Source organism: Arthrobacter sp. P1_C12_2, assembly GCF_056406415.1.
This window is the reverse complement of sequence record NZ_JBFUAF010000015.1, coordinates 1-56,041: the sequence shown is the minus strand read 5'-3', so window position 1 is coordinate 56,041 and position 56,041 is coordinate 1. Positions and strand designations below refer to the sequence as shown.

General features: G+C 67.3%; 55 protein-coding genes and 1 tRNA gene (1 of these 56 cut by a window edge). 25 read left to right on the top strand and 31 right to left on the bottom strand.

Going from position 1 to position 56,041, the window contains the following annotated elements; translation table 11 throughout:
- A protein-coding gene (locus AC1DZQ_RS15820) for a pyruvate carboxylase (RefSeq protein ID WP_476964390.1) crosses the window boundary here: on the bottom strand, positions 1 to 666 show its beginning. It extends 2,730 nt beyond the left edge of the window; only the first 666 of its 3,396 coding nucleotides appear in the window; the start codon lies at positions 664 to 666; its stop codon lies beyond the left edge, outside the window.
- Positions 667 to 983: 317 nt separating this feature from the next.
- On the opposite strand from AC1DZQ_RS15820, the gene AC1DZQ_RS15815 reads away from it, so the two are divergent.
- Positions 984 to 1,865, top strand: coding sequence for a ParA family protein (locus AC1DZQ_RS15815; RefSeq protein ID WP_476964389.1), 882 nt, complete (start codon positions 984 to 986; stop codon positions 1,863 to 1,865).
- A gap of 119 nt (positions 1,866 to 1,984) precedes the next feature.
- On the opposite strand, the gene AC1DZQ_RS15810 is transcribed toward AC1DZQ_RS15815, so the two are convergent.
- The 5 genes from AC1DZQ_RS15810 to gcvH form a co-directional block, all read right to left on the bottom strand.
- The gene (locus tag AC1DZQ_RS15810) at positions 1,985 to 2,581 is read right to left on the bottom strand and encodes a MerR family transcriptional regulator (protein ID WP_018772320.1); all 597 of its coding nucleotides are present in this window, start codon (positions 2,579 to 2,581) and stop codon (positions 1,985 to 1,987) included.
- Between the two features lie 352 nt (positions 2,582 to 2,933).
- On the bottom strand, positions 2,934 to 3,437 hold the full coding sequence (locus AC1DZQ_RS15805) for a bifunctional nuclease family protein (protein WP_018772319.1): 504 nt from the start codon (positions 3,435 to 3,437) through the stop codon (positions 2,934 to 2,936).
- Positions 3,437 to 4,159 carry a transcriptional regulator FtsR gene (gene ftsR / locus AC1DZQ_RS15800; RefSeq protein WP_476964388.1) on the bottom strand — a complete coding sequence of 241 codons (723 nt, stop codon included), beginning with the start codon at positions 4,157 to 4,159 and terminating at the stop codon, positions 3,437 to 3,439. Before ftsR ends, AC1DZQ_RS15805 begins: the two co-directional genes overlap by 1 nt.
- Before the next feature lie 17 nt (positions 4,160 to 4,176).
- Positions 4,177 to 4,653, bottom strand: a complete 477-nt coding sequence (locus tag AC1DZQ_RS15795; RefSeq protein ID WP_476964387.1) for an FHA domain-containing protein — start codon at positions 4,651 to 4,653, stop codon at positions 4,177 to 4,179.
- 160 nt (positions 4,654 to 4,813) lie between these two features.
- Entirely contained in the window at positions 4,814 to 5,200 is a 387-nt protein-coding gene (gcvH, locus tag AC1DZQ_RS15790; protein WP_476964386.1) for a glycine cleavage system protein GcvH, read from the bottom strand.
- A 196-nt stretch (positions 5,201 to 5,396) separates the two neighbouring features.
- Here gcvH and AC1DZQ_RS15785 point away from each other — a divergent pair, with 196 nt between their 5' ends.
- Positions 5,397 to 6,266, top strand: coding sequence for an Fpg/Nei family DNA glycosylase (locus tag AC1DZQ_RS15785; protein ID WP_476964385.1), 870 nt, complete (start codon positions 5,397 to 5,399; stop codon positions 6,264 to 6,266).
- A gap of 145 nt (positions 6,267 to 6,411) precedes the next feature.
- Positions 6,412 to 7,011, top strand: coding sequence for an adenylate kinase (locus AC1DZQ_RS15780; RefSeq protein ID WP_476964440.1), 600 nt, complete (start codon positions 6,412 to 6,414; stop codon positions 7,009 to 7,011).
- 87 nt (positions 7,012 to 7,098) lie between these two features.
- On the opposite strand, the gene AC1DZQ_RS15775 is transcribed toward AC1DZQ_RS15780, so the two are convergent.
- The 9 genes from AC1DZQ_RS15775 to AC1DZQ_RS15735 form a co-directional block, all read right to left on the bottom strand.
- Positions 7,099 to 7,175, bottom strand: a tRNA-Pro gene (locus AC1DZQ_RS15775).
- Positions 7,176 to 7,323: 148 nt separating this feature from the next.
- The gene (gene der, locus AC1DZQ_RS15770) at positions 7,324 to 8,874 is read right to left on the bottom strand and encodes a ribosome biogenesis GTPase Der (protein WP_476964384.1); all 1,551 of its coding nucleotides are present in this window, start codon (positions 8,872 to 8,874) and stop codon (positions 7,324 to 7,326) included.
- Positions 8,871 to 9,551 (bottom strand): lysophospholipid acyltransferase family protein, encoded by a 681-nt coding sequence (locus AC1DZQ_RS15765; protein ID WP_476964383.1) that lies wholly within the window; start codon positions 9,549 to 9,551, stop codon positions 8,871 to 8,873. The genes der and AC1DZQ_RS15765 overlap by 4 nt, the downstream gene beginning before the upstream one ends.
- A 73-nt stretch (positions 9,552 to 9,624) precedes the next feature.
- A complete protein-coding gene (gene cmk / locus AC1DZQ_RS15760) occupies positions 9,625 to 10,368 on the bottom strand; it encodes a (d)CMP kinase (protein ID WP_476964382.1) in 744 nt (247 codons plus the stop codon).
- Positions 10,368 to 11,477, bottom strand: coding sequence for a prephenate dehydrogenase (locus AC1DZQ_RS15755; protein WP_476964381.1), 1,110 nt, complete (start codon positions 11,475 to 11,477; stop codon positions 10,368 to 10,370). The genes cmk and AC1DZQ_RS15755 overlap by 1 nt, the downstream gene beginning before the upstream one ends.
- 2 nt (positions 11,478 to 11,479) lie before the next feature.
- Positions 11,480 to 12,763, bottom strand: a complete 1,284-nt coding sequence (locus AC1DZQ_RS15750) for a pseudouridine synthase (RefSeq protein ID WP_476964380.1) — start codon at positions 12,761 to 12,763, stop codon at positions 11,480 to 11,482.
- 110 nt (positions 12,764 to 12,873) lie between these two features.
- On the bottom strand, positions 12,874 to 13,521 hold the full coding sequence (gene scpB, locus AC1DZQ_RS15745; RefSeq protein ID WP_476964439.1) for an SMC-Scp complex subunit ScpB: 648 nt from the start codon (positions 13,519 to 13,521) through the stop codon (positions 12,874 to 12,876).
- A 35-nt stretch (positions 13,522 to 13,556) separates the two neighbouring features.
- Positions 13,557 to 14,393 (bottom strand): segregation and condensation protein A, encoded by an 837-nt coding sequence (locus AC1DZQ_RS15740; RefSeq protein WP_476964438.1) that lies wholly within the window; start codon positions 14,391 to 14,393, stop codon positions 13,557 to 13,559.
- A 158-nt stretch (positions 14,394 to 14,551) separates the two neighbouring features.
- Positions 14,552 to 15,451: a ParA family protein gene (locus AC1DZQ_RS15735; RefSeq protein ID WP_090583539.1), complete on the bottom strand. Its 900-nt coding sequence runs from the start codon at positions 15,449 to 15,451 to the stop codon at positions 14,552 to 14,554.
- Between the two features lie 317 nt (positions 15,452 to 15,768).
- On the opposite strand from AC1DZQ_RS15735, the gene AC1DZQ_RS15730 reads away from it, so the two are divergent.
- From AC1DZQ_RS15730 to AC1DZQ_RS15680, 11 genes are read left to right on the top strand one after another with little or no spacing between them, the layout of a single operon-like run.
- A complete protein-coding gene (locus AC1DZQ_RS15730; protein WP_476964379.1) occupies positions 15,769 to 16,098 on the top strand; it encodes a hydrogenase maturation nickel metallochaperone HypA/HybF in 330 nt (109 codons plus the stop codon).
- Positions 16,099 to 16,100: 2 nt separating this feature from the next.
- Positions 16,101 to 17,009: a hydrogenase nickel incorporation protein HypB gene (gene hypB, locus AC1DZQ_RS15725; RefSeq protein ID WP_476964378.1), complete on the top strand. Its 909-nt coding sequence runs from the start codon at positions 16,101 to 16,103 to the stop codon at positions 17,007 to 17,009.
- Between the two features lie 56 nt (positions 17,010 to 17,065).
- Positions 17,066 to 18,124: an NADH-quinone oxidoreductase subunit B family protein gene (locus tag AC1DZQ_RS15720; RefSeq protein ID WP_476964377.1), complete on the top strand. Its 1,059-nt coding sequence runs from the start codon at positions 17,066 to 17,068 to the stop codon at positions 18,122 to 18,124.
- 25 nt (positions 18,125 to 18,149) lie between these two features.
- Entirely contained in the window at positions 18,150 to 19,943 is a 1,794-nt protein-coding gene (locus tag AC1DZQ_RS15715; protein ID WP_476964376.1) for a nickel-dependent hydrogenase large subunit, read from the top strand.
- Between the two features lie 6 nt (positions 19,944 to 19,949).
- Entirely contained in the window at positions 19,950 to 20,924 is a 975-nt protein-coding gene (locus AC1DZQ_RS15710) for a NifU family protein (protein ID WP_476964375.1), read from the top strand.
- A 42-nt stretch (positions 20,925 to 20,966) separates the two neighbouring features.
- Positions 20,967 to 21,725 (top strand): DUF5947 family protein, encoded by a 759-nt coding sequence (locus tag AC1DZQ_RS15705; protein ID WP_476964374.1) that lies wholly within the window; start codon positions 20,967 to 20,969, stop codon positions 21,723 to 21,725.
- Positions 21,718 to 22,359, top strand: coding sequence for a DUF6084 family protein (locus AC1DZQ_RS15700; RefSeq protein ID WP_476964373.1), 642 nt, complete (start codon positions 21,718 to 21,720; stop codon positions 22,357 to 22,359). The genes AC1DZQ_RS15705 and AC1DZQ_RS15700 overlap by 8 nt, the downstream gene beginning before the upstream one ends.
- Positions 22,356 to 23,900: a hypothetical protein gene (locus AC1DZQ_RS15695; protein WP_476964372.1), complete on the top strand. Its 1,545-nt coding sequence runs from the start codon at positions 22,356 to 22,358 to the stop codon at positions 23,898 to 23,900. Before AC1DZQ_RS15700 ends, AC1DZQ_RS15695 begins: the two co-directional genes overlap by 4 nt.
- Positions 23,897 to 24,016: a DUF6893 family small protein gene (locus tag AC1DZQ_RS15690; protein WP_018772298.1), complete on the top strand. Its 120-nt coding sequence runs from the start codon at positions 23,897 to 23,899 to the stop codon at positions 24,014 to 24,016. The genes AC1DZQ_RS15695 and AC1DZQ_RS15690 overlap by 4 nt, the downstream gene beginning before the upstream one ends.
- Positions 24,017 to 24,024: 8 nt before the next feature.
- Positions 24,025 to 24,597, top strand: a complete 573-nt coding sequence (locus AC1DZQ_RS15685; protein ID WP_476964371.1) for a hydrogenase maturation protease — start codon at positions 24,025 to 24,027, stop codon at positions 24,595 to 24,597.
- Between the two features lie 13 nt (positions 24,598 to 24,610).
- On the top strand, positions 24,611 to 24,868 hold the full coding sequence (locus AC1DZQ_RS15680; protein ID WP_476964370.1) for a HypC/HybG/HupF family hydrogenase formation chaperone: 258 nt from the start codon (positions 24,611 to 24,613) through the stop codon (positions 24,866 to 24,868).
- 35 nt (positions 24,869 to 24,903) lie between these two features.
- Here the strand turns inward: AC1DZQ_RS15680 and AC1DZQ_RS15675 are convergent, their stop codons facing one another.
- Entirely contained in the window at positions 24,904 to 25,674 is a 771-nt protein-coding gene (locus tag AC1DZQ_RS15675; RefSeq protein ID WP_476964369.1) for a DUF6390 family protein, read from the bottom strand.
- 194 nt (positions 25,675 to 25,868) lie between these two features.
- On the opposite strand from AC1DZQ_RS15675, the gene AC1DZQ_RS15670 reads away from it, so the two are divergent.
- Genes AC1DZQ_RS15670 through AC1DZQ_RS15660 form a run of 3 tightly spaced genes read left to right on the top strand, consistent with a single transcriptional unit; the run spans position 25,869 to position 28,852 of the window.
- Complete coding sequence (locus AC1DZQ_RS15670; protein WP_476964368.1) at positions 25,869 to 27,044, top strand: ABC transporter substrate-binding protein; 1,176 nt, start codon at positions 25,869 to 25,871, stop codon at positions 27,042 to 27,044.
- Positions 27,004 to 28,110, top strand: coding sequence for a FecCD family ABC transporter permease (locus AC1DZQ_RS15665; RefSeq protein WP_476964367.1), 1,107 nt, complete (start codon positions 27,004 to 27,006; stop codon positions 28,108 to 28,110). The genes AC1DZQ_RS15670 and AC1DZQ_RS15665 overlap by 41 nt, the downstream gene beginning before the upstream one ends.
- On the top strand, positions 28,103 to 28,852 hold the full coding sequence (locus AC1DZQ_RS15660; protein WP_476964366.1) for an ABC transporter ATP-binding protein: 750 nt from the start codon (positions 28,103 to 28,105) through the stop codon (positions 28,850 to 28,852). Before AC1DZQ_RS15665 ends, AC1DZQ_RS15660 begins: the two co-directional genes overlap by 8 nt.
- A gap of 118 nt (positions 28,853 to 28,970) precedes the next feature.
- On the opposite strand, the gene AC1DZQ_RS15655 is transcribed toward AC1DZQ_RS15660, so the two are convergent.
- Positions 28,971 to 30,338, bottom strand: a complete 1,368-nt coding sequence (locus tag AC1DZQ_RS15655; RefSeq protein ID WP_476964365.1) for a cation:dicarboxylate symporter family transporter — start codon at positions 30,336 to 30,338, stop codon at positions 28,971 to 28,973.
- Positions 30,339 to 30,475: 137 nt separating this feature from the next.
- Here AC1DZQ_RS15655 and AC1DZQ_RS15650 point away from each other — a divergent pair, with 137 nt between their 5' ends.
- The 3 genes from AC1DZQ_RS15650 (at position 30,476) to AC1DZQ_RS15640 (ending at position 34,381) form a co-directional block, all read left to right on the top strand.
- Positions 30,476 to 32,206 carry a sensor histidine kinase gene (locus AC1DZQ_RS15650; protein ID WP_476964364.1) on the top strand — a complete coding sequence of 577 codons (1,731 nt, stop codon included), beginning with the start codon at positions 30,476 to 30,478 and terminating at the stop codon, positions 32,204 to 32,206.
- Positions 32,203 to 32,922: a response regulator gene (locus AC1DZQ_RS15645; RefSeq protein ID WP_476964363.1), complete on the top strand. Its 720-nt coding sequence runs from the start codon at positions 32,203 to 32,205 to the stop codon at positions 32,920 to 32,922. The genes AC1DZQ_RS15650 and AC1DZQ_RS15645 overlap by 4 nt, the downstream gene beginning before the upstream one ends.
- Positions 32,923 to 33,097: 175 nt before the next feature.
- Entirely contained in the window at positions 33,098 to 34,381 is a 1,284-nt protein-coding gene (locus tag AC1DZQ_RS15640; protein WP_476964362.1) for a hypothetical protein, read from the top strand.
- A gap of 198 nt (positions 34,382 to 34,579) precedes the next feature.
- On the opposite strand, the gene AC1DZQ_RS15635 is transcribed toward AC1DZQ_RS15640, so the two are convergent.
- Entirely contained in the window at positions 34,580 to 36,490 is a 1,911-nt protein-coding gene (locus tag AC1DZQ_RS15635; protein ID WP_476964361.1) for an AMP-binding protein, read from the bottom strand.
- A 189-nt stretch (positions 36,491 to 36,679) separates the two neighbouring features.
- Between AC1DZQ_RS15635 and AC1DZQ_RS15630 the strand changes: the two genes are divergently transcribed.
- The 4 genes from AC1DZQ_RS15630 to AC1DZQ_RS15615 all read left to right on the top strand — a co-directional run bounded on the left by AC1DZQ_RS15630 (position 36,680) and on the right by AC1DZQ_RS15615 (position 40,956).
- A complete protein-coding gene (locus AC1DZQ_RS15630) occupies positions 36,680 to 37,339 on the top strand; it encodes a GntR family transcriptional regulator (RefSeq protein ID WP_476964360.1) in 660 nt (219 codons plus the stop codon).
- Positions 37,332 to 38,852: an MmgE/PrpD family protein gene (locus AC1DZQ_RS15625; RefSeq protein ID WP_476964359.1), complete on the top strand. Its 1,521-nt coding sequence runs from the start codon at positions 37,332 to 37,334 to the stop codon at positions 38,850 to 38,852. Before AC1DZQ_RS15630 ends, AC1DZQ_RS15625 begins: the two co-directional genes overlap by 8 nt.
- Positions 38,852 to 39,754, top strand: a complete 903-nt coding sequence (gene prpB / locus AC1DZQ_RS15620; RefSeq protein ID WP_476964358.1) for a methylisocitrate lyase — start codon at positions 38,852 to 38,854, stop codon at positions 39,752 to 39,754. Before AC1DZQ_RS15625 ends, prpB begins: the two co-directional genes overlap by 1 nt.
- Before the next feature lie 62 nt (positions 39,755 to 39,816).
- On the top strand, positions 39,817 to 40,956 hold the full coding sequence (locus AC1DZQ_RS15615; protein WP_476964357.1) for a bifunctional 2-methylcitrate synthase/citrate synthase: 1,140 nt from the start codon (positions 39,817 to 39,819) through the stop codon (positions 40,954 to 40,956).
- A 130-nt stretch (positions 40,957 to 41,086) separates the two neighbouring features.
- On the opposite strand, the gene AC1DZQ_RS15610 is transcribed toward AC1DZQ_RS15615, so the two are convergent.
- From AC1DZQ_RS15610 to AC1DZQ_RS15550, 13 genes are all read right to left on the bottom strand, one after another.
- A complete protein-coding gene (locus AC1DZQ_RS15610; RefSeq protein WP_476964356.1) occupies positions 41,087 to 41,977 on the bottom strand; it encodes a hypothetical protein in 891 nt (296 codons plus the stop codon).
- Positions 41,978 to 42,207: 230 nt separating this feature from the next.
- The gene (locus tag AC1DZQ_RS15605; RefSeq protein ID WP_476964355.1) at positions 42,208 to 43,695 is read right to left on the bottom strand and encodes a hypothetical protein; all 1,488 of its coding nucleotides are present in this window, start codon (positions 43,693 to 43,695) and stop codon (positions 42,208 to 42,210) included.
- Positions 43,688 to 44,179, bottom strand: coding sequence for an RNA polymerase sigma factor (locus tag AC1DZQ_RS15600; RefSeq protein WP_476964354.1), 492 nt, complete (start codon positions 44,177 to 44,179; stop codon positions 43,688 to 43,690). The genes AC1DZQ_RS15605 and AC1DZQ_RS15600 overlap by 8 nt, the downstream gene beginning before the upstream one ends.
- Positions 44,180 to 44,265: 86 nt before the next feature.
- Positions 44,266 to 44,754 (bottom strand): 8-oxo-dGTP diphosphatase, encoded by a 489-nt coding sequence (locus AC1DZQ_RS15595; protein ID WP_476964353.1) that lies wholly within the window; start codon positions 44,752 to 44,754, stop codon positions 44,266 to 44,268.
- Positions 44,755 to 44,820: 66 nt separating this feature from the next.
- The gene (gene xerD / locus AC1DZQ_RS15590) at positions 44,821 to 45,876 is read right to left on the bottom strand and encodes a site-specific tyrosine recombinase XerD (protein WP_476964437.1); all 1,056 of its coding nucleotides are present in this window, start codon (positions 45,874 to 45,876) and stop codon (positions 44,821 to 44,823) included.
- An 8-nt stretch (positions 45,877 to 45,884) separates the two neighbouring features.
- A complete protein-coding gene (locus AC1DZQ_RS15585; protein ID WP_476964352.1) occupies positions 45,885 to 46,550 on the bottom strand; it encodes an NUDIX domain-containing protein in 666 nt (221 codons plus the stop codon).
- A gap of 27 nt (positions 46,551 to 46,577) precedes the next feature.
- The gene (locus AC1DZQ_RS15580) at positions 46,578 to 48,371 is read right to left on the bottom strand and encodes a CTP synthase (protein WP_476964351.1); all 1,794 of its coding nucleotides are present in this window, start codon (positions 48,369 to 48,371) and stop codon (positions 46,578 to 46,580) included.
- A 100-nt stretch (positions 48,372 to 48,471) separates the two neighbouring features.
- Entirely contained in the window at positions 48,472 to 50,208 is a 1,737-nt protein-coding gene (gene recN / locus AC1DZQ_RS15575) for a DNA repair protein RecN (protein WP_476964350.1), read from the bottom strand.
- A 3-nt stretch (positions 50,209 to 50,211) separates the two neighbouring features.
- Positions 50,212 to 51,249, bottom strand: coding sequence for an NAD kinase (locus tag AC1DZQ_RS15570; RefSeq protein ID WP_476964349.1), 1,038 nt, complete (start codon positions 51,247 to 51,249; stop codon positions 50,212 to 50,214).
- Positions 51,250 to 51,271: 22 nt separating this feature from the next.
- On the bottom strand, positions 51,272 to 52,084 hold the full coding sequence (locus tag AC1DZQ_RS15565; protein WP_476964348.1) for a TlyA family RNA methyltransferase: 813 nt from the start codon (positions 52,082 to 52,084) through the stop codon (positions 51,272 to 51,274).
- Positions 52,081 to 52,437, bottom strand: coding sequence for a hypothetical protein (locus AC1DZQ_RS15560; RefSeq protein WP_476964347.1), 357 nt, complete (start codon positions 52,435 to 52,437; stop codon positions 52,081 to 52,083). Before AC1DZQ_RS15560 ends, AC1DZQ_RS15565 begins: the two co-directional genes overlap by 4 nt.
- A 9-nt stretch (positions 52,438 to 52,446) precedes the next feature.
- A complete protein-coding gene (locus AC1DZQ_RS15555) occupies positions 52,447 to 53,436 on the bottom strand; it encodes an HAD-IIA family hydrolase (protein ID WP_476964346.1) in 990 nt (329 codons plus the stop codon).
- A 4-nt stretch (positions 53,437 to 53,440) separates the two neighbouring features.
- A complete protein-coding gene (locus AC1DZQ_RS15550) occupies positions 53,441 to 55,492 on the bottom strand; it encodes a hypothetical protein (protein WP_476964345.1) in 2,052 nt (683 codons plus the stop codon).
- A gap of 381 nt (positions 55,493 to 55,873) precedes the next feature.
- Between AC1DZQ_RS15550 and AC1DZQ_RS15545 the strand changes: the two genes are divergently transcribed.
- On the top strand, positions 55,874 to 56,041 hold a 168-nt coding region (locus AC1DZQ_RS15545), incomplete at its 3' end, for an FGGY family carbohydrate kinase (RefSeq protein ID WP_476964436.1).

The following is a 56,041-nucleotide window of genomic DNA, read 5'->3' as shown; positions in this document are numbered from 1 at the left end:
CATGATGTTGCCCTCGGCATCGGCCAGGATCTGGACCTCGATGTGGCGCGGGCGCAGGACGGCCTGTTCCAGGAACATGGTGGGGTCGCCGAACGCGGCGTCGGCTTCGCGCATGGCGGCCTGCAGGGCGTCCGGAAGCGCCTCGCGGGTGTCCACACGGCGCATGCCGCGCCCGCCGCCACCGGCGACGGCCTTGGCGAAGATAGGGAAGCCGATCTCATCCGCGGCGGCGATCAGTTCGTCCAGATCCTTCGACGGCTGGCTCGACTTGAGTACCGGAACGCCGGCCTTGCGGGCGGCTTCGAGAGCGGCAACCTTGTTGCCCGCAAGTTCCAGGACCTCCGCCGGCGGGCCGACGAACGTGATGCCGGCCTTCTTCGCGGCCCGTGCCAGGCGCGGGTTCTCGGAGAGGAAACCGTAACCGGGGTAAATGGCGTCCGCCCCGGACTCCTTGGCTACGCGCACCACCTCATCAACGTCCAGGTACGCCCGGACCGGGTGTCCCTCCTCGCCGATCAGATACGCCTCATCGGCCTTCTGGCGGTGAATGGAGTTGCGGTCCTCGTGGGGAAACACAGCGACAGTCTTGGCACCCAGCTCGTAGCTCGCGCGGAAAGCGCGAATAGCGATTTCGCCGCGGTTGGCCACCAGAATCTTAGAAAACATACTTCTCCTGCTTCATCGCGGGCGTATCGGTAAGTGCTCACAGTGTCTAGGACCTGTGCGGGCAAACACAAATCATTGTGGCGACTGTCACAGCATTATCCGTCACGGACGCCGCGATGGGCAGGGCCCGGGCCTTGGAGCTTTCCCCGCCCGTCCGGTTGGCGAGGTTCTGGCGCCCCACGACGGATGAAACGGGTTTCGCCGGAGCATCAACATATGATGAGTGGGTGGGTGGCGCATGCACGCCCCGGCTCCGAAGAACGCAGGAGCCGGCACGACCCCGTCTCGGCAACCGGCGTTAGGTATTGGTTTTTCAAGTGCAAGTAGTGAGCATCAGCAGCCTCAAAGGCGGTGTCGGCAAGACATCCGTGACCACCGGACTGGCGTCGGCGGCATTGGCCGCCGGCATCCCCACCCTCGTCGTCGACCTTGACCCGCACGCTGACGCCAGCACGGCGCTGGGCGTGAGCCCTGACGACCAGCTCGATATCGGCAGGATGCTGAGGTCGCCCCGGCGGGCACATCTGGCGGACAACGTGGTTCCCAGCGGCTGGGTGGAACACGCCAGGATCAACGGCCGCGGGAGTGCCAACGGCCGCGCCAATGGCACTAGACAGTCCGGCGCGGCAACGTCCGTCCTGGACGTGGCGGTGGGCTCTGCCTACACCGGCATCTACGACCGGCCCGACCTGGGCCGGCGCGATCTCCGCCGGCTCTCCACTGTCCTGGCCGGTGCGGAGAACTATGAACTCGTCCTGGTCGATTGCCCCCCGTCACTCAACGGCCTGACCCGGATGGCGTGGTCCGCAAGCGACAAGGTGACCCTGGTGGCCGAACCCGGGCTCTTCTCGGTGGCCGGCACGGAGCGCACCATGCGCGCCATCCAGCTATTCCGGCAGGAATTCGCCCCCAAACTGTCCCCCGCCGGCATTGTGGCCAACCGGGTGCGCAGCGGCTCGGCCGAGCACACGTTCCGGCTCGCGGAGATGGAATCCATGTTCGGCCAGCTGCTGCTGAGCCCGCACATCCCGGAGCAGGCCAACTGGCAGCAGATCCAGGGCGCGGCCCACTCCATCCACCACTGGCCCGGAGACTCGGCCAAGAATGCGGCAGGGCTCTTCGATGCCCTACTGCAGAACTTGCTGCATCCCCACAACGTGGCCCCGGCCGGTACCGTCCGCGACCGCAGCCTGCGTTAGCCAGGGACTGTCGTACACCCCCTAAACGAACTGAGTGCCCAACGAACTGAGGGCTCAACGAACTGAGGCCGCCTTCCCTGTCCGGGAGGCGGCCTCAGTGTTGTCTGTAAGTGTGGGCGCTAGCCGATCTTGCGGGCGGCTCGGCGCTTGCTTAGCTCGTCGTCGGGAAAGGACTGGTCCGCGGCGTGTTCGCTGGGAAGGGCTGCGAGACTTCCTTCAACTTCGCGCCATACACGGCCGACGGCGATGCCGAACACCCCCTGGCCGCCCTGGACGAGATCGATAACTTCATCCGCCGACGTGCACTCGTAGACGCTTGCGCCGTCGCTCATGAGCGTGATCTGGGCGAGGTCTTCGACGCCGCGCTCCCGCAGGTGCTCGACGGCGGTGCGGATCTGCTGCAGGGAGACGCCGGTGTCCAGGAGCCGTTTGACCACCTTGAGCACCAGGATGTCGCGGAAGCCGTAGAGCCGCTGCGAGCCGGAGCCGGCCGCGCCGCGGACGGCGGGTTCTACGAGTCCGGTGCGTGCCCAGTAGTCCAGCTGGCGGTAGGTGATGCCGGCCGCCTTGCAGGCGGTCGGGCCGCGGTAGCCCGCGTCCTCGTCCAGAACGGGAAGATCCTCGGTGAACAGCAGGCCTTGGGCACCGCTGGCGGGCACAGCAACGCCGGCCGTTGCGGCCTGCTTCAGCTCGCCTGCTTCGCCTTTCGGACTCACGTGGACCCTCCTTGTCGTGGGTTCCCCTGGGTAAGTTGCATCGGCAGCAATATATATGAATGGCTGCAGGACACAGGATGATGATTCCATCCGTGTAATTCAGCCGGGGCTGCACTTTCCAGTGTGACTTGCGCGGCTACCGTATGCAATGGGAACTTGTACCTCCGACGTTAGGCCTGCCGGGGCCCAAGGTCAAAGACGTTGGGGCTATTCCGAGGGCGTGTCGAAAGTTTCATCCTGGACTTTAACGTTTGGCGCCGCCACAGCCGTCCCGGGCGTTTCAGAAACCTCAGCAGCCACAGGCGCACCAGCAAGCCCGGCAGCTACCGCGGCTCCGGTTGCCAGGGTCGGCTCAGCCGCCGAAGTCTTCGGGTTCGACGTCGTCGAGGAACTCGCGGAAGCGCCGCAGTTCGCCTTCCTCGTCTACCGCAGGTCCGGGGTGAGTGTCCTCGCCTTCGTCGTGTTCGGTGATCCGAACGCCGGCTTCGTCCATGACGGCGTCGGCGCACCAGATCCGGCACTTGGCGCGCAGGGCAAGGGCCAAGCCATCCGAGGCCCGGGAGCTCACGGTGGTTCCGTTCTCGAACTGCAGCTGCCCGTAGAATATGTTGTCCTCCACCGCCACGATATTGACGCTGACGATCGTGTGGCCAAGGGCCTCAACAACGTCCACCAGGAGGTCGTGGGTCATCGGCCGGGGCGGAATGACTCCCTGCTGGGCCAAGGCGATGGCGCTGGCCTCCGGGGTCCCAATCCAGATCGGCACGTGGCGCTCACCATGGATTTCCTTGAGCAGGACCAGCGGCTGGTTGGAGGGCAACTCAATCCGCACGCCGACAATCTCCACCTCAATCATCAGATGTCCATCCTTGAGATGCGGTCGTGGACCAGCGCCTGGTGTAAGGACAGGCAGAGGTCGCTGATTTCCCGGGCCGCCTCGGCGGCGCGGGCGTGGGAGGCTGCGTCCTTGCGGGAGGTCAGGGTGGCCACGGCACGCTCCACGAGCCCGAATTCGCGGTCGGCGGCCGCCTGGAACGGCCGCAGATGGCGAGGTTCCAGGCCATGGCCTTCCAGCTGGACGCAGGCCCGCGCCACCTGCAGGGCGTGTTCGTCGAACTTGCCGTTGACGTGCCCGATCAGCCCGTAACTCAGGAGGGATTCCAGCAGCGGGACGCTTGCCCCGGACTCGGCGCGGAGCTGCTCCTCGCTGAGCCGGCGCGCCCGGCTCTGCAGCTCGGAGGCGAGCTCCTCGGAGACGATCCGCGGGGACAACGTGACACCTGCCGGCAGGTTCTCCGGCCGCTCGCCACGGTCGATCGCATCAAGGTAGTCCTTGATGACCTTCAGCGGCAGGTACTGGTCACGCTGGAGTGACAGGACGAACCGCAGCCGTTCGACGTCGTTCTCGGAATACTGGCGGTAGCCGGCAGGCGTCCGCTGCGGATTGATGAGTCCCTTTTCTTCAAGGAACCGGATTTTTGACGCGGTCATGCTGGGGAAGTCGTCGCTCAGTTGAGCCAGGACTTCCCCGATGTTCAGAACCTGGGGTCCGCGCCGATCCACATGTGCCGTGGCCACAGGCAACTACCCCGGAATCAGACGTTGCCTGCTGCGCGGGCAGGGCTGAGGTAGAAGGTGAGGCGGAACTTGCCGATCTGGACCTCGTTGCCGGACTTCAGTTCCACCGAATCCACGCGGTCGTGGTTGACGTAGGTGCCGTTCAGGCTGCCGGTGTCCACAACCTCGAAGCTGCGCGCGGTGCGGCGGAATTCAACGTGCCTGCGGGAGACGGTGACGTCGTCGAGGAAGATGTCGGCGTCCGGGTGGCGGCCCGCCGTCGTGACGTCGGAGTCCAGCAGGAACCGCGCACCGGCGTTGGGGCCGCTGTGCGCCACGAGCAGGGCCGATCCGAAGGGAAGGGCCTCGACAGCTACCCGTTCCTCGGTCGAGAGCTTCGGCGTGAAATCGGGTTCGTCGCGCACCGGAGTGAGGTTGATCGACGTGGTCTCCGAAGCCTTCACTCCACCCGTGCCGTAACCGTCACCGGTGTCGTTCCGTTCGTGCCCAAACATTGAGTCCTCCTCATTCGTTGCAGGTGTCCCCCCTGCAAACAACGCATGCCGTCCGGAAAAGCCTCGCAGTCCCGGTAATGAGGCCTTTCGGCGGGGCGCGGCTTTGTTTTGTTATCCCAACAACACTCTCCGGCGACCCCGGCCCGAATGACCTCTGTCTTTAGCCTACCTGCTGTTCATACTCGGATGCACTGAGCAGGGACTCGATCGCGTCGGCTTCCGCGAGCTTGATTTCGATCAGCCAGCCCTCACCGTACGGATCGGAGTTAATCAGGGCAGAATCGGTGTCCAGCGCCTCGTTCCGGGCCACGACCTCGCCCGTCACCGGGGCGTAAATGTCGCTGACGCTTTTGGTGGATTCGACCTCGCCGACCACATCGTTGGCCTTGATGATGGTCCCAACCTCGGGCATCTGGGCGTACACGACATCCCCGAGGGCGTCCTGGGCAAAATCGGTGATGCCCACGCGCACAACCCCGTCGGCATTGGGGGCCGAAACCCATTCGTGTTCTGCGGTGTAGGACAGGTCTTCGGGAATGATGCTCATGACGGGCCTTTCATCGGGTCAATCACCTAGGCGGCGGCAGTCGTTTGTTCTAGCCGCCGCTGAAAGTATAGGCATATCTGGCATGGGCCCGGGAGGCATCTGCGAAGATGGTGCGATGGCAGAAGATGCGCCGCTGAAGGCCAGCAACGTCAATTTCCGGGACGCCGGGACCCGCCGGACGCGCCAGGGCTAGGCCATGCCTGAGCTTCCGGAGGTTGCGGCCCTGACGGACTTTCTGGACGAGCACCTGCGCGGAGCAGTTGTGACGAAAATCCAGCCGGTCTCCTTCGCCGTGCTCAAGACGGCAGACCCTCCCTACTCCGGCCTCCAGGGCAGGGCGGTCACCGCGGTGCGCCGGTTCGGCAAGTTCGTCAGCATGGAAGCCGACGGGCTGTATTTTGTCTTCCACCTGGCGCGGGCCGGCTGGGTCCGCTTCACTGACTCCCCCACAGACGCACAGCTGAAAATGGGCAAGGGTCACATCGCACTGCGGCTGACGTTCTCGGGCGCTTCCGGCCCGGTGGGCATGGACCTGACCGAGGCGGGCACGAAAAAGAGCCTGGCGGTCTATGTGGTCCGCGACCCGCACGATGTACCCGGCATCGCGGCGCTCGGACCGGATCCGTTCAGTCCGGACTTCGACGTCGACGCCTTGGCTGGGATTCTCGGTTCCAGTTCCCAGCAGATCAAGGGCGTCCTGAGGAGCCAGGGCATCATCGCCGGGATCGGCAATGCGTACAGTGACGAGATCCTCCACGCCGCCAGGACTTCGCCGTTCGCTATCGCCAAGTCCCTGGACCTGACGGACGTGCAGCGCCTCTACGACGCCATCCACACCATTTTGGGAACGGCGGTGGCGGAAGCCAGGGGCAAGCCGCCCAACGAACTCAAGGACACCAAGCGGAGCCACATGAGGGTCCACGGCCGGACCGGCGAAACGTGTCCGGTGTGCGGGGACACAGTCCGGGAAGTTTCCTTTGCTGACTCCGCCCTGCAGTACTGCCCGACGTGCCAGACGAAGGGAAAGATCCTGGCCGACCGCCGGACGTCGCGCTTCCTAAAATAGCCGCTTCGTAAAACAGGCGCTTCCTGAAATAGACGCTTCCTGAATCGGGCGCCGGCATCGAAATCCCTTGCACTGGCGCCTCCCAGCGAACACGATACAAGGACACCTTTCAACGGCGCCTGAGGGAGTTGTCTCAACGATGCGAATGCTGATTATGGGTCCCCCGGGGTGCGGCAAGGGCACCCAGGCCGAACGTTTGTCCCGGCGTCTGGGAATCACCGTGGTGTCCACCGGAGAGGTTTTCCGCGACCATGTGAAGAACCTGACGCCGCTGGGCCAGGAAGTCATTGTGCATCTGGACGCGGGCGATTTGGTGCCCGACGCCCTGACAAACCGTGTGGTGCGTGAGCGCCTGAACCAGAACGACGTCAGAGTCGGGTTCCTCTTGGACGGGTATCCCCGAAACACGGCGCAGCTGGCTGAACTCGACGTCATCCTTGCCGCCAACGGGCAAGAGCTGGACGTTGCAGTCCAACTGACGGTCGACGACGCGGAACTCGTCCGCCGACTGCTCCACCGCGCCACCATGACCGGGCGCAGCGACGATACCGAGGACGTCATCCGGCACCGTTTGGAGCTCTACCACCACGAGACTGAGCCGGTGGCCTCAGCCTACTCACAGCGCGGGATCCTCCTCAGCGTCGACGGCACGGGAAGCGAGGATGAGATCTTCAGCAGACTGCTTGCCGCACTCCGCGCGTCCTTCCCCGCGGCCATACCCGATGCCACCACTGCCACCGGCTAACAGCAAAAGCCCCCCGCGATTTCAGGGAAGTCCGGGAAACAGAAAACCCCGCCATTCCTTCATCAGGAATGGCGGGGTTTCAGCTGTTGGTCGGGCTGACAGGATTTGAACCTGCGACCCCTTGACCCCCAGTCAAGTGCGCTACCAAGCTGCGCTACAGCCCGCTGGTTCCACCGTTCTCCGCCCGGAAGTCCTCCCGGATTCGCTCCAGGTTTTCTTCCAAGCAGTCCGGCCGAACCACCTCCAAAAGCTTACACGATCCGGGAGGGTGCCTGTGACAATTTCAGGCCATCAGGGCAAGGTGTGTCGGAATTAACGTTTCTTGCCGCGCTTTTCGCGCACACGCATGTTGACCTCGATCGGCGTGCCCTCGAAACCGAAGGTCTCGCGGAGGCGCCGGGTGATGAAGCGGCGGTAGCCCGGGTCCAGGAATCCGGTGGTGAACAGCACGAACTTCGGCGGCCGGCTCGAGGCCTGGGTGCCGAAGAGGATGCGCGGCTGCTTGCCGCCACGGACCGGGTGCGGGTGCGCTGCGACGAGTTCGCCCAGGAACGCGTTGAGGCGTCCGGTGGGGATGCGCTTGTCCCAGTTCTCCAGGGCAATGTCCAGGGCCGGGGTGAGCCGGTCCTTGTGCCAGCCGGTCAAGGCTGAGATGTTCACGCGCGGGGCCCAGGCGACGTGTGCCAGGTCCTGCTCGATTTCGCGTTCCAGGTAGCGGCGGCGCTCGTCGTCGAGGAGGTCCCACTTGTTGAAGGCGAGCACCAGCGCGCGGCCGGATTCGACGGCGAGCTGCAGGATGCGCACATCCTGCTCGCTGAGCACTTCGTCCACGGCGAGGAGCACGACGGCGACCTCGGCCTTTTCGAGCGCGCTCTGCGTGCGCAGGGAGGCGTAGAAGTCCGCACCCTGGGCCATGTGCTGGCGGCGCCGGATGCCGGCGGTGTCCACGAAACGCCAGGTGCGTCCGCCGAGTTCGATGAATTCGTCGACCGGGTCGCGGGTGGTGCCGGCGGTGTTGTCCACCACCACACGTTCGGAACCGGCGAGCTTATTCAGCAGCGAGGACTTGCCGACGTTCGGGCGGCCGATCAGGGCCACGCGGCGGGGTCCGCCGGAGCGCTCGAGGCCTTCAATCAGGGAGTACTCCGGGAGGGTGTCCATGACGTGGTCCAGGAGGTCGGCCACGCCGCGGCCGTGCAGGGCCGAGACGGGGTACGGTTCGCCAAAGCCCAGGCCCCAGAGGGTTGCCGAATCGGCTTCCTGGGCGAAGTCGTCCACCTTGTTGGCCACCATGATGACCGGTTTCTTGGCCTTGCGCAGCATCTTCATGACGCCTTCGTCGGTCGCGGTTGCGCCCACGGCGGAGTCGACGACGAACAGGACGGCGTCGGCGAGTTCCACGGCCATCTCGGCCTGCTCCGCCACACGGGCGTGGATGCCGCGGGCATCGTGTTCCCAGCCGCCGGTGTCCACCACGGTGAAGTTGCGGCCGTTCCAGTTCGCCGAGTACATGACGCGGTCGCGGGTGACGCCGGGGGTGTCCTCGACAACTGCCTCGCGGCGGCCCAGGATCCTGTTGACCAGGGTGGACTTGCCCACGTTGGGCCGGCCGATGATGGCCAGGACCGGATCCAGTTTGACCGGACCGTCAAAGTCCTCGTCGTCGAACTGGCCGCTCAGCAGCGCGGCGTCGTCTTCGTCCAGCTCGTAGTCGTCCAGGCCCGCCCGAAGGGAGGCCGCGCGGAGCTCTGCTTCGTCGTCGTCCAGGGCGGCAAGGTGTTCAGCCACCTGGTCGGTGCCGGTGGGCGTGTATTCGTCTTCGCCGGCGCCAAAGTTGCCGGAGGTTTGAGTCGTATCGCTCATTGCACTTTCCTTAGGTGGTGATCTGCCGGCGTCCCGGCTACTGCTTCATGACGTTCGTGCGGGGATTCCGCGTGGGGCAGGGACTGCCCGGTTCTTAGTACTGAGTCCTGGACATGGCGCGCTAACGCGGCCCGGATTTCGGTTCCCGCCCTGTCCATTGAAACACGCCCGGTCTCACCGGGCCTGCGGCTGACGTTGATGGCCCCGCCAAAGCTGACATGCAGCCGCCGGCGGGGTGCGGGAACCGTGTCCAGGTGTTCGCCGCCGATTCTGGTGCCCAGGATGGCCACGGGAACCACGGTGGCACCGGAGTTGAGCGCCAGCCAGGCGACGCCGTTGTTGATCGCGGCAGCCTCACCGCTCCCCCGGGTCCCTTCGGGCAAAATCCCGACACACCGTCCGGCGGCCAGCAGGCCCCGGGCCGTGGCCAGCGCCGCACGACCCCCGCGGCGGTCGACGGGCAGCTGGCCCGACGCCGCCAGGACCCGGCCGAGGAGCCCGGTGAACATCTCCTGCTTGACGAGGATGTGCATGGGCCGGGGCGAGGCGCCGAACATGACGGGCCCGTCGAGGAAGCTGATGTGGTTGCCCGCGAAGATGACGGGGCCGGCAGCGGGGACGTTGGACCGGCCGGTGACCGAGGTGCGGTAGACGAGGTGGTCCAGGATCCAGCCCACAGGCCGGCTCCACGCCGTCGTCCAGCGCCCGGGCAAGGAGGCGTGCACTGCCGCCGGCCAACCGGCGCGCCCCTCAGTCACCGTGGACGGCCCGGTGCGGGACAGCGGAGTGGTTGACCACGGTGTCCACAATGTCGAGGGCGGCCTGAACCGTCTCGTCAAAGTCCAGTTCGGAGGAGTCAAGGGTGACGACGCCGTCGGCGGCCGTGGTGAAGTTCACCACGGTGGAGTCCTTGGCATCGCGGTGCGTGACCTGGGCTGCCAGTTGCTCGGCATTCTGGCTGCCGCCCAACTGGATGCCGCGGCGGCGCAGCCGGGCTTCCTCGCTGGCGGTCAGCAGCATCCGCACCTCGGCATGGGGCGCGACGACGGTGGTGATGTCCCGGCCCTCGACCACCATGCGGCGGTGGTGCTTTTCGATCAGCTCGCGCTGCCGGCGGATCAGTTCCGTCCGCGCGCCCAGGGTGGTGGCAACGGCGCTGACCGCCGCGGAAATGGCGGGCTCACGGATCGCGAGAGTGACATCGTGCCCGCCGACGCGGACGTACTCCTCCTGCGGGCTTGTGCTGATTTCCAGCGGCAGGGTCTCTGCGGCGGTCTCGACGGCGGCGCCGTCGTCAAGGTCCGTGCCGTTCTGCAGGCAGAACCACGTCAGGGCGCGGTACATTGCGCCGGTGTCGAGGTAGGCCAGTTTCAGCCGGCGGGCCACCTCTTTGCTCACGCTGGATTTGCCGGAGCCGGAGGGGCCGTCGATGGCCACCACAAGGCTTTTTCCGGGGCGGACCACGTCCACCGTCTCGATGAGTTCCTGGGTCATTACTGGAGTACCCGCCATCCACGGTCGTTGAGGGCTTCTATCAAAAGGTCGTGTTTGTTGGGCAGGACGGAAATTTCCACCATGCCCACATTCTGTCCCGAAGAGTGGTCGAGGCGGAGGTCCTCGACGTTGACGCCGATCTCGCCGATCTCGGTCAGCAGCTTCGCGATCTGCCCGGGCGTGTCATCCACCAGCACCGTCAGCCACGAGTAAGCCTGCGGGGGTCCGCCGTGCTTGCCCGGGATCCGGGACTGGCCGGCGTTGCCTTCGCTGATCAGCTGGGCAAGGTCCAGCCGGGCGCCGGGAGCGGTCGGGGCCTCCAGGGTGCCGATCAGCCGGTTGAGGTCCTCGCGGACTCCGTGCAGGATCTCCACCACCTTGTCCGCGTTCGCGCCCAGGATCTGGACCCAGAGCGTGGGATCGCTCGCTGCGATCCGGGTGACATCCCGCAGCCCGTTGCCGGCCAAGGACAGGGCGTGCAGGGGTGTGCCCTGCAGGCGGCTGGCCACGAGCGAGGACATCACCTGCGGCAGGTGTGAGACGAGCGCCACGGCTGCGTCGTGTTCGTCGGCGGCGAATTCGGACACGACGGCGCCGAGATCACCGGCCAGCGCACGCGCCACCCGCAGGGACTCCGGCAGAGTCTCCTCGGCCGGGCACACGACCCACGGCATGGACGTGAACAACTCGCCGCGGGCGGCGACCGGGCCGGATTTCTCGCGCCCGGCCATGGGGTGGGTCCCCACGTAGCGGCCCACGTCAGCACCGCGGTTGCGGAGATCGGCCAGGATCTCTGCCTTCACGCTCGCGATGTCCACCACGACGGCGTGCGGGTAGTCCTGGAGCGCCTTGGCAACCACCTCCGCCGTGACATCCGGCGGGGCGGCCACGACGACGAGCTCCGGCTGGTCCCCGTCGAGGCGCGCCAGCGGCAGGCCGGCGCCGATGTCGACGGCGACGGCCTGGTTGGTCGGCGACGGATCCGAGAGGAACACAGCGACGCCACGCCCCCGCAGCCCCAGCCCGATGCTGGTGCCCAGAAGCCCGGACCCCAGGACGACCACCGGGCCGTTCAGGTGGCCGCGGCCGTGCGTGCGGAAGGCGGACATGCTTACAGCCCCACGGAGGCCAGCAGGTGGCCGACTTCCTGCTTGCCGAGGTTGCGGATGCTGCCCTGGCGCTGGTCGCCGAGCCCGATGGGGCCAACCTTGACGCGCACCAGGCGCAGCACGGGGAAGCCGACGGCGTCGAACAAGCGCCGGACGATCCGGTTCTTGCCCGAGTGGAGCACGACCTCGATCAGCACATGGCCGGGGGTCGAGTCGACGAGCTTGAAGGAGTCCACCGAGGCGATACCGTCCTCGAGCTCGACGCCGCCCTTGAGTTCGGCGCCCACGCCCTGCGGGAAGGGCCCGCGGACCTGCACGAGGTAGGTCTTGGGCACTTCGTAGGACGGGTGCGTCAGGCGGTTGGCGAGCTCGCCGTCGTTCGTCAGGAGCAGCAGCCCTTCCGTGGCGACGTCGAGCCGGCCGACGTGGAACAGGCGTTCGCCGTGGTGGTTGCGGACAAAGTCGCTGATGCACGGGCGGCCGTCCGGGTCCTCCATGGTGGAGACAACGCCCTTGGGCTTGTTGAAGACCATGTAGACCATGTTCTCGTCCAGCTGGATGCGCAGTCCGTCCACGTGGATCACTGCCGTCTTCGGGTCGACGCGCACGCCGAGTTCGGTGACAACCTGGCCGTCGACCTCGACGCGGCCTTCGGCGATCATTTCCTCGCAGACCCGCCGTGAGGCGACGCCGGCCGAGGCCATGACCTTCTGGAGGCGGGTGCCGTCGGCGTCGTGCAGTTCAGACTGGGGCACCTCGGCGCGGGGTCCGCGCTTGCGGGCCGGTTTGCGCACGGGCCCGAGGTTCTGGCCGAAGCGTTCACTGCCGAAGGCGCGGGAACCGGTGGCCTTGGCCGCTCCGGCGCCGACGCGCGGCTTGGGCTTGAGGGCGCCGGGAGTGCCGGGAGCCTTGCCGAAGCCGGGCTTGCGGGCGGCTGCCTTGCGGGCTGCTTCCTTGCCGGAGGGCGCCTTGGACTTCCAGTCAGCGGAAGCCGGGCGGGCAGCCGACGGCGCGCCGTCGGGACCCTGCAGGTCCGGATCGATGAAGGCCTCTTCGCGAGGCTTGGGGTGCTTGAAGGGGCGGTCTCCGCCGCCCTTGAATCCGGCTCCCCCGGCGCGGCTTCCGCCGCCCTGGGCGCCGCGGCCTGAGCCGCCCTTGTAGTCGGCTCCGCCGCTGCGGCCCGAACCGCCCTGTGCGCCGCGGCCTGAGCCCTGCGCTGAGTTTTGTCCGGCACTGTTACGTCCCGAACTGTTACGTGGTGAACCCTGGCGTCCCGCCTGTGTCATGACCCGTCCTTCGTTTGTTGGCCGACGGCCGCTGTCTCCCGACAACACCCGCCGACGGGGCAAAATGTTTCTGCCCTAGTGGATACTCGTGCGCAGGCAGTTGTTCCTGCCTACATTCTTCCAGCGTCGTAAAACTCTTCGATGCCTTCAAGCCCCGGAAGGTGGGGTGAAAGCTGCGGCAATTCCGCCACCGAGCCGATTCCCATTCGCTCCAGGAAATACGACGTCGTGCGGTACAGGATTGCTCCGGATTCAGGATCGGTTCCCGAGTCCTCGATCAGCCCCCGCTGCGTCAGCGTCCGCACGACAGAGTCAACGTTGACTCCTCGAATTGCAGACACCCGCGCCCTAGATACGGGCTGGCGGTAAGCGATGACGGCGAGCGTTTCGAGCGCCGCCTGCGTCAGCCTGGCGGTCTGTCCTTCCAGCACGAATTCGCCAACGATCTCGGCGAATTCAGCGCGGGAATAGATCCGCCAGCCTCCGGCGATATTCCGCAATTCAAAACCCCGGGCGGTGGCGCTGAAGCCGTTGAAACTGGCATCGTCCACATCCGGGGCATTAACAGTATAACCGTTATACTCCCGTTGCAGTTCCTCCAGCAGACCCTCGACGACGTCGACCGTCAGGTTCAGTCCGGCTGCCAGGGCCTGCGCCGTGGCCGGTTCGTCGATCACCATCAGGACGGCTTCGAGGGCCGCGCGGGCGCCCCCCGGCAGGCTCGCGACGTCCGGCCCCGTGTCTGTCCCGGCTTCCAGCCCGGCCTCGCGGGCAGCGTCAGGCAATCGTTCGTTCACGGTTGGTCCTCGTATTCTTCACTCAGGTTTTCGCTGCTCCACCCTTGGGCATCGGCCGTCCAGTGCACCGTCAGGTCCCCCAGCGGCAGCAGTTGGTCAAAGCCCACCGCGCGGTCGCGGAAGAGCTCCAGCAGCGCCAGGAACCGCGCCACCACCACCAGCGTGGATTCGGCGTCGGCGATCAGCGCCCGGAAGCTCAGCGGCGTGCCCAGCCGCAACCGGTTCCCCAGCAGCTCGGCCTGTTCTTTGACGCTGACGGGCGCACCGTGCAGGTGTTCGAGGCCTACTTCCGTGGGGGCTGCCTCCTTGGGTTTGAGCGCCGCCTCGGCCAGGGACGCGAACTGCTCCGGGGTGTGCCGCCACAGAAGTTCCGGAAGCAGGGCAGCGAAGTGTTCCTCCAGGGCAACCTGCCGGGGATACCGCCGGGCCTCGAGCTCGAGCGTGGAGCCGATCATGCCGGCCACCTGCCTGAAGGCCTTGTACTGCAGCAGCCGGGCGAACAAGAGGTCCCGGGCCTCCAGCAGGGCAATGTCCTCGTCGTCCTCAACTTCGCCAGCGGGCAGCAACCGGGCGGCTTTGAGGTCCAGGAGGGTGGCCGCAATCACCAGGAATTCGCTGGCCTCATCCAGCGCCCATTCCTCTCCCAGCTGCTGCAGGCCCCTGATGTACTTGATGAATTCGTCCGTGACCGTGGACAGCGCCACCTCGGTGATGTCCAGTTGGTGCTTGGAGATCAGGCCGAGCAGGAGGTCGAACGGGCCCATGAAGTTGGCCAGCCGGACTTCGAATCCGGGCTTTTTCCCGGGCGGCCCTGCGGTGATGCCGGGGCCCATGGTGACGTCCGGCGCTGCGGGGTCGTTCGGGCCTGCAGAGGCGTCCGGGGCCGAGGGCTGCGCGGATTCCGCGCGTGTGTCGGGCTCCGCTGGCATTTCGAGCTCCGCTGTCATGTCGAGCTCCGCCGGCGGGGAGAAGGCGCCTGCCACGATCCTGGCTAGGGCGCGCCGCCGCGCGAGATCAGCTCTTTGGCCAGGCGGCGGTAGGCGTCGGCACCGACGTGGTTGCCCGCGTAGGTCGTGATGGGCTCGGCCGCGACCGTGGCGTCGGCAAACTTGATCGAGCGCTTGATGACGGTTTCGAAGACCTTGTCGCCGAAGGCCTCCACCAGGCGGGCGATCACCTCGCGCCCGTGCAGGGTCCGGGCGTCGTACATCGTGGCGAGCACGCCGTCGACCTGCAGGCGCGGGTTGAGGCGGTCCTGGACCTTGTCGATGGTTTCCACGAGCAGCGCCACGGCGCGCAGGGCGAAGAATTCACAGATGAGCGGGATGATGACGCCGTGGGCGGCGGTCAGCGCGTTGACCGTGAGCAGGCCGAGTGAGGGCTGGCAATCGATCAGGACGACGTCGTAGTCGTCCTCGACCTTTTTCAGCGCCCGGTCCAGGACCTGTTCGCGGGCCACTTCGTTGACCAGCTGGACCTCGGCGGCGGAGAGGTCGATGTTGGCCGGGAGCAGATCCACGTTTTCCACGCCGGTCTTCTGGATGGCGTCGCGGATGTCCACCTTGCGGTCCATCAGCACGTTGTACACGGTGAGGTCGAGCTCATGCGGGTTCGTGCCCAAGCCTGCGGACAGGGCGCCCTGCGGATCGAAGTCGACCAGGAGCACGCGGCGGCCGTATTCGGCCAGGGCCGCGGCGAGGTTGATCGTGGACGTGGTTTTGCCCACCCCGCCCTTCTGGTTCACCATGGCGATGACCCGCGCAGGACCGTGGGAAGACAGCGGTGCGGGCTCCGGAAAGTCGCGATGGGGCCGCCCGGTGGGGCCCATGACGGCGTCTTCCAGATCGAGTTCGGTGCCTTCCAGAGTTGCTGAACCCTGTTCGCTGCTCACGTATCTATCCACACTTTCGATGACGGTGATTGTCGTGCTTCATTTTTCTGCCTCCGGGCTCCCAGAGCCCAGCACGTTCCTCCCAAGGTTACAGCGCCCGACACGGTATTCGACGGACCTTGACACTGTGACGGGCGCTGTGCCTTGACGTTCGGGTTGAAGTCGAAGGTTGCCGCGGACGGGCACCGGGACCGGAGCGCACCGGCAGGTATGCCGGGAGCGGCTGGGGATGCGGGCAGGCGGGCGCCCGCGACCCTGAACATATTGAAGTTTGAAACCCGCAGGCCTACATTGAAACGACGAGGTGGCAGCGGCTCATGCACGAACTTTCGATCACGCAAAGTCTTGTGGAGGCGGTCCTGGACCGGACCGGTGACCGCTCCGTCACGGGCGTCAACCTGCGGATCGGACCCTTGAGCGGCGTCCTCCCGGACGCCGTGCGCTTTTGCTTCGAAATCGTTTCTGCTGACACGCCGCTGGCCGGGGCAACCTTGACGATCGATGAATCCGAGGGCCGGGCCAGATGCCGCAGCTGCCGCGACGAATTCGTCCTTGAGGACATGTTTCTGCTCTGCCCCTGCGGCAGTGCCGATGTCGAAGTCGTCAGTGGCCGGGAACTCCTGGTCACCTCGGTGGAGGTTGCGTAGACATGTGTGCAACGTGCGGATGCGGCGACGACGCCGGCACCAGGATTTCGGACCTCGACGGAACAGTGCAGGAAGCCGCGCACGTTGCTGCAGCCCCGCACGAGCATCCGCATCCCCACGACCACGATCATCCGCACGATCACGACCACGGCCACCAGCATCCCCTGTCCGCCGGGACCGCGGACGCCGGGCACGGCCCGGCGCCGGACGGACGGACCATCATTTCCCTGGAGGAGAACCTTCTCGCCAAGAACGACCTCCTGGCCGCACGAAACCGGGGATGGCTGGAAGGACGCGGCATCCAGGCCTTCAATGTCATGAGTTCCCCCGGGGCCGGCAAGACCACGCTCCTGGTCCGGACCATCCGGGAACTTGCCGGCGAGCTGGACATCGGTGTCATCGAAGGTGACCAGGAGACCTCGCTGGACGCCGACCGGATCCGGTCCACCGGGCGGCCGGTGATCCAAATAAACACCGGAGCAGGCTGCCACCTGGATGCAGGGATGCTGCAGCGGGCGCTGGGCGCGCTGGACCCGGTCCCCGGCTCGACAGTCTTCATCGAAAACGTGGGCAACCTGGTGTGCCCGGCATTGTTCGACCTCGGCGAATCGGCCCGGGTCGTCGTGATCTCAGTTACGGAGGGCGATGATAAACCGCAGAAATACCCCCACATGTTCCTGGCCGCCGACCTGGTGATCATCAACAAAGCAGACCTGCTCCCCTATGTGGAGTTCGACGTCGAGCGTTGCGCGCGCCAGGCGCGCCGGCTCAATCCCGGCGTCGACGTCCTGACCCTGTCAGCTACCACCGGCGACGGCATGGACGGCTGGCTGGAGTGGATCCGGAAGAATCCCCACCTGGCGGCGGCTGCCGCCCGGAGTGCGCCGCGATCTGGCGGACTACGCGTTTGACCTGCTGACGCAACATTCGAGCCGCAGCCACAGGGCGGGCTCCGAAGGAGGCAACGATGCCTACAGCTACTGCATTGAAAGCGGAAGAAACCTTGATCCACGTCCTGTGGATCAATGCCGGACTCAGTTGCGACGGTGACTCCGTGGCCCTGACGGCGGCTACCCAGCCAAGCGTCGAGGAGATAGCCCTGGGGGCGCTTCCCGGACTTCCCAAGATTGCCATGCACTGGCCGCTGATCGACTTCGAATGCGGCCCGCAGCAAGGCGCCGACGACTTCCTCGAGTGGTTCCGCAAGGCGGACCGCGGCGAGCTGGAGCCGTTCGTGCTGGTGGTGGAGGGGTCCATCCCGAATGAGAAGCTGCACGCTCCGGGCGGCTACTGGGCGGCCTTCGGCAACAACCTCGACACCGGACAGCCGATCACCACCAGTGAGTGGCTGGACCGACTGGCCCCCAAGGCGACGGCTATCATCGCGGCGGGAACTTGCGCGACCTATGGCGGCATCCATGCCATGGCCGGGAACCCCACCGGGGCCATGGGGGTCCCCGACTATCTCGGGTATGACTGGCGGTCCAAGGCCGGGATCCCGATCGTGTGCGTCCCGGGCTGCCCCATCCAGCCCGACAACCTCTCGGAGACCATGACGTATCTGCTGTATCAGGCCACCGGACAGGCACCCATGATTCCCCTGGATGAGGCGCTCCGGCCGACGTGGCTGTTCGGCCAGACGGTGCATGAGGGATGCGACCGCGCGGGGTACTACGAACAGGGCGACTTCGCCACCGAGTACGGGTCCCCGAAGTGCATCGTCAAGCTCGGCTGCTGGGGACCAGTGGTCAAGTGCAACGTGCCCAAGCGTGGCTGGATGAACGGAATCGGCGGCTGCCCCAACGTGGGCGGCATCTGCATCGGATGCACCATGCCGGGATTCCCGGACAAATTCATGCCGTTCATGGACGAACCCCCTGGCGGCAAGCTGTCAACCGCGTCGGTCATGCCGTACGGCAAGACCATCAGGGCACTGCGGAACATCACGAAGCACACGCTGGACCAGGAACCACGCTGGCGCAAACCCGGTAATGATCTGCTGACCGGCGCCAAGCGGACCTGGTAGGGACGCTAGGCAGAGAGGCAATGCAATGACTTCGACGATTCCGATGCCCTCGGCGGACGGTACCGCGGGTGACAACCTGGTGGAGATGGCGTGGGACCCGATCACAAGGATCGTCGGCAGCCTCGGCATCTACACCAAGGTCGATTTCAAGAACAACCAAGTGGTGGAATGCCACAGCACGTCATCGATTTTCCGCGGCTATTCCATCTTCATGCGCGGCAAGGACCCGCGGGACGCCCACTTCATCACGAGCCGGATCTGCGGAATCTGTGGCGACAACCACGCCACGTGCTCCTGTTACGCGCAGAACATGGCCTACGGAGTGAAGCCGCCGCACCTCGGCGAGTGGATCGTCAATCTGGGCGAGGCCGCCGAGTACATGTTCGACCACAACATCTTCCAGGAGAACCTGGTCGGCGTGGACTACTGCGAGAAGATGGTCTCGGAAACCAACCCGTCGGTGCTGGCCAAGGCCGAGAACACGCCGGCCACGCACGCGGGCGAGCACGGCTACCGCACCATCGCGGACATCATGCGCTCGCTGAACCCGTTCACCGGGGAGTTCTACCGCGAGGCGCTGCAGGTGAGCCGGATGACCCGGGAAATGTTCTGCCTGATGGAGGGCCGGCATGTCCATCCCTCCACGCTTTACCCGGGCGGCGTGGGAACTGTGGCGACGATCCAGTTGATGACGGACTACATCACCCGGCTCATGCGGTACGTGGAGTTCATGAAGAAGGTCGTGCCGATGCACGACGACCTCTTCGATTTCTTCTACGACGCCCTGCCCGGGTACGAGCAGGTGGGGCTGCGGCGCACCCTGCTGGGCTGCTGGGGGTCCTTCCAGGATCCGGAGTTCTGCAATTTCGCCTACAAGGACATGACGGAGTGGGGCCGGAAGATGTTTGTAACCCCCGGCGTCGTGGTGGACGGCAAACTCGTGACCACGGACCTGGTGCGGATCAACTTGGGGATCCGGATCATGCTGGGCTCGTCGTACTACGAGGACTGGGGCGACCAGGAAATGTTCGTCACCCGCGATCCCCTGGGCAACCCGGTGGACCGCCGGCACCCCTGGAACCAGCACACCAACCCGCGGCCGCAGAAGCGCGACCTCGAGGACAAGTACAGCTGGGTGATGTCGCCGCGGTGGAATGACGGGGAACGCAATCTGGCGCTGGATACCGGCGGCGGCCCGCTGGCCCGGCTCTGGTCGACCGCCCTTGCCGGGTTCGTCGACACCGGCTACCTCAAGTCAACGGGCAGCAGCGTCCAGATCGAGCTCCCCAAGACTGCGCTGAAGGGCCCGGTGACCCTGGAATGGAAGATTCCGCAGTGGAGCAACACGTTGGAGCGGAACCGCGCGCGGACGTATTTCCAGGCCTACGCGGCGGCCGCCGCCCTGCACTTCGCCGAAAAGGCCCTCGAGGAGATCCGGGCCGGCCGCACCAAGACGTGGGAGAGCTTTGAGGTGCCGGACGAAGCCATCAGTTGCGGCTTCACCGAAGCCGTCCGCGGCGTGCTCTCACACCACATGGTGATCCGCGACGGCAAGATCGCCAACTATCATCCCTACCCGCCGACGCCCTGGAACGCCAGCCCGCGCGACTCCGAGGGAACACCGGGCCCGTACGAGGACGCGGTGCAAGGCCAGCCCATCTTCGAGGAGAACGACCGCGATCATTTCAAGGGCATCGACATCATGCGCACCGTCCGGAGCTTTGACCCCTGCCTGCCGTGCGGTGTCCACATGTACCTCGGCGACGGGCAGACGCTGGACTTGGTGCACTCCCCCACGCAGTCGCTCACCGGTGAGTAGCCCGCCATGGACCGGGAGAATCTGTTGGGGTCGGCAGGGGAACGGATCAGTTCCCTCCTCGACGCGCTGGGCTCCGGCGGTCCAGTGGCCCGTGACCGGGCGGAGGACCTGGTCCGGCAAGTGACGGAGCTGTACGGTGCCGGGCTGGAACGAATCCTGCACCTGCTCGATTCGCAGGGTGTCCTCGGGCCCGGAACGGTATCCGCCCTCACGTCCGACCCGCTGGTGTCAGGCCTGCTCCTGATCCACGGGCTGCACCCCGTGGACCTGCCCGGCAGGGTCGCCGGCGCCCTCGACTCCGTCCGGCCCTACCTCGGCTCGCACGGCGGGGACGTGGAACTGCTCGGCATCAGTGAGGAAGGCGTCGTCCGGCTGAGGCTGCTGGGCAGCTGCCAGGGCTGTCCGTCGTCGTCGGTCACGCTCAAGCTCGCCGTCGAGGACGCGATCGAAACCGCGGCGCCGGAGGTGACCGCCATCGAGGTGGAGGAGGCGGCCCCCGCCACCGTTCCTGCCCTCATCCCGGTCGGTGCCCTGCGCTCGCGGCTGGACGGGCTGGGCGCCTCACCCGACGCCGGCGCGCCCAGCGGCGCGCAGGACTGGACGGCCAACGAATCCGGCACGCCGGCCGCCGGCACGTGGCAGGCGGTCCCGGCCCTCGCCGAGCTGGAGTCCGGCGGCGTCGCGGGCTTCCTGGTGGCCGGCGTGGAGGTGCTCACGTGCCGGATCGGCCCGGACGTCTACGCGTTTGTGGACCGCTGCCCGCGTTGCACCCACTCGATGCCGGGCGCCTCACTGCAGCGGGCGCTGGCGGCGCCGGTGGGCGGGGGGCTGTTGCGCTGCCCGCACTGCCGCAGCCACTTCGACGTCCGGAAGGCCGGGGCCTGCCTCGAGGACAAGGCACTGCATCTTGATCCCCTCCCGCTGCTGCTCCGCGACGGCGTCCCGTCCGTGGCCGTCCCCACCACCGCGGACCGGCTGTGAGGTGCCGGCAATGAACGCCGCGGCACGGGAACGGAGCCGGGCATGACGGCGCCGCCGGGAACCGGGAGTCAGTCGGCCGCGCCGGGTCCCGGGAGACAGCCGGCCGGCAGCGCCGGAGTCAACAGCACAGGAGCAGGCGGAACTTCGGCGCTTACCGTGCTGCGCCGGATTGCGTCCACCCGCCCGGCCCAGTCTGCCGGCGAGCGCTGCGAGATGTGCGCGGAGCCCATTCCGGAGGCCCACCAGCATGTGGTGGATCTGGAGAGCCGCTCCCTGCTGTGCACGTGCCGACCCTGCTATCTGCTGTTCACGGACTCGTCGGCCCATCTGCGCTACCGTTCCGTGCCTGACCGCTACCTCTCCTTCGAGCCCTTCGAGCTCGGCCAGGCCCAATGGGACGAGCTGGAAATCCCGGTGGGGCTGGCATTCTTCTTCTTCAACTCGGCGCTCGGCCGGACCGCTGCCTTCTATCCGAGCCCGGCGGGTGCCACGGAGTCCGAACTTCCCCTGGACGCCTGGGCATCGGTCCAAGCGGCCAACCCGGCCATCTCCGTGCTCGCCCCTGACACGGAGGCCCTGCTGATCCGTTCCCCGGGCCCCGACCGGGACCTGGCGGACTGCCATCTCGTCCCCATCGATGCGTGCTACGAGCTTGTGGGCCGCATGCGGCGGGTGTGGAAGGGTTTCGACGGTGGCCAGGAGTCCCGCCAGGAGCTCGCCGGCTTCTTCGACCGGATCGGCAGCCGCAGCAGGCCCGCCCCCGCTCCGGCCGCGGCAGACCTGGAGGGCCGCCATGGTTGACCTCGAATTCAGCGTGCTGGACATCGCCCCGGAGCCCTATGCGGCCGCACCTCAGCTGACCGCGCGCCTGCGGATCCAGGAGAACAGCGGCGCCGCCGTCCATGCCATGGCCCTGCGTTGCCAGGTGCGGATCCTGGCCCAGCGCCGCGGTTACGACGCCGACGAGGAAGCCGGACTCCTGGAACTCTTCGGTACCCGCGGGCGGTGGCCCACCACGCTCAAACCCTTCATCTGGATGCACAGCGGCGTCCTGGTCCAGGGATTTGCGGACAGCGTCGAGGTTGATCTGCCGCTGCCCTGCACGTTCGACTTCGAGGTGTCCGCGGCAAAATACCTGAACTCCCTGCGGGACGGGACCGTACCGCTGGAGTTCCTCTTCTCCGGGACAGTTTTCACGCGCGGCGCGACGGGCTTCGGCGTCGAGCAGATTCCCTGGGACCGGGAATCGCGGTACGCCCTGCCCGTGGCGGTCTGGCGCTCGCTGCTGGACGCATTCTTCCCCAACCAGGGATGGATCCGCCTGGACCGTGATGTCCTCGCGGCCCTGGCCAGGTACAAGGCGGCCCACGGCCTGATTTCCTGGGAGGCCGCAATCGAGGGGCTGCTCGCCGGGGCGGGTGACCCGGTGCCGTGAACACCGGACTCAGCCTGGCACGCGCCGTCGCGGACGCCGTCCTCTACGAGGGGTACCTCCTCTACCCCTACCGCGCCTCGTCCGCCAAGAACCAGGCCCGCTGGCAGTTCGGGGTGCTCGGGCCGCCGGGCGCGGCAGAATCCGGCGCCGGTGAAGCGTCGGACATGGCAGCGGACTGCCTCCTCGAGCCGGGACCCGCAGCCCGGGTCGACGTCCATCTGCGCTTCCTGCACCTCCAGACCAGATCCGCCGAACGCGCGGACGCCGGCGGCTTCACTCCCGTCGACGAACTGGTCGTCGGCGCCACCCGGTGGCTCAGCTGGGACGAGGCAACGGATCAGGAGATCACGCTCGGGCCGTACAGCCTCGCCGAGCTTGCCGCGGGCGTGCACGCGCCGGTCAACGTGCCGGCGAACGAGGACATCGAGCCCGTGCTGGACTCCGCCGGCGCCACCGCCGGCAGGCTCGTGCGCCGGCGCCGGCAGCTTCACGGCGAGCTGCGCCTGATGGCGACGCAAGTGGCGACGCCGGTGCCGGCACCCGAAGCCAACGCCGTGGACGTGCCGGCCCAAGGTCCCCTCTGGCGGCTCAGGGTCACGGTTGAAAACGCGGCGGCGGCGACCACCGACAAGCGTTCCGCGATCGAGAGCTCGTTCATCGGAGCCCATGTCCTGCTCGCCGTTCATGATGCCGACTTCCTGTCGGTGATCGATCCACCCGGGTGGGCAGCGGCGGCGGCGGCTTCGTGCAGCCAGCACCGCTGCTGGCCTGTGCTCGCCGGCCCCGAGGGGCAGCGCGATGTCCTGCTCCTGTCCCCGATCATCCTTTACGACCATCCCGCGGTGGCGCCGGAAAGCACTGTGGAACTGTTTGATGCGACGGAGATCGACGAGATCCTGACCCTGCGGGTGCTCACGCTGACCGATGAGGAAAAGGCGGAGGCCCGGTCGACCGATGCCCGGGCGGCGGCGATCATCGAACGCTGCGAGAACATGACGGCCGAGGAGCTCCAGCAGTTGCACGGCATCCTGCGGAACCCGCGCGCCGGTTCGGCCCGTGGCCCCGGGAGTATCGGAGGCGATGACTTCCCTGGTGCCGCGGTCCCGGACTATCCGGAGTTTTCCGTCCCGCAATTTTCAGTGCCGGAGTATTCCGTCCCGGAATTTTCAGCTCAGGGCGGCGCCGACGCGGGCGCCGGCGTCGACACGCCGTGGTGGGATCCGGCCCGGGACGCCGTCGTGGATCCGGAATCGGACACCGTCTTCATCGACGGCGTCCCGATCTCACGCGGCAGCCGGGTGCGGGTTGTTCCGCTGCGCCGCGCCGACGCCCAGGACCTCTTCTTCGCCGGCAAATCGGGGCGTGTCACAGGAGTCCACTTCGACGTCGACGGCGGAACCCACGTCGCGGTGGTCCTCGAGGCCGACCCCGCGGCCGAACTGCAGGAGTGGTACGGCCGGTATCTGTATTTCGCCCCCGAGGAACTCGTGCCGCTCGCCGCGGCGCCAGCCCCGGACAACGGAAAGGAACCATCACCATGAAAGCTCTGGGCATCATGACTGTCGTGCTCCTGCTGGCCGCGGGCCTGGCAGCAGCCGTCGTCGGGCTGCGTTCGATTCCGGACATCAAGCGCTACGTGCGAATGCGCAGCATGTGAGGCCCGCCGTGAGCGGGGTACTCGTGGCGGGCGTGGGGAACGTGTTCCTTCGCGACGACGGATTTGGACCGGCCGTCGCCCGACTCCTGGCCGAGGAGGTGTCCGGCCTGCCCGGCTGGGCGCCGGAGGAGGTCCAGGTGCGGGACTACGGGATCCGCGGGCTGCACCTCGCCTACGACCTCCTCAACGGGGTGGATGCCCTGGTGCTCGTGGACGTCCTTCCGGCCCCGGCGGACGGGAGCGCCGGCGCCGGAACGCTCCGGATCCTGAAGATCCGGGCGGAGGACCTGGAAAGCGGCGGACCGCTCACTCCGGCCGGCCTGCGGGTCAATCCGGCATTCGATCCACATGGCATGGATCCGCTGGCCGTCCTTCGCCGCCTCCGCGTCCTGGGCGGATCACTGCCGGAGACCTACCTGGTCGGCTGCATCGCGGGGCGAACGGACGAGGGCATGGAACTGTCCGAGGAAGTGTCCCGCGCAGTCCCGGCAGCCGTGGAAGCAGTCCGCACCCTGATCACGGCCCGCATCACGAACGCAGACGCAGCGCCCGCGAGCGCGGGTCCGGATGAAGCAGGCTGAGGAGGAACGGCGGATGTGTTTGGGAATACCGGGCCGGATCATCGAAGTGATCGACGGCTACAACGGGCAACTCGCCCTCGTGGATGTGGCCGGCGTGGAGCGCAAGATCAACATTGGCCTCCTCGACGACGGCCCTTTGGAGAGCGGCACGTGGGTCCTGATCCACATGGGCTTCGCCCTGGAGCGCGTGGACCAGGACGGCGCCGACCGTGCGATGACGGGACTTGAGCTCATGGGACGGGGCCCGGACCCCACCGATACGGTCCCGTAGCCTTGCTCCCCCACTGGCTGAACTCTCATTGCCCACTATTCGAGGGCTATCGCGGCGCCGCGGTGCTCGACGCCGGAGTTGGCGATCTTGAGGTGGCGCGCAAAGTAGTGCTGGAGCCGGTGGAGCTGGGCGGGCGTCAGCCGGTCGCACACCCAGTCCCAATGAAGGGACACCATGTCGCCGGGCGTGAGGTCGGCGATGAAGCCGGACCCGGCCACGGCGTACTTGGCCGTCTCGATCACGGGTTCCCCCAGCGACAGGGCCATCCCGTCCCATATGAGGGGCTGCGAGCGCACGAGGGCGCTGTCCCCTTCGACGGCCACCACTTCGCCCCACCGGATGCGGCATTGGTCAAGGACATTCAGGGCCGTGGATGAGCGCCGATCATCGCGCAAGAGTCCTGTCCACGGATAGATTTCCAGGACATGGAAGCTGTGGTGCGGTACGCCGCCGGCCAGGACCCCTTCCATCAGGTGCGGGAACTGGTGCCCGGTCCGTGCCCGGAACCGGTCCTCCATGGAATTGCCGATGCTGCGCACACCCACGGTGTCCAGCAGCGTGTTTCCCACCCAGTAAGCCTCCACCACCGCGTAGTCCAGCGGGTCCGGATTGCCGGTGGCGCCGGCGATGAGCTCCAGATACGGCCAGGCGCCGGCGAATCCCTTGGCAAGTTCGCGCAGGCCCGCGTCGGTCACCCCGGACTGGCCGTAGTGCAGCAGCGCATCGCTGTCAGGCGGCCCGCAGCTGCCCCGCGAATTCGGCGGATACGCGTAGCGGACAAACAATTGGGCGCCGTTGACTTGCATCCCGTGGCCTCGTTTCACAGGGGATATGAGCGAGGCTAGCACCGGCGCCCATCGGCAAACAATGCCCGGGATACCGGCATTGACACCCCTGCGCATTCGGCAGATGCTGTGAGGGAATGCCGTGCCGGGATCAATGTCGTTGCCGGCGCGGAGCGGATGGCCGTTGCATGCGGTCCTTCCCGGGAGGTAGGCCGATGAGCATCCCCGACGCCAACCGACGATCAGTACTGGCAGCGGCCCTCTACGGCGGAGGGGCGCTGCTCCTTGCTTCCTGCGCCCCGGGCAGCACGTCGCCGCAGTCAACGCCGCCCGCAGGGACAGCCGGCACGGCACCACTGGGTTCCTCCTCAGGCCAGGCCGGGATCCAGGTGACGGACCAGCGCGGGACCGTCCTGACTTTCGACCGCCCGGTCACCCGCGTGGTGACCATACCCATGCCGGCCGCCTCCCTGCTGGCCGCCGTCGACCAGGGCGCAAGCCATCTTGCCGGGATGCACAATGCCTCCTGGGTCGCCATGCGCGACGGCGCCATGGGCGCCATGTATCCGGAGGCCCTGAATATCCCGCATGACATCGCCACGACCGACTTCACACCCAATGTCGAAAGCATCCGGGCGCTGAACCCCGACGTCGTGGTCCAGTGGAGCGATGCGCAATTGACGGCACCGCTGGAACAAGCCGGGATGAAGGTCCTGGGCATCACGAACACCGGCACGCAGCAGGATGTGGACACGTGGACCGCGCTCTTCGCAACGATGCTGGGGCGCCCGGACCGGGCTGTGCAGATGAAGGCGCGCAGCGATGAGCAACAGAAGGCCATCCAGGCCGAGGCCGCCGCCCGCGGCACCGGCGGCCCGGGCATCATCTACTTCAACAGGTTCACCGGCGGCCTCAAGGTTGCCGGAAATGGCAGCTACAACGACTTCTACATCAAGCTCATCGGAGGACACAACCCCGCCACCGGCCCGCAGGGCCTCCAGGGCAAAGGCATGGTGGGCGTTGACGTCGAACAGGTCCTCGCGTGGGATCCGGAGATCATCCTGCTCGGGAATTTCGACGACGCGATGCCCGCGGACGTCTACGGCAACCCGGTGTGGCAAAGTGTGTCCGCCGTGCGTTCCCGCCGTGTCTACAAGGTCCCGCTGGGCGGCTACCGCTGGGATCCCCCCGGCCAGGAGTCACCGCTGATGTGGCGCTGGCTCAGCGATATCAGTTTCCCCTCCGGAAACCGGTCCGCGCTGAGGGACGAGACGAACGACTACTTCGATTTCCTGTACCGCTACCGGCCAACAGCTCCGGAGCTGAACAAGATCCTGTGGACTGAAGCCAATGGCACCTCGGCCAACTACCGGCAGTTCGACGCTTCGTGAGGCCCAGCCTCTGACCACGGGACACCCCGGCGGCGGCCGGGGATCGAGGCTGCGCCAGGTCATCGGACCATGCCTGCTCTCGGGAGCCGTCCTGGCCGCCGTGTCGGCGCTGGCACTCGCGAGCGGCCGGTACAACGTCCCCCTCGACCATGTCGTGCAGATCCTGGCCTCCCGAATAGTTCCCTTCGGCCCAAGCCTTCCCGCGGCGGAGGAAAACGTGGTGCTGCTGGTCAGGTTGCCCCGGGTCCTGCTGGCCCTGCTGGTCGGCGGTGCCCTCGCAATCGGTGGTGCAGCGCTGCAGGCCGTGTTCCGCAATCCCCTGGTCAGCCCGGAGGTCATCGGCGTCTCATCGGGGGCCTCGTTTGGTGGTGCCCTGGCTCTGTTGCTGGGCCTGGGCCCCGTCGCCCTCGTGGGCGGATCGTTCGGCTTCGGGCTGCTGGCGCTGGGTATCGTCTTCCTCATCACGTCCGGCCGGGGCGGCGCCCACATCCTCATGGTGGTCCTCGGGGGAATCGTCACGGCCTCCTTCTTCTCCGCCCTGGTGGCCCTCGTGACGTATCTGGCGGACCCGTTCACCACCCTGCCCGCAATCGTGTTCTGGCTGCTTGGCAGTGTCGCCAGCGCAACCTGGGCGAAGGTGCTGGTGGCCCTCATTCCGATCGCTGCCGGCGGCGTCGTCCTGCTGGCACTGCGGTGGCGGGTCAATGTGCTCTCGCTCGGGGACGACGACGCCACCGCCCTGGGACTCCGGCCGCGCCCCCTTCGCTGGGCGGTCCTCGCCGCCGTGGCCCTCATGGTTGCCGGGGCCGTGGCCGTCAGCGGCGTCATCAGCTGGGTGGGGCTGGTCATCCCGCACCTCGCGCGGATGTGGGTGGGTCCGGACCACCGGGTGCTGCTGCCGGTCTCATTCCTGCTGGGCGGCGCCTACCTGGTCGCCATCGACACCATTGCGCGCACCGCCACGGCCGGGGAAATCCCGCTCGGCGTCCTCACCGCCCTGATCGGGGCGCCGGTCTTCTTTGTGCTGTTGCGCCGGAACCGGGAGAGGATCTGGGACGGTGCTTGAGCTGCGCGGGGCCGGGTTTGGCTATTCACCGCAGAACTGGGTGTTCAAGGATCTGAGCTTCTCGGTGCCGCCAGGCACAGTGACCGCGGTCCTGGGGCCGAACGGCAGCGGCAAAACGACCCTGGTGCGTTGCGCCGCCGGCATGCTGGCCGTAAAGGAAGGGGCGGTGCGCAGGTCCGAGACGCCCGGCTATGTCCCGCAGGCGCGCGGCAGCACGTTCGGCTACCCGGCCCTGGACATGGTGGTCATGGGCCGTGCCCGCCACATCGGCGTCTTCCGCTCCCCCGGCACCCGGGACAGGGCCGCGGCGCTCCACGCCATGGACCAGGTGGGGATCGCCGCCTTGGCCGACCGGCTGTTTCCGACCCTGAGCGGGGGCGAGCAACAGCTGGTCCTTATTGCCAGGGCCATCGCGGGCGGCTCGCGGCTTCTCGTCCTGGACGAACCGTCCACCGGGCTGGACCTGAAAAACCAGGTCCGGGTCCTCCAGCTCCTGAGGGAACTCGTGCGGACCGGCATGTCGCTGCTCGTGAGCACCCATCACCCGGACCACGCCCTTTTCCTCGCAGACTCGGTGGTCCTCATGGGCGCCGAGGGCGTGGTGACCGGGCCTGCCGGGCCGCTTCTCGCCGATGCGCAACTTTCGGCGTTGTACGGCGTCCGCGTCAGCACCCTGAACTACGACGACGCCGGGACGCCCCGCCGGACGGTAGTCACCCCCTTCGGCGTCGACGAGGGCTGATCCGAACGCCCAAGCGCCCGGCAGCTGGGCTGCCGGGCGCTTGGGGCGTCAACGAGCGGTATTGTGTTCCGGCCGCGGCCGGGCTCCAGACGGTGTCAGGCCAGTGTTCGGGCCGGTGTCAGGCGTGCACCAGGACCGGTTGCGCCGGCTGCGCCGGCTGTTCGGCGGCGTCCTGCACACCGGAGTGGCCGGCCAGCATGGTCTCCTCGTCGAACGGCTCGGCACCGGCGAGGACACGGTCCACGCGTCCGCCGTCGATCTCCTTGACCCAGGTGCCGATCAGCACGGTGGCGACGGCGTTGCCGGTGAAGTTGGTCAGGGCGCGCGCCTCGGACATGAACCGGTCGATGCCGACGATCATGCCCACGCCGCCCAGCAGCTGAGGTGCGTGCGCCTGGAGTCCGGCGGCCAGCGTGGCCAGGCCGGCGCCGGTGACGCCGGCGGCACCCTTGGAGGCGATGATCATGAAGACCAGCAGGGAAACCTGGGCGCCAAGGTCCAGCGGCGTGCCCATGGCGTTGGCGACGAAGAGTGCTGCCATGGTCAGGTAGATGGCGGTCCCGTCCAGGTTGAAGGAGTAGCCGGTGGGGACCGTGACGCCCACCACCGGCTTGGACACGCCGAGGTGTTCCATCTTCGCGATCAGGCGGGGCAGCGCGGCTTCGGAGGAGGAGGTCGAGAAGATCAGCAGGTATTCGCGGCCGAGGTACTTCATGAGCTTGAAGATGCTGACGCCTGCGACCGCCTTGAGCAGGCCGCCGAGGACCACGACGATGAACAGGGCGCAGGTGATGTAGAAGGCGCCCATCAGGGTCGCCATGCTGATGATGGCCTGGAAGCCGGTGGCACCGACCACCGCGGCAATCGCGCCGAAGGCTCCGACCGGGGCCAGCCACATGATCATGATGAGGATGCGGAACACAAGGGCCTGTCCGTAACCGACGGCCTTGAGGATCGGCGCTCCCTGCGGGCCCATCTTCTGCAGCGCGAAGCCAACCAGGATCGCGGCGAGGAGAGTCGGCAACACGGGCATGTCGCCCGGGATGATGCCCAGCAGGAAGTCAACGGTGCTGTCGACCGCCGCCTTCTTGTTCGGATCATAAGGGGCGAGTTTGAGGCCCTCGCCGGGGTGGATCAGGTTGCCCACCACGAGGCCGATCGCCAGGGCGAAGGTGGACATCACCACAAAGTAGGCGAGCGCCAGGCCGCCAACCTTGCCGACCGTGGCGGCCTTGGCGATGGAGCCGATGCCCAGCACGATCGTGCAGAAGATCACGGGCGCGATCATCATCTTGATGAGTTTGATGAAGCCGTCGCCCAACGGCTTGAGGGATTTGCCGACCTCGGGGAACAGCAGACCGATAACGGCACCTGCAATCACCGCGACGATGACTGCGATGTAAAGGTAGTGGGACTTGTCCAGTCCCTTGCGCTTCTTGGCCGGAGCGGCGGCCGGTGCTGCTGACTCTCCTCGTTGAGAGGCCATGGTGTTCTCCTTGGATAGGCTGGACTTGGTGCGGTCCTGACGGTGGTCCGCTCATGTCCTTCTTGCGTGTAACCCCATCATTGATGAGAAGGTGACGCGCATCACCCTTGCGTTCATATTGGTCATGGAAGGTGTTGATGATCCAGCGTTGGAGCATCGCCCGCAGGCTGTTTGCGGCCAATCTGCTGTTCGTGGTGGCCTTGACGGCCATCGTTGGCACGGCTGTGTTCCTTGATGCGCGCGATCACGCCTACGACGAGGCCGGACGCCGGATGGCCGGCATCGCCACGACCGTGGCCGACGCCCCCTTCGTCCTGGCAGCGGCGGGCACCGCCGATCCCACGGCCCTGCTGCAGCCGTACGCCCTGAAGGTCATGAACGACGCCGACGCGGATTTCATCACGATTATGGCCCCGGACCGCACGCGCTGGACCCATCCGCGCAATGAGGAACTGGGCAAACCGTATATCGGTTCCATCGACGCGGCCCTCAATGGCCAGGTGTTCACGGAGGTCATGGCCGGTACCCTCGGCCCGTCGGTGCGCACCATCGCCCCGGTCAAGGATGCGGACGGCAAGGTTCGGGCGCTCGTGGCCGCGGGCGTGACGGTCCGGACGGTGGACGTTGCGCTCTCAGGCCGGCTGCCGGCGCTGCTGGCCATCAGCCTGGCGCTGCTGGCCGGCGGTTCGGCGGCGTCCTGGCTCCTGGGCCGGTACCTGCGCCGGGTGACCCGCGGGTGGGGCCCGGAACAGCTGGGCCAGCTCTTCGCGTACTACGAATCGGTGCTGCATTCGGTGCGTGAGGGAGTGATCCTCATCGATCCCAAGGGAAAAGTGGTGATGTACAACGATCAGGCCGCCGAATTGCTGGGTCTGCCGAAACAGGACTCCGACGGCGTTCCCACTTCCGGCGCGGAAGCTGCCGGCGCTGCGGGAGGCGGCCACCAGGCAGGCGGCGAGCGCCAGGCGGCGCCCTCCCTCGCGGAGTTGCCGCTGGCCCCCAGCCTCAAGGAGCTCTTCGAATCGGGGCGGACCGCGCTGGATGAGATCCACCTGACCGGCTCGCGGATCCTGGTGGTCAACCAGGGACCCGCGGTGGGACCGGAATCTGCCGGAACCCGCCAGCGGGGAGCGGAGTCCGGCGCTGCCGTCTACGGAACCGTTGCCACCATCCGGGACCGCACCGAAATCGAATCACTGGGCAGCGAACTGGAAACCATGCACACTCTCTCCGACGCGCTGCGGGCACAGACCCATGAGCATGCCAACCGGCTCCACACGATCGTCTCGCTCATGGAACTCGGCCGGGGCCCCGAGGCGCTGGACTTCGCCACCAAGGACCTGGAACTGAGCCAGCGGCTCACAGATGACATCGTGAGCTCCATCGAGGAACCCGTGCTCGGCGCCCTGATCATGGGCAAGGCAGCCGAGGCGCACGAGCGCGGCGTGGAACTGATCCTCAGCGCCGGCGGCTCCACGGCCGTGACCGGACTGGCCGTACAGGACCTCGTGGCCATCCTTGGAAACCTGCTGGACAACGCCATCGACGCCGCGGCCGAGGCGCCGGCGCCCAGGCTCGTCGAGCTCACCGTCGAAACCACCGGGTCCGCCCTGGAGATCACCGTGGAAGACAGCGGCCCCGGCATCGACCCCGCGGCGGTGGAGGACATCTTCCGTCACGGCTTCAGCACCAAGGCGCCGGGTCCCTTCGGCCGCGGCCTTGGGCTGGCCCTGGTCCGCCAGGCCGTGCAGCGGCTCGGCGGTACCATGACAATCACCAGCCCGGCCGGGGCGCTGTTCCGCGTCACGCTACCGTTCACAACACTGCCGGTCACAACACTGCCGGTCACAACAGAGGGACAGCCATGAGCGACATCCGGGTGCTCGTCGTCGAAGACGAGCCCATCGCTGCCGCGGCGCACGCCGCCTACATTGAAAGGCTGGACGGTTTCACCCTGGCAGGCTCCGCGCCGGACGGGCAGTCCGCCCTCCGCCTGCTCACGGAATTCTCGGCGGCAGGGAATCCGGTGGAGCTGGTACTGCTGGACATGAACCTCCCGGACCTGCACGGGCTGGACATCGCACGCCGGATGCGGGCGGCCGGACTCTTCGCGGACATCATCGCCATCACCGCCGTGCGGGAACTGAATATTGTCCGCAGCGCGGTGGCCACCGGCGTGGTCCAGTACCTGATCAAGCCGTTCACCTACGCAACGTTTGCGGACAAACTCGCCAGCTACCGGCAGTTCCGCGAGCAGCTGGCTTCGCCCCTGGCCGGGGCGGCGGGGGCCCGGGCGTCCCAAAGCGATGTGGACCAGGCCTTCGCCAGCCTGCGGGCCCCCTCCGAAGTGGCGCTGCCCAAGGGCCTGGCCGTGTCCACGCTGGAATCCGTCCAGGACTACATCAAACAGCAGGCCGGGGCAGTCTCAGCCAGTGAGGTCATGGAGGCGCTCGGCATGTCCCGGGTCACCGCCCGGCGCTACCTCGAATACCTCGCCGACGCCGGCACGGTCTCCCGCGCCGCCCGCTACGGCGCACCCGGCCGGCCGGAGAACGAATACCGCTGGAACCGGCCGCGGCCTTAACCTGCGCCGGCTACGGGACGCAGCCGTCACTGGTCTCCTCCGCCGCAGGCACTGAATCAGGAGCCGCGTTTCGGACGACTCCGGGCGCCGCACGCATCACGGCCAGAACCCGCGCCGGTCAGGCTAGGATCACTCACAGGCCGCCGCTTGGCGTCCCGTTATTGGGGGGAACATATTGAATACTTCACGTAGCGCTGGAGCGGTCCTGCCGGCCGCCGCACGGATCGTCCACACCAAATCACCGCTTGTGCGCATCCTGCTGGTGCTTGCCGCACTGTGCTCGGTGCTCATTGGTCCCGTTCCCGCTCCGGCAATGGCCGGGACCGGGCCTATCGGCGGCATCAAACCCATGCCGTACGGGCCCGGGCGGATCTTTGACACAAGAACGTCGTCCGGACCTGTGCCCGGCGGCGGCTCAGTCTCATTCGATGTCCCCGGCAAGAACAGGTTCCCCGCCAGCACGCAGGCGGTGGTCCTGAACATCACGGCCAGCGACGGCACCGCAGCAGGATTCCTCACCGCGTACCACTCGGGCGTCATGGCGCCGCACACCTCCAACGTCAACTACGGGCCGGGACAGATGGTGGCGAACCTGGCCATCGTGGAGGTCGGCGCTACCGGGCAGATCACCATCGCGAACACGTCGGCGGGAAGCGTGCAGATCACCGTCGATGCCTTGGCGTATTACGACATGTCCGGGATCTCCGACGCCCCGGGCTCCTACCGGCCCGTGGTACCCAAGAGGCTCCTCGACACCAGGACTTCCTCAGGTCCCGTTGCCGGCGGCAGAAGCGTGCCGCTCCGTCTGGGAGGAACCACCGGCGTTCCGACCAACGCCGCGGCGGTCGTCGTGAACCTCACCGTGACGCAGCCGACGTCATTCGGATACATCACCGCCTACCCAACAGGCACCCCAAAACCGAACGTCTCGAACCAGAACTACGCAAAAAGCCAGACCATCCCCAGCCTTGCCGTCGTGCCGGTGGGTTCCGACGGCACGGTGACGATCGCAAACACCTCGTCCGGAAAAGCTCACGTCATTGCCGACGTCGTCGGCTATTTCCTGCCGGGAACGCCGACCACATCGGGAGCGTTCGCCGGCATCGCCCCGACGCGCTTTCTCGACACCCGGACCTCCCGCGGTCCGGTTGGCGGCGCCTACACCGTGCCTGTCCAGGTCGCAGGCGTCAAAGGGGTCCCGAGCAACGCCACCGGCGTCTGGGTCAATATCACGGTAACCGAACCGACAGCCTTCGGCTACGTCATGGCCCGCGGCTACAAGGCGCCATGGCAGGATGCCTCCAATCTGAACTTCGACCGCCGGCAGACGATCGCCAACATGGCCTACGTACCCATCGGAGAAGACGGCAAGATTGAGATCCAGCCCATCCTCCAATGGGTACCGCGTGCCGAATCCACACACGTGATCGTCGACGTCTTCGGCTACACACTCCCCTAGCGCTGTGAGCCGGGGTTCGGATGAGCACAAGTGACTCGGCAAACAACGCCGTTGCCGGGCGTCACGCAGCGCAGAGTTTCGGGATGGCTATTTCGGCACGACGGCGGATTCCCGCCGTCGTGCCTTGAGAAGGGCCTGCGGACGAGCCCAAAAGCCTGCCCCGCGTGACGCGGGACTGGGGCCGCGGGCGTTGCCCGGCTAGTCCGGGACGCCGGGGCGCAGGGTTTCGAGCAGCTGGTCGATCACGCCGGTGTCCTCGATCGTGGAGGGCACCACGTAGGTCTCGCCGTCGGCGATCTGGCGCATCGTCTTGCGCAGGATCTTTCCCGAGCGGGTCTTGGGCAGGGCCTCCACCACGGTGACGTGCTTGAAGTCCGCCACGGCCCCGATGTCGCGCCGGACCAAGGCGATCAGGTCCCTGGCCAGGACGTCCTCGCCAATGTCCACCCCGGATTTGAGGACAACGTAGCCGCTGGGACGCTGGCCCTTGATCGGGTCAGCGAGGCCGATCACCGCGCATTCGGCGACCGCCGGGTGCTGGCCGATCACCTGTTCCATGGCGCCGGTGGAGAGCCTGTGCCCGGCGACGTTGATGATGTCGTCGGTTCGGCCCATGACAAAGACATAGCCGTCCCCGTCCCGGTAGCCGGAGTCGCCGGTGGCGTAGTAGCCCTCGAACGCCTGGAGGTAGGAGGAAATGTAGCGTTCGTCGTTGCGCCAGAGCGTGGTGAGGGTGCCGGGCGGCAGCGGCAGGCCCAGGACGATGTTGCCTTCGGTGCCGGCCTCGACGTCGCCGCCCCCGCCGTCGACGATGTTGAGCCGGAAGCCGGGCATCGGGACGCTCGGTGAGCCGGCCTTGATCGGCAGCCCGCCGAGGCCGCGGGGGTTGGCGCAGATGGCCCAGCCCGTCTCCGTCTGCCACCAGTGATCGACCACCGGAACACCCAGGACCCGGGAGGCCCAGTGGAACGTGTCGGTGTCCAGCCGCTCGCCGGCCGCGAACAGGGTCCGCAGGCTGGAAATGTCGTACTGGCCCACGAGCCGGCCCTCTGGGTCGGCCTTGCGGATGGCACGCAGCGCGGTGGGCGCGGTGAACAGCACGTTGACCCGGTGGTCCTGGATCACCCGCCAGAACGCGCCGGCGTCGGGCGTCCCCACCGGCTTGCCTTCGTACAGCACAGTGGTGGCGCCGGCCAGCAGCGGCCCGTACACGATGTAGGAGTGGCCCACCACCCAGCCGACGTCCGAGGCGGTCCACATGACGTCCCCGGGGCCGACGTCGTAGAGGTTTTCCATGGTCCACTTCAGCGCCACCGCGTGGCCGCCGTTGTCCCGCACCACGCCCTTCGGCGCCCCCGTGGTGCCCGAGGTGTAGAGGATGTACAGCGGATCCGTGGCCGCGACGTCCACCGGCGCGGCGGGCTCGGCGGAGGCCATCTCGGCGTCCCAGTCGAGCCACCCGGGCTGTTCGGCCGCCATGGAGGCCACCGTCGAACCAAAGCCCTCCCTGGCCTTGACCAGAACGGGCGTGTCCGCGGCGCCGGCGATGCCGAGGGCCTCGGCGACGGCGGGCAGGTACTCAACCCGGCGCGACGGCTCGATGCCACCGGACGCCGTCACGACCGCCGCCGGGGCCGCGTCGCGGATGCGGGCGGCAAGTTCCTTGGGGGCGAACCCGCCGAAGACCACCGAGTGCACGGCGCCGAGCCGTGCGGTGGCCAGCATCGCGATCGCCGCCTCGGGGATCATCGGCATGTAAATCACCACGCGGTCGCCCTTGCCGACGCCGCTGCGGCGCAGGACACCGGCGAACCGGGCCACGAGGTCTGTCAGTTCCGCATAGGTGTAGCTCTGCCGGATGCCCAACATCGCGGAGTCGTAGACCAGGGCGTCCTGAGCACCCCTGCCCTGGGCGACGTGCCGGTCGAGGGCGTTGTAGGAGGTGTTCAGGACACCGTCCGGAAACCAGTCGTAGAGCGGTGCCCGGCCCGCGTCGAGGGCCTGCCGCGGTGGCGTCGTCCAGGAGATCCCCTCCGCGGCCTCCAGCCAGAACTCTGCGGGATGGTCCAGGCTCCGTTCGTAGGCGGCCTGGTAGCTCTTGGTGACCATGACTTACATCCTGTCCACGACGTTGTGTTGCAGCCCATGGTAGACCGGGGCGGACCGGCGATACAAGGGTCACTGTATACACAGCTGACCAATTTGCCTCTCGGAGGCGGCAATTGCTGGGCAAAGTGCCCGCACGTGTATACACTGTTGTTGTTCCACCGTTACGGAGCCCCCACCGAAGGAGGCAGGATGCGCGCCAGCGACAAGGCCTACGCGGCCCTGCGCGACGACATCATCGAATGGCGCCTCCTGCCCGGAACCGTGCTCGCGGAGGTGGAACAGTCGGAGCGCCTCGGCATCTCCCGCACCCCGCTGCGGGAGGCCCTGAGCCGGCTCACGGCCGAAGGCCTGACGACGACGGCGGGCGGCCGCGGCGTCGTCGTGACCGACATTTCCCTGGACGACATCGATGAACTGTTCGAACTGCGCGAAACCCTCGAAGGCAGGGCCGCCGCGCTGGCCGCCGAACGCGGAGACCCCGCGACGTTCGAACAGCTCCGGCGCGAGCTGCTCCACGCCCCGGAACTGATCGGCGGGCAGGATCCGGCCCTGCACGACTACTACGGGCTGGTCGGACGGCTGGACGCGGCCATTGACGCCGCCATCTCCAACGCCTACCTGGTCCAGGCCATGCGCAGCCTCCGCGTCCACCTCGTGCGCGTCCGCCGCCTGGCCGCCGACGACGCCGCACGGCTCACCGCCGCCGCCGCCGAGCACGCCGCCATCGCCGAGGCGATCGCCGCCGGCAACCCGCGGTTGGCCGAGGCCGCCACCACGCTTCACCTGCACCGCAGTCTTTCGCACGTCAAAGCCACACATACACCTCAGCAAAAGGAGCACCATGGTTAAGGAACACCACGTCCGCGTCTACAAGAGCGAGGAAAACCTGGGCCGCGAGGACCAGCTCGCCTACAAGATCGCCAGGGTCGCCGCGGATCCCGTGGATGTCACCGATGAGGTCACCGACATGGTGATCAACCGGATCATCGATAACGCCTCGGTGGCGATCGCGTCCCTGAACCGTGCCCCGATCGTCGCTGCCCGGGCCCAGGCCCTCACCCACGGCCCCAGCACCGGCGGCAAGGGTTCCAAGGTCTTCGGCATCGAGGAACGCGTCTCCCCCGAATGGGCTGCCTGGGCCAACGGCGTCGCGGTCCGCGAACTCGACTATCACGACACCTTCCTGGCCGCGGACTACTCGCACCCGGGCGACAACATCCCGCCGATCCTGGCCGTCGCCCAGCACGTCGGTTCCAGCGGCAAGGACCTGATCCGCGGCATCGCCACTGGCTACGAGATCCAGGTCAACCTGGTCAAGGCCATCTGCCTGCACAAGCACAAGATTGACCACGTGGCGCACCTCGGCCCCTCCGCCGCCGCCGGCATCGGCACCCTGCTGGGACTCGACGTCGAGACCATCTTCCAGTCCGTCGGCCAGGGCCTGCACACCACCACCGCCACCCGGCAGTCCCGCAAGGGCGAAATCTCCACGTGGAAGGCCCACGCCCCCGCGTTCGCCGGCAAGATGGCCGTCGAATCCGCGGACCGTGCGATGCGCGGCCAGACCTCCCCGGTGCCGATCTACGAAGGCGAAGACGGCGTGATCGCCTGGATGCTGGACGGCCCGGACGCCTCCTACACCGTGCCGCTGCCCGAAGCCGGCGAGGCCAAGCGGGCCATCATGGACACGTACACCAAGGAACACTCGGCCGAATACCAGGCCCAGGCGTGGATCGACCTCGCCCGCAAGCTCAACGGCGAACACCCCGAGGTCACGGACCCGGCCAACGTCGAGTCCGTGCTGATCAAGACCAGCCACCACACCCATTACGTGATCGGCTCCGGCGCCAACGACCCGCAGAAGTACGACCCCACGGCCAGCCGCGAGACGCTGGACCACTCGATCCCGTACATTTTCACCGTCGCCCTGCAGGACGGCACCTGGCACCACGTGGACTCCTACGCCCCGGAACGCGYCGCCCGCCCCGACACCGTGGAACTCTGGCACAAGGTCACCACGGTCGAGGACCCGGAATGGACCCGGCGCTACCACTCCCTGGACATCGCCGAGAAGGCTTTCGGCGGCACCGTGGAGATCACGCTCAAGGACGGCACCGTCATCACCGATGACATCGCGGTCGCCGACGCGCACCCGCTGGGCGCCCGGCCGTTCGCGCGGGAGCAGTACGTCAACAAGTTCCGCACCCTCGCCGCCGGCCTTGTGGCCGACGAGGAGATCGAGCGCTTCCTTGCCGCTGCCGCCCGGCTCCCCGAGCTCGCCGCCGGCGAGCTGGACCAGCTGAACATCCAGGCCGCCGACGGAGTGATCGACCTCGCGGGCGCCCCGAAGGGACTCTTCTAATGCTGTATTCGAAGGTCACGCCGGAGCAGAAGCGGATCCGGTTCCGCGAACTCCTCGCGTCCGGCACCATCGCCCAGTTCCCCGGCGCGTTCAACCCGCTCTCGGCGCGGCTGATCGAGGAGAAGGGCTTCGCCGGGGTGTACATTTCCGGTGCCGTCCTCGCCAACGATCTCGGGCTGCCGGACATCGGGCTGACTACCCTCACCGAGGTGGCCACCCGCGCCGGGCAGATCGCCCGGATGACGGACCTGCCGGCAATCGTCGACGCCGACACCGGCTTCGGTGAGCCCATGAACGTGGCCAGGTCGGTCCAGGAACTCGAGAACGCCGGCCTGGCCGGCTGCCACATCGAGGACCAGTTCAACCCCAAGCGCTGCGGCCACCTCGACGGGAAGAACGTCGTGGACCTGGAGACCGCCACCAAGCGGATCCGGGCCGCGGCCGACGCCCGCCGCGACCCGAACTTCCTGATCATGGCCCGGACCGACATCCGTGCCACGGACGGGCTCGAGGCCGCCCAGGAGCGCGCCAAAGCGCTCGTGGAGGCCGGTGCGGACGCGATTTTCCCCGAGGCGATGAAGGACCTGGGCGAGTTCCAGGCCATCCGTGACGCCGTCGACGTCCCGATCCTGGCCAACATGACCGAATTCGGCCAGAGTGCCCTGTTCACCGTGGAGGAACTGGCCGGCGTCGGCGTCAACATGGTCATCTATCCGGTGACGCTGCTCCGTAGTGCCATGGGCGCTGCGGAGCGTACTCTGGAATCGATTAAGGCCGACGGAACCCAGGAGGCACAGGTTGGGAGCATGCTGACCCGTGCGCGTTTGTACGATCTCGTTGATTACGAGGCTTACAACCGTTTCGATACCGGAGTCTTTAATTTCCAGATCCCCGGTAAGTAAGCCCCGCATAGAATCTCCGGCACGTGCCGGTATACAGGCGTTAGGAACAAAGGAGTTTCAGCATGGCTGAACAGGACATCAAAAAGGGCCTCGCCGGGGTCGTGGTGGACTACACCGCGGTCTCCAAGGTCAACCCGGACACGAACTCGCTGCTGTACCGCGGCTACCCCGTGCAGGAACTGGCTGCCAGGTGCAGCTTCGAGGAAGTCGCGTACCTGCTCTGGAACGGCGAGCTGCCCACCGCGGAGCAGCTGGCGGAGTTCACCGCCCGGGAACGCGCCGGGCGTGCCCTGGACCCGGTCGTCAAACAGGTGATCGACGCGCTGCCCACCACCGCGCACCCCATGGATGTCTGCCGGACTGCCACATCGGTGTTGGGGGCCCGGCACCCCTTGGCGGAGGATTCCTCGCGCGAAGCCAACCTGGCCAAGGCCGTTGACCTGTTCGCCGCGATGCCGGCCGTGGTGGCCTACGATCAGCGCCGCCGCCACGGCCAGGATGTGGTCGAGCCCCGCGAGGATCTGGGTTACGACGCCAACTTCCTGTGGATGACCTTCGGCGAGGAGGCTGTCCCCGAGGTGGTTGACGCGTTCAACGTCTCCATGATTTTGTACGCCGAGCACTCGTTCAATGCCTCCACCTTCACGGCCCGGGTGATCACGTCCACGCTCTCGGACCTGCACTCGGCCGTAACCGGCGCCATTGGCGCCCTCAAGGGCTCGCTGCACGGCGGCGCCAACGAGGCCGTCATGCACACCTTCGATGAGATCGGGATCCGGCCGGAGGAGTCCCTGGAGGACGCCCACGTCCGGGCCAAGGCCTGGATGGAAAACGCCCTGGCGCACAAGAAGAAGGTCATGGGCTTCGGCCACCGGGTCTACAAGCACGGCGACTCCCGGGTGCCCACCATGAAGTCGGCGCTGGATAAGATGATCGCGCACTATGGCCGGCCCGAGTTGCTGGGGCTGTACAACGGGCTCGAGACGGCGATGGACGAGGCGAAGGGGATCAAGCCGAACCTCGACTACCCGACCGGACCCACGTACCACCTCATGGGCTTCGATACCGCCACGTTCACTCCGCTGTTCGTCGCGAGCCGCATCACCGGCTGGACGGCGCACATCATGGAGCAGCTGGATTCGAACTCCCTGATCCGTCCGTTGAGCGAGTACAACGGCGTCGACGAACGGCACTTGGCGTAGTCAGGACTCCTGCAAAACGTAGGACTGCGGATAAGAAGCGCGGGCCGGCCACCTTTGAAAGATGGCCCGGCCCGCGTTTGTCCGCCCCGCGCATTTTCTGCCTGCATTTTTTCTGCCCGCAGGCGTTGCCCTAGACCTGCTTGATTTTCAGCGAGGTGATCATCCGCTTCGCCTTCACGTACCCGGCGGTCTGCATATAGGCCCTCGCCTCTTCCATCGAGGCGAACGTCTTGGCACCCTTCCGGTTGCCGATCGGTTCTGCACCGCCGGCGTTGACCTGGACGGTGTCCGCGAAATAGTAGAACGGCGATTCTGCCGGGCCGCTGACCACGTTGTAGAACATGCAGGCCCTTCCGTCCTTGCCGGCCACGCTGCCCGTGATGCCGTAGGAGGCGGTGACGCGGTCTGCTTCCTGGAGGGCCCGGAAGACAAACCGCGGCGTGATGGTGTCGGCCGCGGCTGTGTTGTACGGCAATGCGAGTTCCATCGAGTCCAGGACGCTGTAAGGGACGGGGTTCTGGCAGCCGCCGCCGAGCCCGGCATTGGATGGGCCAAAGTCCAGCGAGGCGACCGCCATGCCTTCGGCGTCCGTGACGTCGACGTGCACGCGCGATGATCCGCCGGTGCCGGGCGTCGCCGCTACCGTCCACTCCGCCGGGTAGTCGAAGCTGACCTTTCCGCCTGTACTGGTGTAGTTCTGCCATTTTTCCGGCTCCGGCGCCGGAGCCGCGGATGTCGCGGCGGCTCCCGACGACGAAGCCTGGGCCGCCGTCGCAGACGCCGTCGCGGAGGCCGTCGCAGTGGCCGCGGGCGCCGCTGTGGTGCCCTGCCCAGCAGCCGGTGATCCAGCACTGGACTGGCCGCAGGCTGTGGCGCCGAGCAACAGGGCCGCGGCTAGGGCCGCCGCCGCAGCCTTCCGGGGCCCGAGTACGCGGTTGGAAGGCTTCGCGGCGGAATGCGGCGCGGCCCCCTCGCGGCTGAAGGCAGTCTTTCCTGTGATGTATTTCTTGGTCGAATCCATGTCATCCCCCATTGTGCTGTTGGTGCTTCGAGTTGTAATTACTGGTTTTCTGTACTGGCGGTTCCTGTCGACGGTTTGGTCGGGTGCGGCCGGGCTCGTAGTGCCCCGGCGGCATTCCAACCCGCAGGCCACCGGCCAGCCGGGCGCGTTGCTTGTCAAGCGGCCAAATTCGGGTTGAAGATCCGACGGCGGCCTGGCCACCTGAAAGGTGCGCAGCCCGCCGTAGTGCGCTATCCGTCTGCCGGCATCGTGAGGCTGACAATCATGTTCTTGAGCTTCTTGTACTCCGGAGTCCTCATGTACGCCTTAGCCTCCGCGAAGCTCTGGAACACCGGCTCGTCAGGACTCTTTGAATCCCGGTCAGCGAAGGACAGCGAACGCCTGGGGGCGCCGTTCACCACGGAATACATGAGGCAGCTGTCCGTGAGCTGGCCGCTGGTCTTGTCCACAAGGCCAACCTGGTAGCTAAAGCCCTTCCCCACAGCTGTCTGGTCGAGTACACGGTAAGAGAACCGGACTCCAGAGTCGAAGGCCCATTGTTCGTTCAGGGACGAGGCTGCCGTATCCAGCTCAATCGTTTTGTACTTCTCCGGACCGCAGGCCCCTCCGAGGCCGCCGCCGGCACCGTAGTAGAAGCCCGCTACCTTCTTGCCTGCTTCGTCTGAAACCTGGATTCCCGTGGCCGGGAAGTCCGGGGTGCCTGCAGGCACATCCTTCGCGGTCCAGCCGATGGGCAGTTTGAACGAGACATCAGCTGCCGTGCTCGTGAAGCGCGTCGATGTTGGCGTCAACGACAGTGAAACCAGCATCCGCTTGACGTCTTGGTACTCCTGCGACTGCATATAGGACTTGGCCTCGGCCACGCTGGCGAAGGTGAGTGCGGCCTTCCCGCCGTCGGGCGTGAGCCACAGGGCATCGCCGAAGTGCGCGAAGGGCATGTTGTCCGGGCCCAGGATGCTGTTGTACAAGCCGCACGTTGTGGTGCCCGGGGTCAGCTCTGCGTCGTTGAGGGCCATGGATCCATAGACTTTGTCTCCCTGGACGATCCGGAAGACAAACGTAGACCGACCGCGGGGCATTTCCTTGAGTTTCTCCGCCTTTTGCGGGATGTCGAGAAGAACTGAATCGAGGGTGGAGAACGGCTTGGGATCCTGGCACACGGGTCCTCCCGTCCCGTCGTAGACCAGGCTGAGAGTTGACATGGTCTTGCCGCTGGGGTTCTTCACCTCAACGGTGTTGTACTCACCCCCCTGAATCGTTTTCGGCGTCTGGGAGACGGTCCAGTTCGCGGGGAGCTCGAATGTGGCTTGGCCGGTCGCGTCCGTGAACGTGCTCCAGACGGCCGGAGCGGATGTTGCCGTGGGTGTTGGTGTGGCCGACGGCGGCACACTCGCCGAGGCAGTGGCCGGGGCCGTCGCGGTCGCCGTGGGAGCCACGGTGCCCGCCGGTGCAGGGGCGGTGGTGAGGTAACCCAGGTTGGTCGCCACCAGGACGCCTGCGGTGACGGCCGCCGCGGCAAGCGTCAGCACGCCGGCCAGCCTGGCCCGCCGCTGTTTCCGATCGGCGAGGGAGGACACATTGTGCGGCAGGCTATCGTTAAACTCTGCGGGCTCGGCGAGCATCCGGCGCAGTGCTGCCTCGCCGTCGGGCACGGACGGATCGTTGTGCACGGGGTCCGTCGCGGAAATCATGTTCTTGATCGGATCCATCTCAGGCACCCATCTTCTGTGTCATCGTTTCAGCACTGACCGGCATCTGCTTGCGAAAGGCGGCGCGGGCCCGGTGCAGCCGGACCTTGGCGGTGGACTCGCTGCAGTGCAGCACGCCAGCGATGTCAGCGATACTCAATTCATCCCAATAGGCGAGCTGGAGAATATCCCGATCTTTCTCCCGCAAACCGGCCAGGGCGTCCTGGACCGCCACATTGTCCGAGCCGTCACCGAATCGGACAACGGCCGCGGAGCGCAACTTGTCCTGCAGCGCCTGCTGCCGGTCCCGGCTCCGGTACGCATTCCCGATCAGGTTGCGAGCCACCGTCAGCAGCCACGCGGTATCCGTCCGCGGCGCGTCATCCCATTTCTGCCACACCACCCGGAATACGTCCGCGGCGAGTTCCTCTGCCAGCTCGGCCGATTCCACCCGCCGCCGCACAAACCTGTAGACCTGCGGATAGCTGTCCTTATGAATGGCAATGAACGCCAATTCGCGCTCCGAAAGCACGCATCCCCCAAGTAAGTTGTGTCCGAAACTGCTGGATAACTGTATTGTTTCCGGCCGCCAGAGCGCGGTTACACGCCCCGCAAAGAATATTCCGCAGAGGCCACAGTCTCGTTGTCATCGTTCAGGGTGATGACGGCTTCCACAGCGCATTCCCCCAATGCCAGTGGCAGCCAGTGCTCGGCATCCTGCCACATGCGCGCCAGCGGCAGGGACGCGACCTCGAACCATTCCGGGATCATTTCCTGGCTTTCAGCGGGTTCGCCAGTCCAGCGGCGCGTGGTGAAAAGGCTCGTGGACATGTTCCACTCCGGCCGGGCGGGAAAGACGAATTCGATCAGCCCAGCAACGCGGAGGTCATCCTCTGTGACCACGATTCCGGATTCCTCAAAGACTTCGCGGCAGGCAGCCTCGGCGTCGGACTCGCCCGGTTCCACGTGCCCGCCCAGCCCCACTATCTTGCCGACACCGAACCCGGTCTTCTTCGTACCGAGGAGGACCTCCGTGCCGGCAGCTCCGTCGCGTAGCAGGAAGCACAGAGTGACAGCTGTCGAGTTCATGAATCCACCCTAGCGCCAGGCCCCGGGGCCGGCGGTGCCCCGCCGCAGGCGTGCCGCGCCGCGAATTTACCCCAGCGCCCTCGGGTGCGCGGCGGCGTAGATTTCCCGCAGCGTATCGGCCGTCACCTGGGTGTAGACCTGTGTGGTGGTGACCGAGGCGTGCCCCAGCAGTTCCTGGACCACCCGGACGTCGGCGCCGCCCTCCAGCAGGTGGGTGGCGAAGGAGTGCCGCAGCGTATGCGGCGAAACGTCTTTGGTGATGTTGGCCTTGTCCGCCGCCGCCTTCAAAATGGTCCAGGCGCTTTGCCGGCTGATCCTGCCGCCGCGGGCGTTGAGGAACAAGGCAGGGGTGCCCTTGCCCTTGGCGGCCAGCAGGGGCCGGCCGCGGACGAGGTAGGCGTCGAGGGCGCGTGCCCCATAGGATCCGAGCGGGACGAGGCGTTCCTTGGAGCCCTTGCCAAACAGCCTGACGATCGCCGGCCCGTCGACTTCGCCGGCCTGTTCTGGTGTGTGCAGGGAGATGTCGTCGACATCCAGGCCCACGGCCTCGCTGATGCGGGCACCGGTGGAATAGAGGAACTCGAGCAGCGCGCGGTCGCGCAAGCCGGTGGCCGTGTCCGTGCCCGCGGCCTCTAGGATCCGGGTGACCTCGCCGACGCTGATGGCCTTGGGCAGCCGCTTGCCGGGCATGGGCGGGTGGACGTCGCTGGCCGGGTCGGTGGGAGTGAGGCCTTCGAGGGCCCAGAACTTGTGGAGTCCGCGCACGGCCACCACCGTCCGGGCCGCCGAGCGGATGCCCAGGGCGGAGCCGCCGTCGGACCCGTCGGAGAGCGCGTGGACGAAGCCGGTGACGTCGTGCCGGGTGATCTCCGCGGGGCGTTCCCGCCCGGCGTGCGCGAGATGCCTGGCGTAGCGGGCCAGGTCCCGGCGGTAGGCCGAGAGGGTGTTGGCCGCGAGGCCCCGTTCCACGCCCATGTGCTGCAGGTAGTCAGTGATTGCCCGGTCGACCGCTGTCAGCGGCCGGGCGGGCGGACGCTCGGGAGCGGCAGCCTGCGCCGGCGCGGGGGCCGGGCTTTGAGCCGGAACCGGAAGTTGAGCAGAGGCCGGCGGCTCGGCAATCAGCGGTTCCACTAGCGGCGCTGGCTGGGATGGGCGGGCCAGGGCGCGTCGGCCGGGCGGAGGCTTTCGAAGTTGCCGGCGCGGGCGGCGGCAGCGGCCAGCACGCCGACGACGGCGGACGGGTTGTGCAGGCGGCCGTCCAGCACCGCCTGCACGGCCTCGTCCAGCGGCGTCCAGTGCAGTTCGATTTCGGCTTCCTCGTCCGTGCGGACGTGCCGCTCATGTCCCGGCACCTCGCTCAGGCCGCGGGCGAGGTAGATGCGGATGGCCTCGCTGGAGGAACCCGGGGAGTTGAAGAAGTCAGCCAGCACGTTCCAGCGGTCCGCCACGAGGTCCGCTTCCTCGGCCAGTTCGCGGGCGGCCCCCACGACGAAGTCCTCCCCTTCGACGTCAAGCAGCCCTGCGGGGATCTCCCAAAGGTCCATGCCGACAGGGTGCCGGTACTGCCGGAGCAGCAGCACGTCGCCGGCGTCGTTCATCGGGAGAATGGCCACCGCGCCGGGATGGTCGATGTAGTCCCGGACCAGGGTGTCGCCGTCGTCGTTGAGCTGGAAACTGTCGCTGACGACGTCCCAGATCCTGCCTTCGTAAACCTTCCGGGACGACAAAAGACGGCGCGGGCTCGGCTCATCCGAAACCTGCCGTGCAGCATTGGGGGTCTCAGACATACCGGGCATCGCGCCGTCCTTTGATTCAGTTGGAGATTACTTGGACGCTGCTGCCGACGAGGGCTTGGGCGCAGCAGCCGGGGCATCGGCCTTTGCACTGGCCGTGGGAACGGCCTCAGGCACGCCGTTGCCAGCCCGCTGATGCCCAAGGGCAGCCTCGATCAGGCCCGCGAACAGCGGGTGCGGGCGCGTGGGCCGCGAGCTGAGCTCGGGGTGCGCCTGCGTGGCCACGTAGTACGGGTGGACGTCGCGGGGAAGTTCCACGAACTCGACCAGCTTGCCATCGGGCGAGGTTCCGGAGAAGCTCAGGCCCTTGGCGGCGATCTGATCGCGGTACTTGTTGTTGACTTCGTAGCGGTGGCGGTGCCGTTCGCTGACCTTGGTGGCGCCGTAGGTCTCGGCGACGACGGAGCCTTCGTCGAGCTTGGCTTCGTACAGGCCCAGGCGCATGGTGCCGCCGAGGTCGCCCTTGCCGTCAACGATGTCCAGCTGCTCTTCCATCGTGGCGATGACGGGGTACTTGGAGTCCGGCTCGAACTCGGAGGAGGATGCTCCCTCGAGGCCGACGACGTTGCGGGCGTATTCGATCACCATGCACTGCAGGCCCAGGCAGAGGCCCAGGACCGGGAGCTTGGTTTCGCGGGCGTACTTCAGGGCGCCAAGCTTGCCTTCGAGGCCGCGGATGCCGAAGCCGCCCGGAACGCAGATGGCGTCGACGCCGGCCAGGGACTGCACGGCGCCCTCGCGGGTTTCACATTCGTCCGAGGGGACCCAGCGGATCTTGACCTTGGTGTCGTTGGCGAAGCCGCCGGCGCGCAGGGCCTCCGTGACGGACAGGTAGGCGTCCGGCAGGTCGATGTACTTGCCCACGAGCGCGATTTCAACTTCGTGCTTCGGGTTGTGGACGGCGTCGAGCAGCTTGTCCCAGCTGGTCCAGTCCACATCCTTGAACGGCAGGTCCAGGGCGCGGACGATGTACGAATCCAGGCCCTGGGAGTGCAGGGTCTTCGGGATGTCGTAGATGCTCGGTGCGTCCGGGCAGCCGATCACGGCGTCGATGTCGACGTCGCACATGCGGCCGATCTTGTCCCGCATCGGCTGCGGGACTTCGCGGTCCGAACGGATCACGATTGCCTCCGGCTGGATGCCGATGGAGCGGAGCGCGGCGACGGAGTGCTGCGTCGGCTTGGTCTTCAGCTCCTGCGACGGGCCGATGTACGGCACGAGGGACACGTGGAGGAAGAACACATTTCCGCGGCCGATGTCCTGGCGGACCTGGCGGGCGGATTCGAGGAACGGCTGGGACTCGATGTCGCCCACCGTGCCGCCGATTTCGGTGATGATGACGTCCGGGGCGTTCTTGCCTTCGGCGGGAAGTCGCATGCGCCGCTTGATCTCATCGGTGATGTGCGGGATGACCTGGACGGTGTCGCCGAGGTATTCGCCGCGGCGTTCCTTCGCGATGACGGTCGAGTAGACCTGGCCGGTTGTGACGTTGGCCGATCCTTCGAGGTTTTCATCGAGGAAGCGCTCATAGTGGCCGATGTCCAGGTCCGTTTCGGCGCCGTCGTCAGTGACGAAGACTTCGCCGTGCTGGAAGGGGTTCATCGTGCCCGGATCCACGTTCAGATAAGGATCGAGCTTTTGCATTGTTACAGACAGACCGCGTGCCCGCAGGAGGTGGCCGAGGCTCGAAGCCGTCAGTCCCTTTCCGAGCGAGGACGCTACACCACCGGTGACGAAGATGTGTTTGGTCGTCTTGGACGAGCCCGGAAACCGGGAATTTACACGAGAATTTGATCGCTGCACCACGGGGTTTGAGCTTATCATCAATTCGGCCTTCCACGGGCTCCCTGGCGGGATCCCAATGTGATTGTTGTCCTGGCAGCGGTCCCTGCGGGAATCCTTGCGGAGGTCCCTTCCTGGCCGCCTAAATTTGCGGGAGGAGTTTGGCGTCGTCCAGCAGCTCCTGGGCGTGGGCCTGGGCTGATTCCGAGTCCTCCTGGCCTGCCAGCATGCGGGCCAGTTCGCGGACGCGCTCGGCCTCGTCCAGCAGCTGCACGTCGCTGGAGGTGAAGCCCGTGGCGGTAGCGCCGTCGGCGCCCCGCACGGAGGTCTTGGTGACCCTGATGTGCTGGTTCGCGAAGGCGGCCACCTGCGGCAGGTGGGTCACGACGAGGACCTGGACGTGCTGGGCCAGCATCGCCAGCCGGCGCCCGATCTCGACGGCGGCACGGCCGCCGACGCCGGCGTCGACCTCGTCGAAGACGAACGTCGGGACGGGATCGACGGCGGCCAGCACCACCTCGATGGCGAGCATGACGCGGGAGAGTTCACCGCCCGAGGCGCCCTTGCCCAGCGGCCGGGCCGGCGCGCCGGAGTGCGGCTGCAGCAGGAACGAGATCTCATCGGCCCCAAACGGCCCCAACTGGCCTGCGGTCTCCACGTTGATGACCAGGGTGGCGTCGGCCATGGCCAGCGCCGTCAGCTCCGCACTGACCCGAGCGGAGAGGTCCTTGGCGGCCTTCGTGCGCGCCTTGCTGATCGCGGCGGCCTTCTTCCGGAGCTCGGCTTCGGCCCGGGCGACCTCGGCGTCCAGCGATTCGATCCGCGTGGAGTCGTCCTGCAGTTCCTCGTGCCGGGCCCGGGCGGCCTCGGCCCAGACCAGCACCTCGTCGATGCTCGGCGCGTACTTGCGGACCAGCTTGGCCAGCGCGGCCCGGCGGTCCTCGATCTCCGCGAGCCGCTCCGGGCCCTCCGTGTCAAGGGCGGCCTGGTAGCTGGCGAGTTCCGCGGCGATGTCGTTGAGCAGGAAGCCGACCTCGGCCAGGCGTGCCGCGGCCGAGCCCAGCTCCTCGTCGTGTTCGGCAACGTGCTCCAGGGTGCGCTTTGCGGCGTCCACGAGTGTGGTGGCGTCGGCTTCCTCCCCGAAGTCCTCGGCGATGAGCGCCTGGTGGGCGGTGCTGGCCGCGATCCGCAGTTCCTCGACGTTGGCCAGTTTCACGGCCTCGGCCTTGAGGGCGTCGTCCTCCCCCGGTTGCGGGTCCACGGCGTCGATCTCGGCCAGGGCAGCCTGCAGCGACTCGGCCTCGCGGAGGCGTTCCCGCGCGGCACTGCGCAAGGAGTCCAGCTCGCCCTGGCTGGCATGCCAGTGCGCGTAGAGGTCCTGATACGCGGCAAGTGTGCCCGCAAGGCTCTCGCCTGCGAATTTGTCCAGGGCCCCGCGTTGCGCCACCGGGCTCTTGAGCCGGATCTGGTCCGACTGCCCGTGCACCACCACCAGGGTTTCGCCAATTTCGGCCAGCACCCCGACCGGCGCGGCGCGTCCGCCCAGATAGGCTCGGCTGCGGCCGTCGGCTCCGACGCTGCGGGCCAGCAGCAGTTCCACCCCGCCGTCGAACTCCTCCACCTCGGCACCGGCCTCCCTGGACCGTGCGACGGCGGCGTGCCCGGCGTCGAGCTTGAGCACGGCCTCCGCCGAGGCGCTCTTTGCGCCGCTGCGGACGGCGCCGGCATCGGACCTGGCACCGAGGAGCAGGCCGACGGCGGTCACCACCATGGTCTTGCCGGCGCCCGTTTCACCGGTCACCACGCTCAGGCCCGGGCCCAGCGGCAAGGTGGCGTCGGTGATGACGCCGAGGTCGCGGATACGCAGTTCTTCAAGCATGGTTCACTTCTCGGTTGAGGGATCTGGCGAGGGATCGGGGGCGTCACCGGGTCCCGCGTCGCGCGGCAGGGGCAGCGGCGGCATGGGACGGGGTGTACGGATTATCGGGACGGGGCCGGTGTGGATGGCCTCGGCCTGCGGCATGGGGCCGCGCCAGCCCTGGATCGGGAGCTCGAATTTGCGCACGAGCCGGCCGGAGAAGGGGGTCTGGCGCAGCCTGGCCAGCCGCACGGGCGTCGCGGAGCGGGTCACTTCGACGCGCGCGCCGGGCGGCAGATCCACCGACCGGCGGCCGTCGCACCAGAGGACGCCCTGGGCGTCGGTCCGGTTCAGGATCTCGACTGCGAGCCGGGACCTGGGCGAGACCACGAGCGGCTTCGCGAAGAGGGCATGGGCACTGATCGGCACGATCAGGAGAGCCTCGACCTCGGGCCACACCACAGGGCCGCCGGCGGAAAACGCGTAGGCAGTGGAGCCGGTGGGCGTCGCCAGGACCACGCCGTCGCAGCCGAATGAGGTCAGGGGGCGTTCGTCGACTTCCGTGACCACCTCCAGCATCCGTTCCCGGTTGCCCTTTTCGATCGCGGCCTCGTTGAGGGCCCACGTGTGCCAGATCTTCTGCCCGCGGACCCAGACCTGGACGTCGATCGTCATGCGCTCCTCCACCGTGTAGTCACGGCTGGCGATCCACTCGACGGTCTGGGCGAGGTCGGCCCGCTCGCTCTCGGCCAGGAACCCCACGTGGCCGAGGTTCACCCCGAGCAGTGGCACGTCGACTTCGCGGACCAGCTCGGCAGCGCGGAGGATGGTGCCGTCCCCGCCCAGCACCATGACGAGTTCTACCTCGGGCAGCTTCACGTGGTCGTGGAGGACCTCGACAGGGTGGTCGAGCCGGCCGAAGAAGCGGACCATGTCCCCGAGTTCGTTGTCCTGCAGCACGGGGACCAGACCGGATTCATGCAGCAGGGCGCACGCTTCCCAGGCAGCCTTGAGGGACTCCTCGCGCCCTGTGTGGGCCAGGATGAGGACACGCCTGCTCATCGGGTTCCGCCTTCTGGTGGTACTAGTGGTTCGGCCAGATTGTTCCGAGCAACGCAGCAACGGCTGCGTCCCGCTCCTCGATCTTAGGCGGGACTTCCGACATCGCGCGTTTTATCCACAGGAAGTATTCGACATTGCCGTCTTGGCCCGGCAGCGGACTTTGGGCGAGCCCTTTCAATTCGAGCCCCGCGTCCGCGGCGGCAACTGCCACCTTACCCACGGCCATCCGGCGTTCCCGTTCCGAGGTGACCACGCCGCTGCGCCCCAGCCGGTCCTTGCCGATCTCGAACTGCGGCTTGACCATGAGGACGAGGTCGCCGCCGGGCTCGGTACAGGCCCTGAGTGGCGCCACCACCAGCGTCAGCGAGATGAAGGACAGGTCCGCCACCGTCAACGCGGCCGGTCCGCCGATTTCCTCGGGCGTCATGTACCGGACGTTGAGGCCTTCGTGCACGGCAACGCGGGAGTCGTTCCGGATTTCCGGCACCAGCTGGCCGTGCCCGACGTCCACGGCCACCACGTGGGCGGCTCCGCGCCGAAGCAGCACATCCGTGAACCCGCCGGTCGAGGCACCGGCGTCGAGGCACCGTTTGCCCGCGACGTCGACGGCGGGGAAGGCATCCAGCGCGCCGGCCAGTTTGTGCCCGGCGCGGCTGACGTAGCCGTCCTCGGCGGAGGCCGTGACGTCCAGCGCCGCGTCGTCCGGGATTTGAAGTGACGCCTTGGCGAGGACCTCGCCGCCGGAGCTCACCTTGCCCTCGGAAATCAGCCGGGCGGCATGGGTCCGAGACCTGGCGAGCCCCCGGCTGACGAGGGCCTGGTCGAGTCGGCTCACGATCCCCCGTCCCCCGTGGCATGGATACGGCGGGCCACGGCGGCGTGGCTGGCAACGTCTTCGTTCAGAGCCTCCAGCAGGGCATCATGCATGCCCGCATAGACTTCGCCGTGTCCGGACACAGGAGTGTTCCGCACGGCCGCTAGGCGGTCCAGCACAGCGTTGACGGCCGGGTCCAGGGCTTGCGTTTGCTGTTCTTGTGCCGCGTGCCCGGACGGGTCCGCCGGGAGCTGCTGCGCCGGCAGGTCAGGCCAGACGACGCCGGCAGCGGCGCTCTGCGTCTCCGCCTCAGCTGACAGCTCCTTTGGGGCCCGGTCTGGCGCAAGATTGGGCTCGTGGTTTGGCTCGGTCATGTGTCCAGCCTAGTGATCGGACCACTCGAGGACCGGAGCCAATGCGCTGGTCGTCTCGGGGTTCGCGGCCCACCAGGCCGAACAGGCAGCACGCCACGAATCGAGGTCGGCGGGATCGCCGCTGATGTGGACGGACTGCCCCCGTACAATCGCCGAGGCCGTGCCGCTGCGGAACCGCCCGGCGTCGTGCTCCACGGCCGGGTACGGCGCGTACAGCCCGGTCAGGTCATTGATGAGGAAATCAGGACGTTCCACAGACCGTGCGGCGAGGATCGATTCCCTCGTGTCCACTCCGGTCAGCACAGCTACGGTGGCGAAGCCGGCGTTGTTGCCGCCCAGGATGTCGGTGTCCAGGCGGTCACCGACGACGAGCGGCCGGTCCGCGGCCAGCCGCTTGGCTGCCGTGTGGAACAGCGGCGCCTCGGGTTTGCCCGCCACGATCGGGCTCTTGCCGGTCGCGGCCGCTACGGCCGCCACGAGCGTTCCGTTACCGGGGGCAATTCCGCGCGCCTGCGGAATAGACCAATCCGTGTTGGTCGCCACCCAGAGGGCGCCGCCAGCGACGACGTACGACGCCTCGGCGAGGTCCTTCCACGCGATTTCCGGGCTAAAGCCCTGCACGACGGCGACCGGGTCATCCTCCGCGCCGCGGACGGGAACCAGGCCGACCAGCTCAATTTCCTGGGCCAGCGCGGCGCTGCCCGTGATCAGCACGTGTGCCCCGGCCGGTAGCAGCGAGGCCAGCAGTGCTGCCGCCGCCTGCGAGGAACTCACCACCTGGTGGTCCTCGGCGGGGGCGCCGAGATCGCGCAGGTGTTGCGCTACCTGCGCCGGAGAACGGGACGCGTTGTTGGTAACGTAGCCCAGCCCGACGCCGACACCGGCCAGCCGACGCAGCGACTCGACGGCCCCGGGGATGGCGTGCGGGCCGGCGTAGACCACGCCGTCGAGGTCAGCGAGCAGGGCATCAAAGGTGGAGATCAGGGCAGCACCCGTCATGCGATTAGTCCTCCACACGTTCACGCTGGGCAGGCTCTGAGTCGTCGAGCCCGTCGTGATCCGCTTCAGCGGTCGGTTCCCCGTCGGCTGCGTTGTCGGCCTCGTCGTCGGCCTCGTCGTCGGCTTCGTCGAGCACGTCGGCTTCGAGCGAATCCTGGTCGGACTCGGCGTCGTCGGACTCGAAGTAGTCAGTTTCTGCGTCGTCGGCGGTGTCGTCGATGCCGTTCAGCCCGGCCGCTTCGGCTGCGGCGCCGGTGGCTTCTGCCGCGGCAGCGGCACGCGGGGCGCGCTCTTCGGTTTCGGCGTGCGTGTCGGCATGCTCCTGCGCCCGGAGGCGGCGCTGCCGCTCCTCCTCGCGGGCCTCTTCCTCTTCGTCCCAGCCGAGATCGATGATGTCGGGTTCCTCGTCGACTCCGAGGCCCAGCGCGTTTTCTGCCACGGTGGCCTGCCGCTGCCATTTGGCGGCTTCGGCAGCGCGGTCGGCGGCCGTCAGCGCTTCAGCATAGGCGCGGAACAACCGGGGGCTGTAGGAAAAGGCGCGGTTGATGTCCAGCTGCGGGATTTCCAGTTCGGAAACCGCGGCGTCGAGCTGCCCGAGGTCGGTGCGGGCTCCGGCTGCGACGATAGCCAGTTCCACCTTGCCGGGGGCATCGAGATCCTTGGCCTCGTCCGATCGGGCCATGTCCAGGGCACGGTCCGGGCGGCCAAGGCCACGTTCGCAGTCGGCCATAACAGGCAGGTGCATGTTGGAGCCGCTGATCCGGCGGTAGGTGCGGAATTCCCGGAGGGCCTCACCATAGTGGCCGGCTGCATAGGCGGTCAGGCCGACAGCTTCGCGGACGGACGCGAGGCGTCCGCCGCGGCGGCTGGCTGCCAGGGCATGCTGGAAGGCAAGCTCAGGTTCCTCGTCCAGAAGCCGTCCCGCCATGACGAGGTGGCGGGCCACCCATTCGGCGCTGGTGCCTTCGAGGGTCTTGATCTGGTGCTGGGTGGCGCGGTCAAGTTCCTTGCCCGTGACGTCCTCGTCGATCTGCGGTGAACGCTCGCGGTCGGGGCGGTTGGCGCTGCGGAGATCGCGGGCATTGGGCACGCGTACTGGACGGTCCTCGGGGCGGTCGCGCCCGTACTGGCGCGGGCCTGATTCGCCGCGGTCGAAGCTGCGTGCCGGACGGTCCTCGCGGGTGCCGAAGGGCTTGCGGTTGTCGCCGCTGCCGTACGGCTTGCGGTCGCCGCCGCCGCCGAAGCTGCGCTGGCTTCCGCCTTCACGCGGGGCCCGATCACCATAGGGCTTGCGGTCACGGTCGCCACCGCCGCTGTACGGCTTACGGTCGCCATAGGAGGGGCGGCTATCGCCACCGCCGCTGTATGGCTTGCGCTCGGCGCCGCCGCCGAAGCTGCGCTGGCCTCCGCCTTCACGCGGGGCCCGATCACCATAGGGCTTACGGTCACGGTCGCCACCGCCGCTATATGGCTTGCGGTCACCATAGGAGGGGCGGCTATCGCCACCGCCGCTGTATGGCTTGCGCTCGGCGCCGCCGCCGAAGCTGCGCTGGCCTCCGCCTTCACGCGGGGCCCGATCGCCATAGGGCTTACGGTCACGGTCGCCACCGCCGCTGTACGGCTTACGGTCACCATAGGACGGACGGCTATCGCCACCGAAGCTGCGCTGGCCTCCGCCTTCACGTGGAGCACGATCACCATACGGCTTGCGCTCACCGCCGCCGCTGTACGGCTTACGGTCACCATAGGACGGACGGCTATCGCCACCGAAGCTGCGCTGGCCTCCGCCTTCACGCGGAGCACGATCACCATAGGGCTTGCGCTCACCGCCGCCGCTGTACGGCTTACGTTCGCTGTTGCCGAAGCCACGCTGATCCCCGCCCTCACGCGGAGCACGTTCGCCGTACGGCTTGCGGTCACGGTCTTCCCTGGAGCGGAACCCGCGAGGATCGCCGCCCGAGTTGCTGGTGCCGCGGAAAGGGGCTCCACCGGAACTGCGTCCGCCAGAGTTGTCGTGGGCCTTGCCGCCACGGTTGCCATCATTGTGCTCAGCCATGCTGGAATCCTCCTGTTGCGAGCTGACCACTGGCGCAATCGCAGCCGCTCTGTTCCGTGTTTCGTTACCTACGCAACCCGAAATCAAGCGCTTCGAAGTCCGTACCTCTCCCCCAATTCTAGGCGAGCAACCCGCCCCCGGCTAACGGCAACCCTCAAGAGTGCCCGTCGGTGGCACGACTCACAACGCCGCAGCCGCAGGGGCGCGAGGGGCTGTTCACGAACCAGGCGGCTTTCCCTGGCGAGGCCTGGACCGGGCGGCCGGTTCGGCGAGTTGACGATCACGGAACACTACCCGTATCGTAGTTATTAGACGTCTGACGACTTACGCAGATGGTGATGGCTTCGGGGGACGGCCGCTGGGATACAAAGGAGTATTTCATTGGGATATGTAATCGGCTGTGACCTCGGGTCGCAGAGCGCGAAGGCGGTGCTGATGTCGCCGGAGGGCGGGATCGTCGCGACGGCCAGTGCGGGGTATGCGATGGCGCACCCGCACAGCGGCTGGGCGGAGCAGGATAGGATCCGGCGGACTACCGGAACGGCATCG

Bases quoted from the DNA above. Each gene is read 5' to 3' on its own strand.
- AC1DZQ_RS15805 (WP_018772319.1), bottom strand. From the start codon at position 3,437: ATGATTGAGGTGGAGATTGTCGGCGTGCGGATTGAGTTGCCCTCCAAC.
- AC1DZQ_RS15795 (WP_476964387.1), bottom strand. From the start codon at position 4,653: ATGTTTGGGCACGAACGGAACGACACCGGTGACGGTTACGGCACGGGT.
- gcvH (WP_476964386.1), bottom strand. From the start codon at position 5,200: ATGAGCATCATTCCCGAAGACCTGTCCTACACCGCAGAACACGAATGG.
- AC1DZQ_RS15785 (WP_476964385.1), top strand. From the start codon at position 5,397: ATGCCTGAGCTTCCGGAGGTTGCGGCCCTGACGGACTTTCTGGACGAG.
- AC1DZQ_RS15780 (WP_476964440.1), top strand. From the start codon at position 6,412: ATGCTGATTATGGGTCCCCCGGGGTGCGGCAAGGGCACCCAGGCCGAA.
- der (WP_476964384.1), bottom strand. From the start codon at position 8,874: ATGAGCGATACGACTCAAACCTCCGGCAACTTTGGCGCCGGCGAAGAC.
- cmk (WP_476964382.1), bottom strand. From the start codon at position 10,368: ATGACCCAGGAACTCATCGAGACGGTGGACGTGGTCCGCCCCGGAAAA.
- AC1DZQ_RS15755 (WP_476964381.1), bottom strand. From the start codon at position 11,477: ATGTCCGCCTTCCGCACGCACGGCCGCGGCCACCTGAACGGCCCGGTG.
- AC1DZQ_RS15750 (WP_476964380.1), bottom strand. From the start codon at position 12,763: ATGACACAGGCGGGACGCCAGGGTTCACCACGTAACAGTTCGGGACGT.
- AC1DZQ_RS15740 (WP_476964438.1), bottom strand. From the start codon at position 14,393: ATGGGCCCCGGCATCACCGCAGGGCCGCCCGGGAAAAAGCCCGGATTC.
- AC1DZQ_RS15730 (WP_476964379.1), top strand. From the start codon at position 15,769: ATGCACGAACTTTCGATCACGCAAAGTCTTGTGGAGGCGGTCCTGGAC.
- hypB (WP_476964378.1), top strand. From the start codon at position 16,101: ATGTGTGCAACGTGCGGATGCGGCGACGACGCCGGCACCAGGATTTCG.
- AC1DZQ_RS15720 (WP_476964377.1), top strand. From the start codon at position 17,066: ATGCCTACAGCTACTGCATTGAAAGCGGAAGAAACCTTGATCCACGTC.
- AC1DZQ_RS15715 (WP_476964376.1), top strand. From the start codon at position 18,150: ATGACTTCGACGATTCCGATGCCCTCGGCGGACGGTACCGCGGGTGAC.
- AC1DZQ_RS15710 (WP_476964375.1), top strand. From the start codon at position 19,950: ATGGACCGGGAGAATCTGTTGGGGTCGGCAGGGGAACGGATCAGTTCC.
- AC1DZQ_RS15705 (WP_476964374.1), top strand. From the start codon at position 20,967: ATGACGGCGCCGCCGGGAACCGGGAGTCAGTCGGCCGCGCCGGGTCCC.
- AC1DZQ_RS15700 (WP_476964373.1), top strand. From the start codon at position 21,718: ATGGTTGACCTCGAATTCAGCGTGCTGGACATCGCCCCGGAGCCCTAT.
- AC1DZQ_RS15690 (WP_018772298.1), top strand. From the start codon at position 23,897: ATGAAAGCTCTGGGCATCATGACTGTCGTGCTCCTGCTGGCCGCGGGC.
- AC1DZQ_RS15680 (WP_476964370.1), top strand. From the start codon at position 24,611: ATGTGTTTGGGAATACCGGGCCGGATCATCGAAGTGATCGACGGCTAC.
- AC1DZQ_RS15675 (WP_476964369.1), bottom strand. From the start codon at position 25,674: ATGCAAGTCAACGGCGCCCAATTGTTTGTCCGCTACGCGTATCCGCCG.
- AC1DZQ_RS15670 (WP_476964368.1), top strand. From the start codon at position 25,869: ATGAGCATCCCCGACGCCAACCGACGATCAGTACTGGCAGCGGCCCTC.
- AC1DZQ_RS15665 (WP_476964367.1), top strand. From the start codon at position 27,004: ATGGCACCTCGGCCAACTACCGGCAGTTCGACGCTTCGTGAGGCCCAG.
- AC1DZQ_RS15655 (WP_476964365.1), bottom strand. From the start codon at position 30,338: ATGGCCTCTCAACGAGGAGAGTCAGCAGCACCGGCCGCCGCTCCGGCC.
- AC1DZQ_RS15650 (WP_476964364.1), top strand. From the start codon at position 30,476: ATGATCCAGCGTTGGAGCATCGCCCGCAGGCTGTTTGCGGCCAATCTG.
- AC1DZQ_RS15645 (WP_476964363.1), top strand. From the start codon at position 32,203: ATGAGCGACATCCGGGTGCTCGTCGTCGAAGACGAGCCCATCGCTGCC.
- AC1DZQ_RS15635 (WP_476964361.1), bottom strand. From the start codon at position 36,490: ATGGTCACCAAGAGCTACCAGGCCGCCTACGAACGGAGCCTGGACCAT.
- AC1DZQ_RS15630 (WP_476964360.1), top strand. From the start codon at position 36,680: ATGCGCGCCAGCGACAAGGCCTACGCGGCCCTGCGCGACGACATCATC.
- prpB (WP_476964358.1), top strand. From the start codon at position 38,852: ATGCTGTATTCGAAGGTCACGCCGGAGCAGAAGCGGATCCGGTTCCGC.
- AC1DZQ_RS15615 (WP_476964357.1), top strand. From the start codon at position 39,817: ATGGCTGAACAGGACATCAAAAAGGGCCTCGCCGGGGTCGTGGTGGAC.
- AC1DZQ_RS15610 (WP_476964356.1), bottom strand. From the start codon at position 41,977: ATGGATTCGACCAAGAAATACATCACAGGAAAGACTGCCTTCAGCCGC.
- AC1DZQ_RS15595 (WP_476964353.1), bottom strand. From the start codon at position 44,754: ATGAACTCGACAGCTGTCACTCTGTGCTTCCTGCTACGCGACGGAGCT.
- AC1DZQ_RS15585 (WP_476964352.1), bottom strand. From the start codon at position 46,550: ATGCCCGGTATGTCTGAGACCCCCAATGCTGCACGGCAGGTTTCGGAT.
- AC1DZQ_RS15580 (WP_476964351.1), bottom strand. From the start codon at position 48,371: ATGATAAGCTCAAACCCCGTGGTGCAGCGATCAAATTCTCGTGTAAAT.
- recN (WP_476964350.1), bottom strand. From the start codon at position 50,208: ATGCTTGAAGAACTGCGTATCCGCGACCTCGGCGTCATCACCGACGCC.
- AC1DZQ_RS15570 (WP_476964349.1), bottom strand. From the start codon at position 51,249: ATGAGCAGGCGTGTCCTCATCCTGGCCCACACAGGGCGCGAGGAGTCC.
- AC1DZQ_RS15560 (WP_476964347.1), bottom strand. From the start codon at position 52,437: ATGACCGAGCCAAACCACGAGCCCAATCTTGCGCCAGACCGGGCCCCA.
- AC1DZQ_RS15555 (WP_476964346.1), bottom strand. From the start codon at position 53,436: ATGACGGGTGCTGCCCTGATCTCCACCTTTGATGCCCTGCTCGCTGAC.
- AC1DZQ_RS15550 (WP_476964345.1), bottom strand. From the start codon at position 55,492: ATGGCTGAGCACAATGATGGCAACCGTGGCGGCAAGGCCCACGACAAC.